At 37.3% G+C, this 57671-nt stretch carries 47 protein-coding genes (2 of these 47 only partly in view); 23 read left to right on the forward strand and 24 right to left on the reverse strand.

The genetic code is table 11. From position 1 onward, the window contains the following. The 5 genes from AB8P06_RS06960 to AB8P06_RS06980 all read right to left on the reverse strand — a co-directional run. On the reverse strand, positions 1 to 310 hold the 5' portion of the coding sequence (locus tag AB8P06_RS06960) for a DUF1003 domain-containing protein (protein ID WP_369839771.1). Its footprint begins 245 nt before the window's first position; 310 of the gene's 555 nt are visible here — the first part of the coding sequence; the start codon lies at positions 308 to 310; its stop codon lies beyond the left edge, outside the window. Between the two features lie 11 nt (positions 311 to 321). Beyond that, a complete protein-coding gene (locus tag AB8P06_RS06965; protein WP_369839774.1) occupies positions 322 to 1092 on the reverse strand; it encodes a TIGR02757 family protein in 771 nt (256 codons plus the stop codon). Positions 1093 to 1098: 6 nt separating this feature from the next. Further along, positions 1099 to 2013 carry a ribonuclease Z gene (locus AB8P06_RS06970; protein ID WP_369839776.1) on the reverse strand — a complete coding sequence of 305 codons (915 nt, stop codon included), beginning with the start codon at positions 2011 to 2013 and terminating at the stop codon, positions 1099 to 1101. A 41-nt stretch (positions 2014 to 2054) separates the two neighbouring features. After that, a complete protein-coding gene (rdgB, locus tag AB8P06_RS06975) occupies positions 2055 to 2645 on the reverse strand; it encodes an RdgB/HAM1 family non-canonical purine NTP pyrophosphatase (RefSeq protein WP_369840056.1) in 591 nt (196 codons plus the stop codon). A 129-nt stretch (positions 2646 to 2774) separates the two neighbouring features. Continuing rightward, positions 2775 to 3605, reverse strand: coding sequence for a CPBP family intramembrane glutamic endopeptidase (locus tag AB8P06_RS06980; RefSeq protein WP_369839779.1), 831 nt, complete (start codon positions 3603 to 3605; stop codon positions 2775 to 2777). 150 nt (positions 3606 to 3755) lie between these two features. On the opposite strand from AB8P06_RS06980, the gene AB8P06_RS06985 reads away from it, so the two are divergent. Continuing rightward, on the forward strand, positions 3756 to 5351 hold the full coding sequence (locus AB8P06_RS06985; protein WP_369839782.1) for a peptide chain release factor 3: 1596 nt from the start codon (positions 3756 to 3758) through the stop codon (positions 5349 to 5351). An 81-nt stretch (positions 5352 to 5432) separates the two neighbouring features. Here AB8P06_RS06985 and AB8P06_RS06990 read toward each other — a convergent pair whose 3' ends face one another. Together AB8P06_RS06990 and AB8P06_RS06995 are read right to left on the reverse strand one after the other, a co-directional pair. Further along, positions 5433 to 7697, reverse strand: a complete 2265-nt coding sequence (locus AB8P06_RS06990) for a zinc-dependent metalloprotease (protein WP_369839785.1) — start codon at positions 7695 to 7697, stop codon at positions 5433 to 5435. Between the two features lie 2 nt (positions 7698 to 7699). After that, positions 7700 to 8041 carry a hypothetical protein gene (locus tag AB8P06_RS06995; protein ID WP_369839788.1) on the reverse strand — a complete coding sequence of 114 codons (342 nt, stop codon included), beginning with the start codon at positions 8039 to 8041 and terminating at the stop codon, positions 7700 to 7702. Between the two features lie 448 nt (positions 8042 to 8489). On the opposite strand from AB8P06_RS06995, the gene AB8P06_RS07000 reads away from it, so the two are divergent. After that, positions 8490 to 9437 carry a DUF4349 domain-containing protein gene (locus AB8P06_RS07000; RefSeq protein WP_369839790.1) on the forward strand — a complete coding sequence of 316 codons (948 nt, stop codon included), beginning with the start codon at positions 8490 to 8492 and terminating at the stop codon, positions 9435 to 9437. 48 nt (positions 9438 to 9485) lie between these two features. Here AB8P06_RS07000 and AB8P06_RS07005 read toward each other — a convergent pair whose 3' ends face one another. Both AB8P06_RS07005 and AB8P06_RS07010 read right to left on the reverse strand, forming a co-directional pair. Further along, positions 9486 to 9851 (reverse strand): hypothetical protein, encoded by a 366-nt coding sequence (locus AB8P06_RS07005; RefSeq protein WP_369839793.1) that lies wholly within the window; start codon positions 9849 to 9851, stop codon positions 9486 to 9488. Between the two features lie 19 nt (positions 9852 to 9870). After that, a complete protein-coding gene (locus tag AB8P06_RS07010) occupies positions 9871 to 11010 on the reverse strand; it encodes an acyl-CoA dehydrogenase (RefSeq protein ID WP_369839796.1) in 1140 nt (379 codons plus the stop codon). Between the two features lie 146 nt (positions 11011 to 11156). On the opposite strand from AB8P06_RS07010, the gene AB8P06_RS07015 reads away from it, so the two are divergent. Further along, positions 11157 to 12935, forward strand: a complete 1779-nt coding sequence (locus AB8P06_RS07015) for an AMP-dependent synthetase/ligase (protein WP_369839799.1) — start codon at positions 11157 to 11159, stop codon at positions 12933 to 12935. Between the two features lie 257 nt (positions 12936 to 13192). Here the strand turns inward: AB8P06_RS07015 and AB8P06_RS07020 are convergent, their stop codons facing one another. Further along, positions 13193 to 13969: a zinc ribbon domain-containing protein gene (locus tag AB8P06_RS07020; protein ID WP_369839801.1), complete on the reverse strand. Its 777-nt coding sequence runs from the start codon at positions 13967 to 13969 to the stop codon at positions 13193 to 13195. 2 nt (positions 13970 to 13971) lie between these two features. Next, complete coding sequence (locus AB8P06_RS07025; protein WP_369839804.1) at positions 13972 to 15069, reverse strand: Nif3-like dinuclear metal center hexameric protein; 1098 nt, start codon at positions 15067 to 15069, stop codon at positions 13972 to 13974. A 61-nt stretch (positions 15070 to 15130) separates the two neighbouring features. On the opposite strand from AB8P06_RS07025, the gene AB8P06_RS07030 reads away from it, so the two are divergent. Continuing rightward, on the forward strand, positions 15131 to 15958 hold the full coding sequence (locus tag AB8P06_RS07030; protein WP_369839806.1) for an ion transporter: 828 nt from the start codon (positions 15131 to 15133) through the stop codon (positions 15956 to 15958). Between the two features lie 43 nt (positions 15959 to 16001). Further along, positions 16002 to 16160, forward strand: coding sequence for a hypothetical protein (locus AB8P06_RS07035; protein WP_369839809.1), 159 nt, complete (start codon positions 16002 to 16004; stop codon positions 16158 to 16160). Between the two features lie 518 nt (positions 16161 to 16678). On the opposite strand, the gene AB8P06_RS07040 is transcribed toward AB8P06_RS07035, so the two are convergent. The 3 genes from AB8P06_RS07040 to dnaE form a co-directional block, all read right to left on the reverse strand. Then, the gene (locus tag AB8P06_RS07040; protein WP_369839812.1) at positions 16679 to 18640 is read right to left on the reverse strand and encodes a T9SS type A sorting domain-containing protein; all 1962 of its coding nucleotides are present in this window, start codon (positions 18638 to 18640) and stop codon (positions 16679 to 16681) included. Between the two features lie 128 nt (positions 18641 to 18768). Next, positions 18769 to 21402, reverse strand: a complete 2634-nt coding sequence (locus AB8P06_RS07045; RefSeq protein ID WP_369839815.1) for a T9SS type A sorting domain-containing protein — start codon at positions 21400 to 21402, stop codon at positions 18769 to 18771. A gap of 341 nt (positions 21403 to 21743) precedes the next feature. Next, positions 21744 to 26411, reverse strand: a complete 4668-nt coding sequence (dnaE, locus tag AB8P06_RS07050; RefSeq protein ID WP_369839818.1) for a DNA polymerase III subunit alpha — start codon at positions 26409 to 26411, stop codon at positions 21744 to 21746. A gap of 576 nt (positions 26412 to 26987) precedes the next feature. On the opposite strand from dnaE, the gene AB8P06_RS07055 reads away from it, so the two are divergent. From AB8P06_RS07055 to AB8P06_RS07070, 4 genes are all read left to right on the forward strand, one after another. Continuing rightward, positions 26988 to 28796, forward strand: coding sequence for a S8 family serine peptidase (locus AB8P06_RS07055; protein ID WP_369839821.1), 1809 nt, complete (start codon positions 26988 to 26990; stop codon positions 28794 to 28796). Further along, positions 28777 to 29127, forward strand: a complete 351-nt coding sequence (locus AB8P06_RS07060) for a T9SS type A sorting domain-containing protein (protein WP_369839823.1) — start codon at positions 28777 to 28779, stop codon at positions 29125 to 29127. Before AB8P06_RS07055 ends, AB8P06_RS07060 begins: the two co-directional genes overlap by 20 nt. 77 nt (positions 29128 to 29204) lie before the next feature. Further along, on the forward strand, positions 29205 to 31277 hold the full coding sequence (locus tag AB8P06_RS07065; RefSeq protein ID WP_369839826.1) for an alpha-ketoacid dehydrogenase subunit alpha/beta: 2073 nt from the start codon (positions 29205 to 29207) through the stop codon (positions 31275 to 31277). Positions 31278 to 31374: 97 nt separating this feature from the next. Continuing rightward, entirely contained in the window at positions 31375 to 32406 is a 1032-nt protein-coding gene (locus AB8P06_RS07070; RefSeq protein ID WP_369839829.1) for a bestrophin family protein, read from the forward strand. A gap of 9 nt (positions 32407 to 32415) precedes the next feature. Here the strand turns inward: AB8P06_RS07070 and AB8P06_RS07075 are convergent, their stop codons facing one another. Next, positions 32416 to 32874, reverse strand: coding sequence for an Lrp/AsnC family transcriptional regulator (locus tag AB8P06_RS07075; protein WP_369839832.1), 459 nt, complete (start codon positions 32872 to 32874; stop codon positions 32416 to 32418). A gap of 154 nt (positions 32875 to 33028) precedes the next feature. Between AB8P06_RS07075 and AB8P06_RS07080 the strand changes: the two genes are divergently transcribed. Further along, positions 33029 to 34255 (forward strand): aminotransferase class I/II-fold pyridoxal phosphate-dependent enzyme, encoded by a 1227-nt coding sequence (locus AB8P06_RS07080; protein WP_369839835.1) that lies wholly within the window; start codon positions 33029 to 33031, stop codon positions 34253 to 34255. Between the two features lie 153 nt (positions 34256 to 34408). Here the strand turns inward: AB8P06_RS07080 and AB8P06_RS07085 are convergent, their stop codons facing one another. Next, entirely contained in the window at positions 34409 to 35413 is a 1005-nt protein-coding gene (locus tag AB8P06_RS07085) for a glycosyltransferase family 2 protein (protein WP_369839838.1), read from the reverse strand. Positions 35414 to 35604: 191 nt separating this feature from the next. Here AB8P06_RS07085 and AB8P06_RS07090 point away from each other — a divergent pair, with 191 nt between their 5' ends. Both AB8P06_RS07090 and AB8P06_RS07095 read left to right on the forward strand, forming a co-directional pair. Further along, positions 35605 to 36618: an SDR family NAD(P)-dependent oxidoreductase gene (locus AB8P06_RS07090; RefSeq protein ID WP_369839841.1), complete on the forward strand. Its 1014-nt coding sequence runs from the start codon at positions 35605 to 35607 to the stop codon at positions 36616 to 36618. A gap of 43 nt (positions 36619 to 36661) precedes the next feature. Further along, positions 36662 to 37468: a helix-turn-helix domain-containing protein gene (locus tag AB8P06_RS07095; RefSeq protein WP_369840059.1), complete on the forward strand. Its 807-nt coding sequence runs from the start codon at positions 36662 to 36664 to the stop codon at positions 37466 to 37468. A 56-nt stretch (positions 37469 to 37524) separates the two neighbouring features. On the opposite strand, the gene AB8P06_RS07100 is transcribed toward AB8P06_RS07095, so the two are convergent. Next, the gene (locus AB8P06_RS07100; protein ID WP_369839844.1) at positions 37525 to 38685 is read right to left on the reverse strand and encodes a THUMP domain-containing class I SAM-dependent RNA methyltransferase; all 1161 of its coding nucleotides are present in this window, start codon (positions 38683 to 38685) and stop codon (positions 37525 to 37527) included. 137 nt (positions 38686 to 38822) lie between these two features. Here AB8P06_RS07100 and AB8P06_RS07105 point away from each other — a divergent pair, with 137 nt between their 5' ends. Then, positions 38823 to 39551, forward strand: coding sequence for a class I SAM-dependent methyltransferase (locus AB8P06_RS07105; protein WP_369839847.1), 729 nt, complete (start codon positions 38823 to 38825; stop codon positions 39549 to 39551). After that, a complete protein-coding gene (locus tag AB8P06_RS07110; protein WP_440132422.1) occupies positions 39548 to 40279 on the forward strand; it encodes a ZIP family metal transporter in 732 nt (243 codons plus the stop codon). The genes AB8P06_RS07105 and AB8P06_RS07110 overlap by 4 nt, the downstream gene beginning before the upstream one ends. Positions 40280 to 40354: 75 nt before the next feature. On the opposite strand, the gene AB8P06_RS07115 is transcribed toward AB8P06_RS07110, so the two are convergent. Continuing rightward, the gene (locus AB8P06_RS07115; RefSeq protein ID WP_369839850.1) at positions 40355 to 41737 is read right to left on the reverse strand and encodes an OmpP1/FadL family transporter; all 1383 of its coding nucleotides are present in this window, start codon (positions 41735 to 41737) and stop codon (positions 40355 to 40357) included. 55 nt (positions 41738 to 41792) lie between these two features. Further along, a complete protein-coding gene (locus tag AB8P06_RS07120; protein WP_369839853.1) occupies positions 41793 to 42860 on the reverse strand; it encodes a prolyl-tRNA synthetase in 1068 nt (355 codons plus the stop codon). Between the two features lie 144 nt (positions 42861 to 43004). Here AB8P06_RS07120 and proS point away from each other — a divergent pair, with 144 nt between their 5' ends. The 5 genes from proS (at position 43005) to dnaJ (ending at position 49331) form a co-directional block, all read left to right on the forward strand. Then, a complete protein-coding gene (gene proS / locus AB8P06_RS07125; protein ID WP_369839856.1) occupies positions 43005 to 44480 on the forward strand; it encodes a proline--tRNA ligase in 1476 nt (491 codons plus the stop codon). A 116-nt stretch (positions 44481 to 44596) separates the two neighbouring features. Beyond that, on the forward strand, positions 44597 to 45904 hold the full coding sequence (locus tag AB8P06_RS07130) for an OmpA family protein (protein WP_369839858.1): 1308 nt from the start codon (positions 44597 to 44599) through the stop codon (positions 45902 to 45904). A 114-nt stretch (positions 45905 to 46018) separates the two neighbouring features. After that, the gene (locus tag AB8P06_RS07135; protein ID WP_369839861.1) at positions 46019 to 47353 is read left to right on the forward strand and encodes an Nramp family divalent metal transporter; all 1335 of its coding nucleotides are present in this window, start codon (positions 46019 to 46021) and stop codon (positions 47351 to 47353) included. Positions 47354 to 47577: 224 nt separating this feature from the next. Beyond that, a complete protein-coding gene (locus AB8P06_RS07140; protein WP_369839864.1) occupies positions 47578 to 48114 on the forward strand; it encodes a nucleotide exchange factor GrpE in 537 nt (178 codons plus the stop codon). A gap of 98 nt (positions 48115 to 48212) precedes the next feature. Further along, the gene (gene dnaJ, locus AB8P06_RS07145) at positions 48213 to 49331 is read left to right on the forward strand and encodes a molecular chaperone DnaJ (protein WP_369839866.1); all 1119 of its coding nucleotides are present in this window, start codon (positions 48213 to 48215) and stop codon (positions 49329 to 49331) included. Between the two features lie 60 nt (positions 49332 to 49391). Here dnaJ and AB8P06_RS07150 read toward each other — a convergent pair whose 3' ends face one another. Together AB8P06_RS07150 and AB8P06_RS07155 are read right to left on the reverse strand one after the other, a co-directional pair. Then, on the reverse strand, positions 49392 to 50315 hold the full coding sequence (locus AB8P06_RS07150; RefSeq protein WP_369839869.1) for an acyltransferase family protein: 924 nt from the start codon (positions 50313 to 50315) through the stop codon (positions 49392 to 49394). A gap of 36 nt (positions 50316 to 50351) precedes the next feature. Then, entirely contained in the window at positions 50352 to 51233 is an 882-nt protein-coding gene (locus tag AB8P06_RS07155; protein WP_369839872.1) for a DUF808 domain-containing protein, read from the reverse strand. A 217-nt stretch (positions 51234 to 51450) separates the two neighbouring features. On the opposite strand from AB8P06_RS07155, the gene AB8P06_RS07160 reads away from it, so the two are divergent. Next, positions 51451 to 52320: an alpha/beta hydrolase gene (locus AB8P06_RS07160; RefSeq protein ID WP_369839874.1), complete on the forward strand. Its 870-nt coding sequence runs from the start codon at positions 51451 to 51453 to the stop codon at positions 52318 to 52320. Positions 52321 to 52558: 238 nt separating this feature from the next. Here the strand turns inward: AB8P06_RS07160 and AB8P06_RS07165 are convergent, their stop codons facing one another. Together AB8P06_RS07165 and prfB are read right to left on the reverse strand one after the other, a co-directional pair. Next, the gene (locus tag AB8P06_RS07165) at positions 52559 to 53254 is read right to left on the reverse strand and encodes a DedA family protein (RefSeq protein ID WP_369839877.1); all 696 of its coding nucleotides are present in this window, start codon (positions 53252 to 53254) and stop codon (positions 52559 to 52561) included. Between the two features lie 86 nt (positions 53255 to 53340). After that, entirely contained in the window at positions 53341 to 54453 is a 1113-nt protein-coding gene (gene prfB, locus AB8P06_RS07170) for a peptide chain release factor 2 (protein WP_369839880.1), read from the reverse strand. Between the two features lie 96 nt (positions 54454 to 54549). Between prfB and AB8P06_RS07175 the strand changes: the two genes are divergently transcribed. After that, positions 54550 to 54816: a hypothetical protein gene (locus AB8P06_RS07175; protein WP_369839883.1), complete on the forward strand. Its 267-nt coding sequence runs from the start codon at positions 54550 to 54552 to the stop codon at positions 54814 to 54816. Between the two features lie 141 nt (positions 54817 to 54957). Here the strand turns inward: AB8P06_RS07175 and AB8P06_RS07180 are convergent, their stop codons facing one another. Then, positions 54958 to 56304: an ATP-binding protein gene (locus AB8P06_RS07180; protein ID WP_369839886.1), complete on the reverse strand. Its 1347-nt coding sequence runs from the start codon at positions 56302 to 56304 to the stop codon at positions 54958 to 54960. 116 nt (positions 56305 to 56420) lie between these two features. Between AB8P06_RS07180 and AB8P06_RS07185 the strand changes: the two genes are divergently transcribed. Both AB8P06_RS07185 and AB8P06_RS07190 read left to right on the forward strand, forming a co-directional pair. After that, on the forward strand, positions 56421 to 57332 hold the full coding sequence (locus AB8P06_RS07185) for an ABC transporter ATP-binding protein (RefSeq protein ID WP_369839889.1): 912 nt from the start codon (positions 56421 to 56423) through the stop codon (positions 57330 to 57332). After that, positions 57325 to 57671: the beginning of an ABC transporter permease gene (locus AB8P06_RS07190; RefSeq protein WP_369839892.1), read on the forward strand. The gene runs 499 nt beyond the window's last position; 347 of the gene's 846 nt are visible here — the first part of the coding sequence; it begins with the start codon at positions 57325 to 57327; its stop codon lies beyond the right edge, outside the window. The genes AB8P06_RS07185 and AB8P06_RS07190 overlap by 8 nt, the downstream gene beginning before the upstream one ends.

A 57671-nucleotide genomic window follows, 5' to 3' on the forward strand; every position in this document is an offset into this window, starting at 1 on the left:
GGTCTTCATTGATCTCTTCAATATCTTCCTGGATATCTTCAATATCTTCACTGATTTCTTCAATTTTTTCGTGACTTTTATTGACAGACATCTGAATGAAAATCGCCAGATAAATAGCTTCTAAAGAAACCACCGTGGTAAGGATCAGAAGCATTTTATCAAATTCCACAATCTTCAGTAAGGGAAGAAGGAACGAAATAATAAAAAATAATGTATGGGCAATCAGCGAAGGTATAGAACCTATCCACCAGGTAATCCCATTCGCTATTTTTTCTAAAACTTCAGTTTTTTCATGCGGTGTTTTCATCATTATATTTTCCTTTATAATAGTTCTTTAGTTACTCCCAGACCAAACAATGCGTAATCATATTTTGCAGGATCTTCTTCGTCAAACTGTCTGATAATCTGATCGAGCTCTTCAACCGTTTTCCAGTCGTTCTGAGTTCTTGAGATCAGACCAAGTTTTCTTGAAATATTTCCGGTATGTACATCCAACGGAATAGACAGATATTTCTGATCTATATTCTTCCAGATTCCAAAATCTACTCCACGTTTATCTTTTCTTACCATCCAACGCAAAAACATCACAATCCGTTTTGATGACGAATTTTTATAGGGTGAGCTTACGTGTTTATGGCTTCTGTGCTTTCCTGCTTCCAGAAATGAACTCCTGAATCTTTCAATGGCATGAAGAAAATTAGTTTCGGAATCTTTAACTTTAAATAAATTTTCCAGACTTTCATTTTCTTTATAAATCCTGTTAAACTGCCTGATAAAGTAAGCAAAATCCTCTCCGTTAAAAGTTCGGTGAATACTTTTACCCTGAATAAATTCCAGATCTTTCTGTGAATGATTCAGTACAAAATCATAGGGTGAATTTCCCATGATATCCAACATCTTTTCAGCCGAATTAATAATAGACTTCCTGTTTCCCCATGAGATGGTCGCCGATAAAAAGCCCGAAATCTCAATATCCTGCTGTAAAGAAAAACGATGTGGAATCTGTACCGGATCATTTTCAATGAAATCAGCATTATTATATTGATCCGCTTTTTCGTTTAAGAAAACTTTTAACTCCTCGAAATTCAACATAATCTTTTAAATTTTCACAGATTCCAGAGCTTTCGGCAGAAATGTATTCGGGAAAACAACTCTTGCTTCGTCCGTAAATACGGTCAAATCACCATACCTGTTTGAAAAATGACCTAAAATCAGCTTGCCTACCTCAGCTTTCTTGGCAATAGTAGCTGCTTCCAATGCTGTAGAATGTCCTGTGTAATCAGCCATTTCTTTCAGATCATGCAAAAATGTAGACTCGTGGTATAAAACCGTTACATTTTTAATGATCGGAATAACCGACTCAAGATATCTCGTATCACTGCAAAAAGCATATGAAACCGATGGCGCCGCCGCAATAGTTAAAATTTCATTTTTAAGGACATAGCCGTCACTCAGAACAAAGTCTTTTCCGGCCTTAAGATTATGGTAATCACAAACTTCTATCTCACTGTATTTTGCGATCTCCTTCATATTCAGATGCCTGTCTTTAGGCTTTTCCCTGAAAAGATAGCCATTACAGTAAATTCTGTGATCCAAAGGAATTGTAAATACTTCTACCCTGTTGTCTTCATAAATTTTTTCTGAATAATTTTTATCCAGCTCATGATAAACCACTTCAAAGCCGCGATGGGTTTCCGTGATCGTGAAAATGGTTTCCAGCATATTTTTAATTCCTTTCGGACCATACACATGTAAAGGAGTTTCCCTTCCCAACAGCCTGAAAGAAGCAATGAGTCCCGGCAGTCCAAAACAATGGTCTCCATGAAGATGGGAAATAAAAATATGATTGATTTTTGAAAATCTTGCTTTTGCTTTTCTCAGCTGAACCTGCGTTCCCTCACCACAATCGATCAGGAAGCTTCTTTCCTCCATTTCCAACAGCTGTGCTGTGGGAGAAGAGTTGATCGTAGGAATCGCTGAATTAAAGCCTAATATCGTTAAATAAGTACTCAAACCAATAATTTATTAGGGCAAATGTACAACAGAAAATCTAATTATTGCTGTTTATCAGCGACTTTAAGATAGTCTAAAAATGAATCTAAAGCCTGCTTACGGTGACTGATTTTATTTTTATCTTCAGGGTTCATTTCTGCAAATGTTTTTTCATATCCTTCAGGAACAAAAATCGGATCATATCCGAAACCTTTGAAGCCTTTATTTTCAGTGAGCAGATTTCCATGAGCCTTACCTTCGAAATATTTGGCGCCATTTTCATCGTAGTAGCATAAAACAGTGATGAAGTAAGCTTTTCTGTTTTCAATACCCTGCATTTCTTCCAGGACTTTCTGAATATTTTTAGCAAAATCATGATCTCCGGCATATCTTGCAGAGAAAATACCGGGTCTTCCATCCAAAGATTCCACCACCAAACCGCTGTCGTCACCCAGGCTCGGAACACCGGTCTTTTCAAAACAATATTTTGCTTTGATCAGTGCATTGGCATTAAAGGAATCACCGTCTTCTACAATCTCCTCATGGATATTATAATCAGTCAGACTTTTAACGATAAAATCATCTCCAAGAATCTGCTGAATTTCTTCTTTTTTATGCTCATTGTGTGTTGCTACCAATAATTGCATATCCATTTTCATTTTTAAAATTTTATTTTCTTTTTAAACAAGTTTTTTAAACACAAAGCACACAAATGTTTTTCACAAATAACACGAATCTTTTTTGTGGCATTAGTGGAAATATGAGTGCTATTAGTGTTTATTCTAAATTTCAGAATAATGTACTTTATATCTTTTCATAAAAAGGTAATAGAATAAAGAAAAAAGTACAATTCCTATGGCTAATATTATACATTCGGAAACTTTAAGCGCGTCCGAAAAACTTTCATTTTTAGTATAAGTAATTAACAATGAAGAACACAAATTATTAAAACCGTGCAGAAGCATTGGCAACAGTAAAGATTTCGTTTTAAAATAAACCAGCCCTAATACACAACCTAATAAAACTGCGCCTACGAACTGCCACGGATTAGCATGAACCAATCCAAAAATAACTGAAGAAAACACGATTGCTTTCCATGATTCGACCCCTTTATTCATCAATCCTTTCTGGATAATTCCTCTGAAAATAATTTCTTCAAAAATCGGAGCCATGATGACTGCAGTAATGATCATTACTACTTTATCATCCGTCAGCTGATTCATCAGGTTTGTAAAAAACTCATAATACTTACCGAAAAAAGGTCCTGTAGTAGGAATCTGAGAAGTGATAAACTCTCCGATAAACATCATTCCCAACATCATCGGGAAAATAAGCAGATAGGTGTAAAAATTAGTCGGTGAAAAATTGAAGTTAAGCTTTTTCTGAGTCGTGGGCCTTACGATAAAAAAATCAAAAAAAGCAATGGCTGTAAGAAATCCTGCTGCATTGGCAATCATAAAAAACCAGTCTTTGTATTGCAGGTTTTCTTTGAACACTAACATCCAGAAAACATTAAAAAAGGAAACAAACATTGTTCCTACAAATAATCCGGCTAATAAAATCAGGCCACCGATCCATGTAAATGTAAACTTTGGATATCTGCTGTTTTCCATGTTTTTCTGTATAATCATTTATGAAACAAAGATAATTTATTTAAAACATCTGTCAAAAATTTTACAAATTTTCAGCACCTTATCAAAAGAGAAGGATATTATTTTCAGTTTCAATTAAAAATCACGATTTTTGCCAATTCAAAATACGATATGTCAGATTTAATCAAAGAGATAGAAAAAAGAAAAACTTTCGGGATTATTTCTCACCCCGATGCCGGAAAAACCACTCTTACGGAAAAGTTACTTCTTTTCGGAGGTGCTATTCAGGAAGCGGGTGCGGTAAAATCGAACAAAATAAAAAAAGGAGCTACCTCCGACTTTATGGAAATTGAAAGACAGAGAGGGATCTCGGTAGCAACTTCCGTATTGGCTTTCGAATACAGAGACCATAAAATCAATATTCTCGATACTCCGGGTCACAAGGATTTTGCAGAAGACACGTACAGAACTTTAACGGCAGTTGATTCTGTAATCGTTGTTATTGACGTTGCAAAAGGAGTTGAGGAACAAACTGAAAAACTGGTTCAGGTGTGTAGAATGAGAAACATTCCGATGCTGGTATTCATCAACAAACTTGACCGTGAGGGTAAAGATGCTTTTGATTTGCTGGATGAAGTTGAGCAAAAGCTTGGATTAAGTGTAGTCCCTCTTTCTATCCCGATCGGTATGGGAAGTGATTTCCAGGGAATTTATAATATCTGGGAAAACAATATCCAGTTATTTCTGGAAGAGAAAAAACAGAAAGTTGGGGAAACGATCAGATTTGATGATATCAACGATCCTTCTATTGATGAAGTAATCGGTGAGAAAGCAGCACAGAATCTTCGTGATGAGCTTGAGCTGGTACAATCTGTTTACCCGGAATTTAACCGTGAAGATTATATGAACGGTAATCTGCAGCCTGTTTTCTTCGGATCAGCTTTGAATAACTTCGGGGTTCGTGAATTGTTGGATGCTTTCATTGAAATTGCTCCGATGCCTCAACCTAAAGAAAGTGATACCCGCATTGTAAAGCCTGAAGAAAATAATTTCACAGGATTTGTTTTCAAAATCCATGCTAATATGGATCCCAAGCACAGAGACCGTTTAGCTTTCGTTAAAATTGTTTCAGGGACATTCAAGAGAAACGAAAATTATTTATTGGTAAGAGAAGGCAAAAAAATGAAATTCTCTTCACCCAATGCATTCTTTGCAGATAAAAAAGAAGTGGTAGATGAGAGTTTTCCCGGAGATATCGTAGGTCTTCACGATACGGGAAGTTTCAGAATCGGAGATACCCTGACAGGCGGTGAAAAATTGAGTTTCAAAGGAATTCCGAGTTTCTCCCCGGAACATTTCCGCTATATCAATAATAACGACCCGTTAAAAGCCAAGCAATTGGCAAAAGGGATTGACCAGCTGATGGATGAAGGGGTTGCCCAGTTATTTACTCTTGAAATGAACAACCGAAAGATTATCGGGACTGTAGGTGCGCTTCAGTATGAGGTTATTCAATACCGTCTGGAGCATGAATATGGTGCAAAATGTACTTATGAGCCGCTTTCTATGCATAAAGCCTGTTGGGTAGAAGCTGATGAAAAATCAGAAGAATTCAAGGAATTTGCGAGACTGAAGCAGAGATTTTTAGCAAGAGACAAGTATAATCAACTGGTATTTCTGGCTGATTCGTCTTTCACAATTCATATGACCCAGGAGAAATTTCCGAATGTAAAGCTGCATTTCATCAGTGAATTCAAAGAAGCTTAGATTAAATTAATTATAAAAAACAGAAAAACCGTTCAATATTTTATTGAACGGTTTTTCATTGGTTTAGATAATAGGGATTTTTTATTTATTGATAATTAATTTCCTGGATACTTTCTGATCATCTATATCTACCTGAATAATATAAACGCCGGTAGGAAGATCAGACAGATTTACTCTTTCTGAAACCTTACCTGATTTGTGAATATCTTTTTTTGGACTGATTAATTTTCCATCCATTGAAAAGACGGTATATGAAATATTTTTCTTCACCTGGGCCTCTATAGTGAAAACACCATTAGAAGGATTAGGGTAAATCGCAAATACATTTTCAGCTTTTTCCAGATCAGCCACACTTAAAGTTGAATTAATGGTGAAATCAGCTGTATTTATATTCAGAAATACGTTGTCAATTGCTTTAATCATTATCCTTGCATTAGAGCTTACTCCTAATCCGTTAGGTACATTAAAGCTATAGGTTCCGTTGTTCGGTGTACTTGCAACCAAAGTATGAGGAAAAGTGAGCCCGCCGTCAGTTGACAACAGGATTGTCACATTAGCTGTATTCACAGGCGCTGCATTGGTATTGGCTACATCCCATGTAATAGTTTGTGAGTCTCCTGTGTTCCAGACTGTTCCTGCAGTATTTTGGGAAGTTACAATGAATGGCCCTGCCGCTGCAGAAACTGAAAGCTGAATATCATCACGGCCTGTCTGCCCACCGCCTGCTCTATTATCTCTTACTAATAATGAAAAATTTAATGTTCTGGCTACAGAAGGTAATTTTTCCCATGCTCTATAATCTGAATCAGTAACTATCGATGGATCATACCCGGCAACAATAGTAGACAGTTTTGGAAAATACCTCGTAGGGGAAGTTGTTGCAAATATGGATCTGAACATCGGGCCTACCGTATTAGTTGGTCTGGGAGGCATTTGTGCAGCTCCGAAATCGATTTGTTCCCAACTGTATGTTATTGCATCACCATCGGGATCAGATCCGATCCCTGTTAATGCAAATGGAGTACTGACAGGGATTGTTTTATCTGCTCCGGCATTAGCTGCAGGCTCATTATTTTCTGTGGGAGTATTGAAGCTGCAATTACCGGCTCCGGTAATCTGGGCATACATTTCAGCAATACTAACAGCATGAAAATAGGCATCACTATTGTTTTGTACATTTGGAGCGCAAATTCCCGCGTATCCCATAATTGAGCTTGCACTTCCTGGTTCTATGGAAGTAGCATTATTTCTGTAACATCCATTATTTTGTGTATGATTTGCTCCAAACTGATGTCCTATCTCATGAGCGACATAATCAATTACAAAAGGATCTCCCACCGGATTTGCAGAGCCGGTAACCCCTTGAGCTTTGTATCCGGTATCACATACCGATGGAGTCATTGCCAAACCGTTGTCATTTCCCTGTGTAGCACGGAAAAATACATGCCCTATATCATAATTGGCTGTTCCTATCAGATTATCAGTTTCTATTTGATTTTGATCAGTCATCTGTCCCGCGTCATTTGTATCAAAATTATCAGAACTGATAAAGAATAATACATCAACATTGGAGATGAGTTGAAATCTTACTGAAATATCATTTTCAAATATCTCATTGAGACGGGCAACGGCAAGATTTACAGCAGCAAGAACAGCCGCTTTTTTCTGAACATCGGTACCTGCTCCTACTCCTGCCTGCTGGGCAATATAAGCAGTATATTCTGTCGTTGTGGAAATTGCCAGCCTGTATTTACGTAATAATCCGTCTACAACAGTTTTTCCCTGTAATCCGGATAATTGGTTTTTCAGGGTGGGATCTTCCTTAAATAAACATTCAAATTTACCTGAAGACACAGCATTTTTTCGGTCATATATCATATAGACCTTATTATCCGGGGAATAAGAATCGATATAGTATATTCCTGATGTATTACGAATCATGGCATTCAATCCGAAATAAGGATCATATGTAAATCTGATTTTTGTATTGAAATCTCCTACTTTATATCCTTCATATGATCTGATATCAGAGTATCTTGACTGTAAATCAGGATGCATGGTAGAAGCTTCTTTCACTTCATAAGTATCGAAAGAGCCTTCTGTATTAGGAAATTTCATTAAAATACCCTTAGCCAAAGGATTCTTTTCCCTGTCAGGAGCATTTAGTAATTCCAGTCTGAGTTCATCAGTATTGAGTTTTAGTAATTTATAGTCTACAACCCTAGCTGTCCTTTCTCTTGTTTCTTTAAAGCTTTGTTGAGAAAGTTTAGTCCATTGATTTTGCTGTGCCCATCCCATAGCTGATAGTATGAGAAAGCTTGTTGTAAAAAGTAATTTTATTTTCATTCTTATTGGGTTTTATATAGCTTTATCCTGTTTGGTATTTTAAATATTTTAAGAATTAATACAGGATTCGATTGTTTCTTCTCCTTATATTCAAAATTTTCAATTTCTTTATAACTGATGTTTAATAGTGAATCGACCATTTCCATTTTTTCCACTTTAATATCTCCGTACTGCACATTCCTGAGTTTTGGTTTCAATACGACGAAACATTCTTTACTGCTTTGTAAAACAGGTATGGGAGCAGATCTTGAAAACCTGGAATCATTCAGTTGTTTATATAAATCTTTAATTTTTTCTGTTGAATATAGTATGGATGATTCTTTCAGATTAATTTCCGAATTCAATCTTCTGATCTCAACAAATTCTATGATTCTCTTTATCTGGTTTTTTCTGAGTTTCCTCAGTATTTTTTGAGGAGTTAGCACAAGAAAACACCAATAAGCACACAAAAAACAAATGGAAAAAGATTCTTATTAAATGTCTCATCATAGGCAAATATATATATTATTTTAACCCGGAAAAATTTTAAATCTAATTATCTAAAGGAGACAATGAACGTCTTTTACTATAAAAAAATAATACCAGCAGAAAAACCAAATCACTATAATCAAAAAAATAAAAAATATACATACATAAGCCATGAAAAATGAATTTATTTAGTTGTAAAATAATTGTAAAATAAATACAAAACATTCATTTTAACCTACTTATCAATTTACCAGAATAATACTCTTCTTTTACAAATTATCTTAAAAGTTCAGGATTAATTTTACTTCAACAAAAATTAATGTTATGAAAAAGTTCATATTACTGATCGCAGTATCCGGCACTTTTATTACCTGTAAAAAAGGAGAAGCCGCACAGTCTCACCTGGAAAAAGCAATACAATCTGCAGACAGCGCAGCAACAGTTGCGTCAGGAGCAATTAATTCTGCAGATGCAGTTTTCGATTCTGCCAGTGTAAAAATAAAAAAGCTGGAAGAAACCGGAAATGAGGTTAAGAATAAAATTGAGGCCACTTCAAAAATTGTTGATTCCTTATCGGAAAAGATTTCTTCCACAAAGCTGGAAACAAAAGAAAATAAAAAAAATTCCGCAGAAAACAGATCTGAAAAAGTGGTCATCAATGTTCCTGCCCCGAAAGTGATTAAGGAAACCAAAGTTGTTTACAGAGATCAGCCTAAAAAAGAAAACTACGAGCTCAATGTTCCTAAAAACAAAATGGTGAAAACCGGTTACTTATCAATCAGCGTTGATGATGCAGAAGCCATTAAGGAAATCGTGAAAGAAGAGGCCCGAAAAAATAATGCCTATATCAAAAGTGAAGAATTCTCGTATATCGTACAGGAGCCTGTGAACAATGAACATCCTTCCTACTCCGAATCCGATCAAAAAGTGTATTACCTGCAGATTAAAGTTCCAATTCAGAATTTTGATGCCCTGATAAACGATTTGAGCTATAATATCGGGGATATTGAGAATAAGAATATCGAAGTTTCCGGACAGCATTATGTGGGTGATGCGATTTGTAATTTAACCGTTACCCTTACAGACAAAGCAGGATCAGTCAAGGAGCCTGAAACCTTCGGGGGAAAATCTTTTGCTGCAATTTCATCCGGCTGGAATGTTATTACCTCAATCTTTCTGTTTATCCTTCCATTATGGCCGTTATTCTTAATTGCAGGAATTGGTTATTATTTTTACAAAAAGAGAAATATTAGGGATAAAAATACCCAATAATTTTCTAAAAAGGAAAAGTAAAAGGCTCCCGGATCGGGAGCCTTTTTATTATTTCATATTCACTACTTTATCCACAACATATTTTGTGTTTCCTCGCCATGGCAGGGCACCGTTGTACTCTTTATAATGAAGGTCAAAGGTTTTTCCGCTGTTCAGTTCAAGCTGTTTAAAAACTTCAGGATCTGATACGGAAAACTCAAATTCATAACTTGTAATACTTCCCGTTTTCCCTCTTCCAAAACCTTCCTGAATCAGTTTGCCTTCATAGGTTTTGAAAACATAGCCTTTTTTAATTGCATAATTCAGGTAACCGGATTTTACACCTTCTCCGAATACAAAGAAATATTTATACCAGACAAATACTCCTAAAAGCAATACAATGACTCCGAGACTAATCCACAAAGATTTTTTCATAAGCAGTGTTTTTTAAATTTTATTTTGCGATACTTCTTGAAATCACAATTTTCTGGATTTCAGAAGTTCCTTCATAGATCTGAGTGATTTTTGCATCTCTCATCATTCTTTCCACGTGATATTCTTTCACATATCCGTATCCACCATGAATCTGTACCGCTTCAATCGTAGTATCCATTGCTACCTGAGAAGCATATAATTTTGCCATAGCTCCACTTTCAGAGATGTCTTTTCCGGCATCTTTTTCTGTAGCTGCTTTAAAGCAAAGCATTCTTGCTGCAGTAATCTGGGTAGCCATATCCGCTAATTTGAAAGCAATAGCCTGGTGGTTGATAATTTCAGTTTTGAAAGCCTTTCTTGTTTTAGCATACTTAAGGGCCAACTCGTAAGCACCTGAAGCAATTCCTAAAGCCTGGGAAGCAATCCCGATTCTACCTCCGTTTAACACAGCCATTGCAAAATTGAACCCGAAACCGTCTTCTCCGATTCTGTTTTCTTTAGGTACTTTTACATTGTTGAAGATCAAAGAATGGGTATCACTTCCTCTGATTCCCAATTTATCTTCTTTTACTCCCACTTCAAAACCTTCCCATCCTCTTTCAACGATAAATGCATTGATCCCTTTGTGTTTTTTCTCAGGATCGGTTTGTGCGATTACGATATAGTAAGATGCCGTACCTCCATTGGTAATCCAGTTTTTGATTCCGTTTAAAAGGTAGTAATCCCCTTTATCTTCTGCGGTAGTTTTTTGAGAAGTAGCATCAGATCCTGCTTCAGGCTCAGATAAAGCAAATGCTCCGATTACCTTTCCACTTGCTAATGGAGTAAGATATTTTACTTTTTGCTCTTCTGAAGCGAATTTTTCAAGACCTGCGCAAACCAATGAATTGTTTACAGACATTACAACAGCTGCAGAAGCATCAATCTTTGCGATCTCTTCCATTGCCAAAACGTAGGAAACACTATCCATCCCGGCACCGCCGTATTTAGGATCTACCATCATCCCCAAAAGCCCCATTTCACCCATTTTTTTCACTTGTTCAGTAGGGAATTTCTGGTCGCGGTCTCTTTCAATTACCTCAGGTAATAACTCGTTTTGTGCAAAATCCCTTGCTGCCTGCTGAATCATCAGCTGTTCTTCCGATAAATTAAAGTCCATAAAAATTGAATAATTAGATGGTCGTAAATTTACACTTTTTAAGCAAATCTGAAAAAATAATTGCTATTTGAAAATTATACTGAGATATATGCTATTTTTACAAAAATGCTTATATTTAGATTTCTTTATAAATTACATAAAAAATTATGACGATCAAAAGATTATTCGATATACCACACTATGCTTTAGAAAAATATCCTAAAACGGATATGTTTGTGACCAAGTATCATGGTGAATGGAAAAAAACTTCTACGCAAGAGTTTATTAATGAGGCCAATAAGATATCAAGAGGGCTTTTAAAGCTGGGTATAAAACCGGGTGATAAGATTGCATTGATCACAACCAATTCACGTACGGAATGGGCTATTGTAGACCTTGGACTTTCCCAGATCGGGGTGGTTTCCGTACCTGTTTATCCCAATATTTCTCCTGAAGATTACGAATTTATTTTCACGAATGCAGAAATACAGTATTGCTTTGTTTCCGATAAAGATCTCCTCAATAAAGTAATGAAGGTAAAGCACAATATCCCTTCATTGCAGGGAATTTTTACTTTTGATTCTATAAGCGGTGCAGCCAACTGGAAAGAAATATTAGATTTAGGAGAAGACGATTCTACCCAGATTGAAGTGGAAGAGCTTTCCAATGCGATTAATTCTGAAGACCTGGCTACGATCATTTATACTTCAGGAACCACAGGAAAACCAAAAGGGGTAATGCTTACCCATCATAATATTGTTTCCAATGTCTTAGGCTCTATTCCGAGAATTCCTAAAAAGAAAAGCCTGGACTATAAGGAAACCAGGGTATTAAGCTTCCTGCCTATCTGTCATATTTTTGAAAGAATGCTTTTTTATCTTTTCCAATACAATGGTTTTTCCATTTATTTTGCAGAAAGCATTGATAAAATGGGTGAAAATGTAAAAGAGGTAAAGCCTCACTACATGAGCGTGGTACCGAGACTGGTAGAAAAAGTATATGATAAGATCTACAATACCGGATCTTCCGCAGGTGGATTAAAATCAAAAATATTTTTCTGGGCTTTAAACCTGATTCAGAAAAAGAAAGAGGTTTCCAAGCCATCGGGATTACAGGAAATTATAGCAGATAAACTGGTTTTTAAAAAATGGAGAGAAGGTTTAGGAGGAGAAATTATCACTTTAGTATCCGGTTCAGCAGCTTTATCCACGAGATTGAATTTAATGTTCCAAAATGCGGGTATTCCTATTCTTGAAGGCTATGGCTTAACGGAAACTTCACCGGTTATTTCCGTAAACAGTTTTGAAAAGATGAAAATCGGAACGGTTGGCTTACCATTAGACAATCTTAAGGTAAAAATTCAGGAAGACGGTGAAATTACCGTAAAAGGACCTTCCGTATTCAAAGGTTATTTTAAAAATGAAGAAACCTCTAAAGAAGCCTTTACTGAAGACGGATATTTTAAAACCGGAGATATCGGTCATATTGACAGTGACGGATTTTTACAGATCACTGACCGTAAAAAGGAAATGTTTAAAACATCCGGCGGTAAATATATTGCTCCACAAACCATAGAAAACCTGGCTAAGGCCTCTAAATTTATTGAGCAGATCATGGTAGTGGGTGACGGCGAAAAAATGCCGTGTGCACTGATACAGCCTGATTTTGAATTTGCCAAAAGCTGGGCCATGCGAAACAACCTGAATATAGGTTCTACGCCGGAGGAAATTGCAAAAAGCCCCGAACTGAAGGAAAGAATAGAAAAAGAGATCGAAGGCATTAATGAGCATCTCGGAAACTGGGAGAAGATTAAAAAAATAGAACTGACTCCTGAAGTCTGGAGTATTGAGGCAGGACTTCTTACTCCTACTTTAAAGCTGAAAAGGAAAGCAGTGAAAGAGAAATTTATTGACCTGTATAATAAGATGTATGAACATCATGAATAAAGATAAAAGAGCTGTTTCAAATCTGAAGCAGCTTTTTTTATGTGGTTAATTACTTAAACACAAATGATCACGAATAAATTTCACAAATAACACAATTTCATCTGTGAAAATTAAATATCCTGATTTAAGTTTTGGCTAAAGCCAGTGGATGGTTATTTTCTATTAAACGGGCTTCAGCCCGTTTCTATTGATATTCAAGATTATAATAAAAAAGCTGCTTCAGATCTGAAGCAGCTTAATATTATTTAAAACAATAATTAGAATTTAATTACCGTTTTCATTCTTTCGTTTTCTTCCATTACCAATTCGTCATCAACAAGGATTTTTCCTGAATGCTCATCAATAATGATTTTCTTTCTCTGAGCAATTTCCATTTGCTTTTGAGGCGGAATGGTGAAGAATGATCCTTTCGGAGCTCCTCTTTCCAATCCTACTACAGCCAGACCGTTGATGGAGTTAGTTCTGATTCTGTTGTAAGAAGCTAATAATCTCTCATCGATTTTACCTGCATATTCTTTAGACTGCTCTATTAAATAGTCTTCTTCTTTCTGAGTTTCAGCGATCAGGCCATCCAGTTCTTCTTTTTTGAATTTCAGGTGGTTTTTTAAATCGTTGATTTTTGCATTCAATTCGCTTAAAGTTTCGTTTTTGTGAGCAATTTTAACTCCGAATTCTTTAATTCTTTTTTCAGCAAGCTGAATTTCCAGATCCTGGAATTCAATTTCTTTACCTAATGCTTCAAACTCTTTATTGTTTCTTACGTTATCCTGTTGAGATTTGTATTTTTCAATTAGAGTTTTTGCATGGTTGATTACTTCATGCTTGGTTTTTATCTGATCATCCTGATCTTTGATATCTGCGTGAAATTTATCGGCTCTTTTTTCAAGTCCTTCAATCTCGATTTCAAGATCTTCAACTTCAATTGGCAATTCTCCTCTTGTATTTCGGATTTCATCCAATCTTGAATCTATGATTTGTAAATCGTATAAAGCTCTTAATTTCTCTTCAACTGAAATATCGTTGGTTTTTGCCATATCTAAAGGAAATAATTTACTGGGTTTGTTTTTTCGCTAGATTTTGAGATTGCAAATGTACTAAATTTTTGTGACAAAATTTCAAATAATTGTTGAGTTACAAATTGTTCTGATTCATAATGACCTACATCGCAAATCAGCATTTTAGATTCTGCCAGGAAATAATCATGGTATTTGATATCTCCCGTAAGATAGGCATCACATTTTCTGGATAAGGCAGATTTTATTCCGCTTGCCCCGGAACCACCGAGTACTCCTACTCTTTTGATTTTTTTATGGATAAAATCCGAATGTTTAATGATTTCAAGATTAAATTTTTCTTTAACCAGTTTCAGAAAATCTTTTTCATCAAGCTCTTCTTCCAATTCACCATACATTCCCAAACCTGAATATTGGTTTTCATTGTCCAGATGATAAATCTGATAGGCAACTTCTTCATAAGGATGAGCTGATTTCATTGCAGAGATGATCTGATCTTGTTTATAGCTCTCAAAAATCACGGAAATCATATTTTCATCAGCATTTTCACGGATATTTTGCTGTCCGGAAAACGGATTGGAGCCTTCAGTGGGTCTGAAAGTACCGCTTCCTTCGATTGTGAAGCTGCATTCGTCATAAAACCCGATATTTCCTGCTCCGGCTGAAAAAAGAGCTTCTTTTAACACATTTGAATGATCTTTCGGGACAAAAACCGTTAATTGTTTCAGATTATTTTTTTTAGGCTGAAGAATTTTCAGGTTTTTCAATCCAAGATGATGGCAAATGCCGGCATTCACTCCGAAGAAGTCGTTATCGAAGGCAGTGTGTATCGCATAAATGGCTATTTTATTTTCTATCGCTTTCAGAACTGCCCTTTCCACATAATTTTTTCCGGTTAAAGATTTTAATCCTGAAAAAATAATCGGATGAAAACATACTATTAAATTACAATTTTTATGGATAGCTTCATCTACTACATTTTCCAAAGCATCGTGGCACACGAGGATTCCACTCACATTCCGGGTAGGAACTCCACACAGCAGCCCTACATTATCAAAGTCTTCCGCCTGTTGTAGAGGGATACGGGTTTCTATTTTTGAAATTACTTCGCTTATTGTCATTTTATTCTGTATGTTTGCTACGAAAATAGGGATAATTTGTTAATTTAAAAAAAACAGAAAAATGGAAAAAGAACATAATCTTGTTCCCGAAGATAAGCTCTGGAAAAGATTTCTTTACCGGATTATTTACCGTTCCGACACTAAGCTCGGCAAATTATTTGACATTATTTTATTATCCTTAATCCTTTTAAGCACTTTCATCATTATGATGGAAAGTGTGCCCAAGCTGGACAAAAGATTTCATCTTACTTTCGTTGTTTTTGAATGGATCATTTCTTTATTTTTTACAGTTGAATATATGATGCGTATTGCTGTTGTAAAGAATAAGAAAAATTATATTTTCAGCTTTTTCGGGGTTATTGATTTTCTGGCCCTGGTTCCTTTTTATTTAAGTTTCTTCTTCCCGGTAACCAAATATTTCCTGATTTTCAGGATGCTGAGGATGCTGAGAATTTTCAGGATTTTCAATTTGCTTGATTTTATGAATGACGGTTATCTCATCGTAAGAGCATTGAAAAACAGTTCCAGAAAGATTTATATTTTCCTTTTATTTTTAATTATATTTTCAGTGATTGTAGGATCCCTGATGTTTATGGTGGAAGGTGGAAGGCCAGGATTTGAAACCATTCCGCAATCTATTTACTGGGCTGTTGTTACGGTAACTACTGTAGGTTATGGCGATGTATCCCCGATTACCCCGATGGGTAAATTTTTTGCGGTGATACTGATGCTGGCCGGTTATTCTATTATTGCCGTTCCTACCGGTATTGTAACGGCAGAGATGAGAAATAAAAGACAAAATCTTGAAAAGGTGTGCGAGCAGTGCGGAAATGAAGATATTGATGATGATGCAAGGTATTGTAAGCAGTGTGGCAAGAAATTGGCTTAGTATTTTATATCAAATTAATCTATTAACCCAATATCATAAAATCATGGAACCAACAAAGAAAGACAGACCCAATAATCTAGTGAAAATACTTTTCGCACTGGTTATATTAATGATTATCATTTATTTTGTCCTGGTAATGTTTTTCCCTACTGTTTTTGAACATATGAGCACGGGAGATATACAACCTGTTCCTGACAAATAAATAATTTCCGGCGGCTTAAGCCGCCGGAAACTTTCACACAAAAAACTACTTTTTATTTATCTTCACCATTTGTTCCGAACCGTCTTTCATTTTTCAACTTAACGAAATAATCCTGTCTCCAGATCCTGAAGCAGCATCAAAGAACTGAATTTTTCTATTGTTTTAATCATCTTCTATTATATATCTGTTACAGAAGAATCAAAGTTTTTTATTCATTAGGCAAAACTTAAATCATGCAAACCCAGCATATCTGTATCTTTATATTTGTATTGCAAGTATAAAAACACTCAATATCTTTTCAAAATAAAATCGCCAATAATTCACAAAATAATGAATATTAAACAATATCATTATATTTTATTTTTAACACTAAACTGTTTACTACTAATATCTTTTTCATCAGACTATCAATAATAACAGCCAAATAAAATTATAATTCATTGATCTGTAAGAAATATTTTCCACAAAAAAAAAGACGAATAAAAATATTCGTCTTTATAATTTTCTATGAAATTAAATTATTTCTTAATGGCTTTAACTGTTTGTTTTGAACCGTCTTTCATATTAAGGGTCACCAGGTATAATCCTGATTTGAGATCTCCCAAATGAAGTTCTGATCCCGGATTATCTATTGTTTTTAATAGTCTTCCTGAAATATCTGAAACAGAAACCGATTTTACATTTGTAGCATCTGAAATATTCAATACATCAGCAAACGGATTCGGATGGATCTTAATACTGTTTTTAGTATTTGAAACTTCAGAAGTACCCAAAGAGTTTTTGGTTATGTTGATTGTGAATGCTCCTTCAGGATCATCTGTAAATCCACTGTAGCTTCCTACGTTCACATAATATGTATTTCCTGAAAGGGTCTGAATAGAAATGGTTTCAGTATCTCCCATCCCTGTATCATCTACAGTATCTTCGCATGATAAGCTGCCACAGCTTCCGCTGTATACTCCTATCTGAGGATCAAAATCACTTCCTGCAGGCATTGTAACGGTAATATCAAATACTCCACCATCTCCTACGAATGTAAACCATGTACCGTCATTCATTCCGTTTGAGCAGGCATCTATCATTCCTGCATTATTGGTAGCACCGGCACCATCTGCCTGTACATAAGTATATGGGAAAGTAGCTGCTGCCAAAGCTCCTGAACATTCATCATTTACCGGTGGCGGCGGATATGTACCTACACATATATCAAAACTCTGGTTACTTCCGGCATCAAAATAGCTGTAAACTCTTACATAATAGGTTTCACCTACTGTAAGCCCGGAAACCGGAGATGAATCACCATCTGAACACAGAATACTCGAAAGTGTACCACAAGCCCCACTGAACACCTGGAAATAAGTATCCTCATCATTAGGAGTAGTTCCTACAGACATGATGTTAGTAAGAGAAATTTTATGGCTGGTAGCAGTAGCTACAAATTTAAACCAAACATCATCATCAGGATCACCATAACAAGGATCAGGGATCAATCCTGAATCGGTAGCACCAATTGTATAACCTGAAGTTACAGTACCACAGTTCAGATCCGGATTTACAGTCAATGTAATCGCATTTGCACAATCGTCATTTGCAGGAGCCGGCGGAGCTGATTTAAACATAACTTCAGAACATCCGGTTGATTCACCTCCTGCTCCTACTCCGATTACTCTTAGGTAATAGTTTGTATTAGGGCTAAGTGGTGTTGACGGGCTAAATGTATTGGTGGTCACAGATTGCTGGTTTACAACATCCGTGCCTCCCGGAGTCGTACCTATTGAGATTTTGTAAGTTGTTGCTCCGGCAACATTATTCCAGGTAATTGTTGGAGATAACGGCACAAACGTAGCATTATTCATAGGATACGTAATCAGCGGACAAGCCGGAATCGGACTTGGGGTTAATCCAACAAGAGTAATAACCGACTTATACCCGACTAAGTTTCCATCCGGCGGAGAAGCCGGATCAGGGTTGGTAGGGTCGCTTCGGTAATAGATAGTTGAATTGGGTGCTGAATTATACACATAAAACGCCTCGTCATTATTGTCATAATTCGGCGAATTTTCTTCTGCAGCCACTACCAGATTGTCTGTGTTATTGTATGCAAATGGTGTTGCAAAGGTAACTTCTACCACTCCGTTTGCATTGGTTACCGTTCCGGCATACACCTGTGTAAGCTGAGTAACCGGGATCCAGTCTGTTTCAGAAGTGAAATTGGATTTGGAAGTGTGTCCTAAATAAACTACCCAATCTGATGAATTGGCCAGAGATAATGAAGGATCAAGATAGAACTTTAATCCCGTAATATTCCCTGCTGCATCGGCATTGATTTCCTGCTTAGGAAAAATCTGCTGTACATAGGAATATCCGTAGTAACTACTTATTGGAGCGACTCCAACATCCGTGCTTCCTGTACCCAAATCGATCTGGGCATTTAAAGCCATGCTTAGTGTTAGTAAACATGAAAGTAAAAATTTTGTCATAAATCAGTATATTTTGCTTTTCATTTTACTAAATTAATAATAAAATACTAAAATGAATGAAAATTTATATAAAAAAATAGCAGCTAAGTAACTTAGCTGCTATAATTATTTGCAAATCAAATTGATTTTTATTTTTTGATTGCTTTTATGGTTTGTTTAGTACCGTCTTTCATTTCAAGAGTTACCAAATACAATCCTTGTTTCAATTCTCCCAATTGAAGAGCTGAAGACGGGTTGCTGATTGTTTTCACCAATCTTCCCGCAACATCGGAAACCGAAACTGATTTCACATTTGCGATATCTGAAATATTCAATACATCTGCAAACGGGTTCGGATATACTTTAATATTGTTCTTGTTATTGGAAACTTCAGAAGTACCTAACTGTAAAGAAGCATCATAAGCAGAAATCTGGAACTGACCGTCGCTTCCTCCACCAGCATTAGAATATCTCCATAAGCTTACATATAATACTGTACCCGGAGTCTGACCTGTTAAAGAAACTTTAGAGAAGTTTCCGTTTCCTCCGTCATCATCACAAGCTACAGAGTTTCCACTTGTACAATCTGTAAATACAGACATTACCGTATCTGTTAATGCTGTTCCCGTAACTGTATCTGTTTCTATAGTAATACTTCCTGAAGCAGGAACTGTAACAGTATACCAAACATTCCCTGCAACATTCGTAGGAGTTGACAAACAGCTGGCAACTGATGACGAAGAATTTGTAGATCCTGATGTAGTTCCTGTTACTGCATTTTGTGCAAAGTTTCCACCTGCAACCAAAGCAATAGCATTAGAACATTCATCGTTAGCTGGTGGCAATGCAAGAGTAGTAAATGATGTCTGAATCCAAGTACTGTTACCAGCAGTACAGTTAGATCTTACCCATGCATAATAAGTAGTCTGCGGAGTAAGAGGACCGATATCTGCAGTTGTTAAGTTGGTCGTTGTACCGGATGCAGGTGCAACATTGGTTGTTGTAAATGCATATTCATATCCGTTAGGAGCTGTAGCAGGTGCAGTCCATGAAATGGTTGCTCCTACAGTTGTAATATTAGAGGCTGTTAAAGCAGAAGGCTCAGTACAAACCGGTGTTACATCAATACTGATGTTATCTACATACAATCTGTTCATATCTGCATCAGAGTATGCATTAAATCCGAAGTAATATACTCCTGAAGCTGAAGGAGTGAAATCGATCATTTCAGCAACTGCAGTACTTCCGTTAGTAATATTTGGATAATCAGCTAAAACAGTTGTCATTGATGCACTGGCTGCAGCAGTACCGTAAGCCACTTTCATTTTTTCAGGATACGTTGTTCCGCTGGCATTTCCATAGATATACTTTATTCTGTATGAAGTACCTGCAGTAAGGTTGATTCCCTGAGTGTAGAACCATGCATTAGCAGCATTGGTACTGTTATAAGTATAGTTCAATACTTTTGTATTGAAGCTTCCGCTACCAGGTGAGTAAGTCGTCCAGTTATTACCTGTACCTGCATTTTCAGAAGCAGTACAAGCCGGTAAAGCCGGAGTTGTAGCACTTTCAAAATTCTGAGTGTAAGGAACACCTGTTGCACCACATATAGTTGAGAAGTTTCTTACTGTACAAGATGCTGATGTACTTGTAGCACTTACCGCGTTTACGGTGTAATAATAAGTCGTAGACATATTTAATGGCGTAGAGAACGTATAAGTAGTAACGTTTCCTAAATCCTGATTATTAATTACATCTGTTCCACCTGAAGTAGTTCCTACTGTTAATTTATACGTGGTAGCTCCCGTAACCGCATCCCATGTAATCGTAGGAGTTGTAACCTGTCCGTTTGCTCCTGCAGTTGGTGCTGTTACGGTAGGACAAGGAATTACCTTTGTAGTGAAAGATCTTTCTGTACAACCTGTTGAAGATGTTCCGGCATTGTAAGAACTTACTGTATAATAATATTGCTTTTCATAATCCAAAGCTGTAGCGATAGCATAGGTTGTAACGTTTCCTACATCCTGGTTATTTAAAATATCTGTTCCGCCGGGAGTGGTTCCCATAGATATTCTGTATCCTGTAGCATTACTTACTCCTGCCCATGTAATTGAAGGCGTTACAGACACTCCTGTAGCAGCCGCAGCCGGTGTAGAAACAGTAGGACAGGCAGGAATAGCACTAGGGTTTAGTCCTAATAATGTAACCACCGATTTATTGCCACTACGTGTTCCGTTAGGAAGTGTTCCCGCCGGGTCAGGGTTTGTAGAATCATTTCTGTAGTACAGGGTGTTGTTTGAAGTAGCTGCATACATATACATTGCTTCAGAGCTACCGTTGGAATCATACCCTGCCTTATTCTCTTCAGCAGCAATAACAAGGTTATCTGTGTTGTTATAAGCAAAAGGTGTTGTAAAGGTTACTTCAATCACTCCGGAATTGTTAGTTACAGTTCCTTCAAAAACCTTTGTAAGACCTGCTAACGGAATCCAGTCTGAGCTGGAAGAAAAGGTAGTTTTGGTAGTATGGCCAATGTATACTACCCAAGAGTCCGAATTGGCAATTGAAGCCGTAGCCGATAAATAAAATTTAAGTCCGGTGATATTCCCCGCAGCGTCTGCGTTGATTTCCGACTTAGGAAAAATTTGCTGTACATACGAATACCCGTAATAGGTACTTACAGGAACAGCCGTTCCCGTAGTTGTTCCGCTACCCAGAGTGATCTGAGCATTCGCGAATGTGGCCATTATAAAAAACAGACACAATAGTAGAAGTTTTTTCATGCTTTAGTAAAATTAAAATTGGGAGATAAAAGTAAAAAAAAATTTCACCCTAAACCATAAAATTTCATAATTTTTTAATAAAAAAAGTACAGTATTCCATTTTTTTTACATAAATTAAACGTGCATTTAATAAAAATTACAAAATCAGCAATAACAAAAACAACATAACTTATTTGATATTCAATTGTTTACAAAAAATAACTCTAATATTCAATTAGCAAAATTTAACGACTTAACATAAAAAAATAATTACATAATTCCTTAATGTTTGATTAATCTTCAAACATTAAAAACAAAAAAAGATGGCTTTTTGCCATCTTTTTTTTGTTTTACTTATATTTTTAATTCAGATAAAATTCATACTTATTAAGCAGCTGAATTTCCTTAATCAGATCTCCGTTCAGATCGACAGAATGCTTCATCGACTGCACTTCTATCTGGGAATTATCTTCTATATCCTTAATAAATATTTTAAACCTCTGGTTTCCTTTATTTTTATCAAGTACGTTTCTGAAAAATTCCAGATCTTCCGGCCTGAAATCCATAACATCCATCACCAGGGAAATGCTTTTTGCAAATCGTTCAAAAGCTTCCTGCAATTCAATAACATCATTTACATTCACAAAAACCCGTCCGTCTTTCACCTGGGCAAATTTTATTTTCAGGATGACAAACCTCTGTACTTCAAGCTTTTCTTTCAGCTTCATATAATCCCTGTCTCCCAGTCTGAAAGAATATGATCCCGAATAATCTTCCAGGGTAACAAAAGCCACTTTTTCACCGCTTCTGAAACCATCCTGAACCCTGTATTCCGTGATCAGGCCGGCAACGGTATACTCTTTACCACCACCGCCGTTTTCTCTTTCCTTCTGAATCTGTTTCCAGTCTTTTTTCTTTTCTTCAAACAATTCCTCCTGCTTATTCGCAAAAGCCTGTTCTTTATAAGCATCCACCTCATCAAGGTTCAGAAACTGGAAAACACCTTTAGGTTCCGCTTTTTTCCTGACTTCTTCTATAATTTCTTCTTCACCGGCAACCAAATCATCAGAAACAATTTCAATAAGGTCAGCAACCTCGTCAGATGAATCCTTTTCCAGAATCGGTACTTCATCCACAACCACTTTTTCGCCTTCTTCTTTTTCCAGAACGGCTTTTTTAGAAAGCTGCCCCTGCATAAACTGGAACTGATATTTAAATTCATCCAATGGATGTGCAGATAAATAGAATCCGATAATCTCTTTTTCTTTATTAAGCTTGTGCATATTCGGCCATTCAGGGCATGGTGCCAATTTGGGCTGCTCGATCTGAACTTCTTCAGCAAAATCTGCAAACAGAGAATTTTCCATTTCGTTTTTACTTTCCTGGAAGCTTTGTCCGTATCTGATCAGCCTTTCCAGGTTTGTTCTTCCCGCCATGTCAATATCAAAATACTGGCCTCTGTGGAAAGAATCCAGTTCGTCGAAAGCTCCCGCCAACACTAAACTTTCCGCCACTCTCTTATTCATTTGGGAAGGCATTATTCTTTCAAAGAAATCGTAAATATTTTTAAATCTTCCGTTTTCTCTTTCTCTTGTAATTGCTTCACTCGGGCCTTCCCCAATTCCTTTAATAGCGCCCAATCCAAAACGGATCTGTCCTTTTTCGTTTACCGAGAACTTATATTGGGATTCATTAACATCAGGGCCTAAAACATCTACTCCAATACTTTTACAATCTTCCATGAACATCGTAATCGAATCCGTATTGTTGATGTTATTACTCATTACACTCGCCATATATTCTGCGGGGTAATTGGCTTTCAGAAATGCGGTTTGATAAGCAATTAAAGCGTAACAGGTAGAGTGGGATTTATTGAAGGCATATTCTGCGAAAGCTTTCCAGTCGTTCCAGATTTTTTCCAGCCTTTCTTCATTCAGGTTATTTTTTCTTCCACCTTCGATAAATTTAGGGTACATTTTATTAAGAACATCGATCTGCTTTTTCCCCATCGCTTTCCTCAACGTATCGGCTTCACCTTTTGTAAAGTTCGCCAGTTTTTGGGATAAAAGCATTACCTGCTCCTGATAAACGGTAATCCCGTAGGTTTCTTTTAAATATTCTTCTGTTTCGGGTAAATCGTAAACAATTTCTTCAATACCGTGCTTTCTGTTGATAAAGTTTGGAATATATTTAATAGGACCAGGACGGTAAAGCGCGTTCATCGCAATAAGATCGGCAAAAACCGTTGGTTTAAGCTCCCTCATATACTTTTGCATCCCGGGACTTTCATACTGGAAAATCCCTACCGTCCTTCCTTCCTTAAATAATTGATAGGTCTTCGCGTCGTCAAGCCCGATATCATCAGGATTGATATCAATTCCGTGTCTTTGTTTAACTAATTTTAAAGCATCTTTAATGATCGTCAGCGTTCTCAGACCCAGAAAGTCCATTTTCAGGAGGCCTGCACTTTCTGCTACCGAGTTATCAAATTGCGATACCAGAATATCGGCATCTTTCGCAGCAATAGTTACCGGAACCAGGTTACTTACATCTTCCGGCGTAATAATTACTCCACAAGCATGGATACCCGTATTCCTGATGCATCCCTCCATCTTTTTTGCACTCGCCAGGACATCATGGCGCGGATCTGCAGGACTGTCAAGAACAAACCTCATCTCATCAACAAGCATCTGCTCTTCCGGTTTTAATTTATCATATTTGGCTAAAGCTTTCGCAATGTTCATTCCCGGTGTGGAAGGAATAAGCTTAGCAATATTATTAGTATCCGGAATAGGTACATCAAGAACCCTTCCTGCATCTTTAATAGCGGATTTCCCACCTAAAACCGAGTAAGTAATAATCTGAGCTACCTGGCTCTGTCCGTATTTCTCAATTACCCATTTGATGATCCTGTCCCTTCCTTCATCATCAAAATCGATATCAATATCGGGCATGGAAACCCTTTCCGGATTCAGGAACCTCTCAAAAAGGAGATCATATTTAATAGGGTCTACATTGGTAATTCCGATACAGTAAGCAACTGCAGAACCTGCAGCCGATCCCCTTCCCGGGCCTACCCAGACTCCCATATTCCGGGCTTCGTTACAGAAATCCTGTACAATCAGGAAGTAACCGGGATATCCTGTATTGGCAATTACATCCAATTCGAAATCAAGGCGTTCTTTAATTTCATCTGTAATTCCTGTTTCTGCATATCTTTTTCTCGCCCCTTCGTAGGTTAAATGGGTAAGATAGGCCATCTCACCGCGTTTTCCACCGTCAATGTCGTCTTCCGCATGAATGAATTCTTCCGGAATATCAAACTTCGGCAGGAGAACATCCCTTTTTAAAGTATAAGGTTTAAATTTCGCCGTAAATTCTTCATATGCCTCAAAAGCATCCGGGTAAGCCAGAAATGCTTCTTTAATTTCATCTGAATTTTTAATATAATATTCACCGGTAGCAAGGCCTCTTCTTTTACCGAATCCTTTTCCTACAGGTGTTGTTAACTTTTCACCGTCTTTGATGCAGCTTACGATATCCTGGATATTAGAATCGTCTTTATTCGTATAAAAAGTTTCATTCTGAGCCAGAATTTTTACGTTGTACTTGTCTGCCAGATATAATAAAACTTCATTTAAGTGTTCTTCTTCGGGAAGCTTATGGTTTTGAATCTGCACATAAAAATCATCTTCAAAAGTATCTTTCCACCATTTGAAAAGCTCCTCCCCTTTTTGCTCACCCGTATTTAAGATCGCATCCGGAATATCTCCGAGAATCCCCGATGTCAGGGCAATTACTCCTTCTTTATATTGGGCAATCAGTTCCCGGCTGATCCTTGGGACACCGAAGTAGAAACCTTTTAAGAAACCGATACTTGAAAGTTTGGCCAGGTTTTTATAGCCGTTAAAATCTTTCGCTAAAAGCACAACCTGTGTTCTTCTGTCCGGATCATCCTTGGTAAACTGCTTCTGTTCATAACGGTCTGAAATATAAAATTCACAGCCGACAACAGGAATCAAAGGTTCTGAAACCGGTTCCGGCTCATTAAACTCTGTTCCGTTTTCTTCAGCTTCCTGTTTTTTTTCTAAATATTCTTTATATTTTTTTGCCCGGTCTCCATTGGCTCCTTCCACTGCTGAAACAAATTTGAAGGCTCCCATCATATTTCCGAGATCCACCATTCCGACGGCCGGGAAATTATCATCCGAAGCTTTTTTGATCAGATCATTGATACTGGATGTGGCAGACAATGTGGAGAAAACGCTGTGATTATCAAAGTTGAAATACTTACCGAGGTCAATTTCGTCAATGCTTCCAAAATCCTGCTGCTTTTTCTTATTATTGAAATCTGCAACCTGTCTTCTGATAACGATACTGAAAGGCTTTATCGGATCAGGATAAAGTGTTTTAAAGTAGGCAAGCTGGTCTTCCGAAGTTTTTAAAACCTCAGCAGGAATCACCCCGATCCTCATCATTTCGAAGAAAACCTGGGCTGTTGCATTTACGTCGGCCGCTGCGTTGTGTGCTTCATCAAACTTATGGCCATACAGCTTTTCATAAAGCTCTTCCAGTTTCGGGGGCTTAAACCTTCCGCCACGGCCACCTCCAAGCTGGCAAAAATCCGTTCCCAGAATCATGGTATCGGCTCTTGGCTTTTCCTGAAGATTGTCTTTAATATCTTTTCTGTAAAATTCTGCTCCAACGATGTTATAGTCAAACTCAACATTATGCCCGGAAACAACTCTTACTTTATCTAAAACTCTTGCAAATTCCTCCAAAATTTCCTGCAGGTCACGACCTTCTTCATTGGCAATCTTTGTCGTGATCCCGTGAATTCTTGCCGCATTAAAGGGAATATCATACCCTTCCGGTTTGATAATATAATCCTGATTTTCAATTAAAGTTCCATCATCATCATGCAGCTGCCATGCGATCTGTACCATTCTTGGCCAGTTGTCTGAATCTGAAAGCGGAGCATTGAAATTTTTCGGTAATCCTGTGGTTTCGGTATCAAAAACTAAATACATGTATTTTTCAGTTTTTTTATTAAAAAAGAGAATGTAAAGTTAGCCCATTTTTTTCAAAAAACTTAACAGCAAGATACAAAAAATGCTATAATTTTTCTTTATAAAAGCACCTTTAAATAAAAATAGCAATTTATATTAAAAATATACATTAAAATATTAAATAAATAAATAATTAGCAATAAAAACAAATTAATTACAACAAACAATACACATTATTGAAATTTTAACAAATTAAACCTTGTAAGATTTGTTACTTTTTTTAGATTTGTTTCGTAAACAAAAAATAAAACATGAAAAAAATATTTATCTCTTATCGGTTTGACTGACTGTTCGTAGTAAATAATGGCTACAAGCAAGATAAAATTGATTCTATCAGACAAATTAAACATAATATAATATTTTTTTCAAGTATAAAAAACAACAAAATTTTAAAATGGATTTAAAATAAAAACCAACTTAATAAAACAACTTTAAATTTTAAACCAATCATCTAGTTTACAATATGTTACATAAAAACAGGTATAAATTATCTATATATTTGAGTTACTAAGTTTAAAAAATAAAATAACAAAACCTATGAAGAAAATTTTTATTTCGGCCGGCACTTTGGCCATTTTAAGTTTAAGTGCACAAAGCAACCAGGACTTAATGAAAAAGTTTGAGAAGCAGAGAATTGAGAACAACGAAAAGTTTGATGCCTACGTTTCCAAAACCTATGGAGCAAAAAGATCAGCTGAAGCTCAAAAAGAAATTGAAGAAAAAAGAAGCAAGCTTTCAGGATTTACTCCGGATGGCAACCCCCTTTTCTTGGAGGCTGCTGATCTGAAGCAGGTAAAAAACTCAAATGCCGATTTCTTACAAAACGGTACGATAAGTGGCCTGACTGGCTCTTTTAATGGAGAGAATATTAAATTCACAGTCTTTGATGGGGGTAGAGCTTTTGCAGGACACACTGTTTTTGATAATGCTCCTAACAGGGTTACCAACAAAGAGGCTGCCACCGGTACCACCGAAAATTACAGTTCGCATGCCACAGGGGTAACCGGCTTTATCGGGGCAAAAAGTCTGGCAACTAATTTAACATTCAATGGAGCTACTGTGGCTGTCGACCTTAAAGGTGTAGCATCTAACAGCACATTCGACAATTATTCATGTCAAAACACCGTCTTACCAGGAGGCTCTCTGGAAAGCACCGTATATCAAAAAATAATTATTGCCGCACCAAAAATCTCCAATCATTCATATAGTTCGATAGCAGGTTGGACGTTGTACAAGTTGCCAAGTAACGGACAACAAATATTACTATATAATGGAAATTATGCAGCCGGAGTAAATAAGGATTTGAATGGTACATATTATACAAGTGATCAGAATTATGATCAGATTGTATATGCCAATCCTTCTTATGTTATCGTAAAATCTTCAGGTAATTCGGCTGCGACAGGACCTACAGGGCCTGTGGCTAGTGGAAGCCAACTGCCAAAGTATTATGTTGACAGCAACAATGCTTTTGTACAGTTTGCATCAACGGATGTTTTACCTTTGGACAACTGCAAATCAGGGTATGATTGCATCGCCCATGGTTCTGTTGCTAAAAATATAATCGTCGTAGGCGCTACTGATATTATTGCTACCAATGACAATAGATATACAGCTTCTACTGATGTTGTACGTTCCTATTATAGCAGCGCAGGGCCAAGAGATGACGGTGGCATCAAACCGGATATCTCGACAACAGGAACGCAGGTTGCCTATGCAACAACTGCAGAAAACACTACTGGAAGCCAGCAAGCAGGTATAGACAGTGGCACCTCTTTTTCCGCACCTGTCGTAACAGGTATTATAGGCCTATGGATGCAGGTTTACAAGCAATTATTCCCTGCTCTTGAGCTTAATGCTGCAGCTGCAAAAACTTTAACAGTACATTCAGCTCTGGAAGCAGGAAATGTAGGCCCTGATGCATGGTATGGGTGGGGCTATATCAATGCAAAAAAAGGAGCGGAATTGCTGGTAGGAAAATCCAACAATACGATTATATTCAATGATGAAACTCTAAATAACAGCATTGTTAATAAGAAGATCGTAAAAGCATCCGGAACAGAGCCTCTTAAAGTAACCATAGCCTGGACAGATCCCGCTGCTGTACCTCTCGCATCAACATGGAATGAAGCCAGTAACAACAGAACTTCAAGACTGGTCAATGATCTGGATCTGAGAATCATAGACACTACAGACAACACCATCTATTATCCGTGGAAGCTTGATGCCAACAGCCCGCAGAATCCTGCAACCAAAGCAGATAATACAGTTGACAATGTAGAGCAGGTAGTCATTGATGCGCCTGTCGCAGGAAGAGATTACAGAATTGAAATCTCAAATAAATAAAGGAAACCTTGTTAATGATGCAGGCGCCGGTGCACCTCAAAACTATTCTATTTTAGTAACAGGTTACAGCGAAGTTTTAGGAACAAATGAAGCCGGAAAAACAAATGAAATCATTATTTCTCCAACGATCATCAAAGACTTCGTTAATGTATTAAAGGCTCCTAAAAAATCAACATACAGTTTATATGACCTGTCTGGCAAAAAATTACAGGCCGGATCTATCAGCAGTGATAAAAAGGAAATAGACCTTTCAACGTATGCCAACGGAATTTATATTCTTGAGGTTAAAACAGACAAAGAAGTTATTTCTAAAAAGCTTATAAAGGAATAATAACCTTTATATGATACATTTTTCGCAAAATACTAACGCTTGTTAGTATTTTGTTTTTTTATGTATCTTTGCTTTCTATGGAAAATACACTTCACGAAAAAGTTTCTCAGGATATTTTACTTAAGGCTTACAACCACATGATGCTGGCCAAAGCAATGGCAGATATCTATGAAGAAAACAGAAATATCTGTAAATATGTTCATAGCACATCAAGAGGGCACGAAGCCATTCAGTTGGCAACAGCTTATCAACTGAAAAAAGAAGACTGGGTTTCTCCATATTACCGGGACGAAAGTATTCTGTTGGGAATAGGATTTGAACCTTACCAATTGATGTTACAGTTGCTGGCAAAAGCTGACGATCCTTTTTCAGGAGGCAGATCTTATTATTCTCACCCTTCGAGCAGAGATGAAAACAAGCCAAAAATCATTCATCAGAGCTCTGCAACAGGGATGCAGACCATTCCGACTGCAGGTGTTGCACAGGGTATAAAATATATTCAGGATTTTAATTTACAGCAATTTGAAAACAATCCGGTTGTCATCTGCAGCCTTGGAGATAATTCTGTAACAGAAGGTGAAGTGAGTGAAGCACTTCAGTTTTCAGCCTTACATCAGCTACCCATTATTTTCCTTGTACAGGATAATGAATGGGGTATTTCCGTAACGAAAGAAGAAGCCAGAACCTGTGATGCCTACGATTTTGTAGCCGGATTTACCGGTTTAAGCAGAATGAGAGTAGACGGAACGGATTTCGTTGAAAGTTTTGAAGTGATGAAAAAAGCCGTAGATTTTGTACGAACTGAAAGAAAACCATTAGTGGTATGTGCAAAAACTGTTTTGATCGGTCACCATACTTCAGGAGTAAGAAGAGAATTCTACAGAGATGAAGAAGATTTAACAAAACACAGAGCAAAAGATCCGGGAGAAATCCTTAGAAACCAGTTGCTTGAATTCGGAGTTGATGAAGAACTATTAAAACAGATCACGAAAAAAGCCCGTTTAGAAGCTGAAGAAGCTTTTGAAAGAGCTAAAAATGCGGAAGATCCGAAACCGGAAACGGTGATGCAACATATTTTCGCTCCTACTCCGATTACTGAGGAAACAGGAACACGCGAACCTGCAGGCGGAGAAAAAATCGTAATGGTAGACGCCGCTATCCATGCCATTCAGGAATTGATGTGGAAACACCCTGAAGCTTTACTTTATGGCCAGGATGTCGGAGAAAGAATCGGTGGAGTTTTCCGTGAAACGGTGACTTTAGGTAAAAAATTCGGCAGCAAGAGAGTTTTCAATACAGCAATTCAGGAAGCTTATATCATCGGTTCCACAACAGGGATGAGTGCCGTTGGTTTGAAACCCATTGTCGAAGTACAGTTTGCAGATTATATTTATCCGGGAATCAACCAGCTAATCACGGAAATTTCAAAATCAAACTATTTAAGCCAGGGAAAATTCCCTGTAAGCAATATTATCCGTGTTCCGATCGGAGCTTACGGAGGCGGAGGACCTTATCACAGTGGCAGTGTGGAAAGTATTTTGGCCAATATTAAAGGGATTAAAATCGCTTATCCAAGTAACGCCGCAGATTTTAAAGGTTTATTAAAAGCCGCTTATTATGATCCGAATCCGGTGATTATGCTGGAGCATAAAGGCCTTTACTGGAGCAAAGTTCCGGGAACCGAAGATGCAAAAACCATAGAACCGGCAGAAGATTACATTTTACCTTTCGGAAAAGGAAAAGTGATCATTGAAGCTGATAAAGATGAAACTGAAAAAGGAAGGACTTTATTGGTCGTAACTTACGGAATGGGTGTTTACTGGGCTAAAGAAGCTGCGAAAAATTTTAACGGAAGAGTTGAAGTAATCGACCTGAGAACTTTGATTCCTCTTGATGAAGAGCTGGTTTTCGAAAGGGTAAAAGCTCACGGGAAATGTATCGTTCTGACGGAAGAACAGCTTAATAATTCATTTGCAGAAGCTTTTGCACACAGAATTTCCAAAAACTGTTTCAGATATCTTGATGCCCCGGTAGAAACAATGGGATCTCTGGATACTCCGGCTGTTCCGATCAATCTGGTACTGGAAAAAGAAATGCTTCCGAACGCTGAGAAACTCAGTAAAAAAATTGATGAGCTATTAAAATATTAATTCAGATAAAACTTTAAACCTCTAAAATAATTTTAGAGGTTTTTTTGTGCATTTTTTATTATTTTTAATAAACTTGCACTAAACTTTAAACGCACTTATGATCACGACGAAATATTTCAATTACAGACAGGTTCTCAACTTATCCGGCACTCATCTGATCTGGATTTCGATCTGGTGTACATTGATCGCTGCCCTTTTCTACTTTTTCAACTGGCATTGGATGACGATTCCCTGGGTTCCGGTAGCGTTGATCGGTACCGCAGAAGCTTTTTTGGTTGGTTTTAAAAACAACCAGGCTTATGACAGGCTTTGGGAAGCGAGAAAAATATGGGGTGGAATTGTCAATTCAAGCCGGTCATTAGGTTCCATGGTGTATGCTTTTAATACTGATAATGAAGAAGTAGGCACTTTTGATCTGGAAGACCGTAGAAAAAAAATCGTTTACCGTCATATTGCGTGGCTGTATGCTTTTCGTGAACAGCTTTTAGTACCTACCGAATGGGAGCACATCAGCGCAGAGGAAGAACATTATCATCATATTAATCAAAGAAGGAACAGACTGATCAAAGCCGGGTTTCCGGATTATGGCAGAACTCCGATTTTTCTTAACAAATATCTTTCTGAAGAAGAAGCCGATCTGCAATCTGATTACAAAAATTTTGCAACGTATCTTATTTCAAAACAGGCAAAAGATGTAAATGAGCTGAAAAACATTGGGGCTATTTCAGACTTCAACCAAATGCAATTACAAACGTGTCTGAATGAATTTTACGGTTTTCAGGGACAGGCAGAAAGAATTAAAAAATTTCCGTCACCAAGACAGTTTGCAAGTACAGCATTTATTTTCAATGTCCTTTTTATTATGCTGCTTCCTCTGGGTTTGGTCAATGAATTTGCAAAACTCGGTGATTGGGGTATCTGGACTTCTATTCCTTTCTGCATCATCATCGGCTGGATTTACATCATTATGGAACTGGTAGGAGATTATTCGGAAAATCCGTTTGCGGGGCTTATGTTTGATGTTCCGATGCTTTCTATCTGTCGGAGTATTGAAATCGATTTATTACAAATGGCGGGAGAAACCGATCTGCCGGATCCTATTTCTTCTAAAAACGGAGTATTGGTTTAATCTTCAGCTTTACAAAACAATCGCCGTTGTATTTTTCACCTCAGAGATCATAAAAGAGCTGTGAGTACTTGCAATATGCTGTAAAGTCGTGAGTTTTGATAACATAAAATTCCGGTAATCTTCCATGTCTTTTACCCCGATTTTTAAAATGTAATCGTAATCACCACTTACATGGAAACATTCCGTAACTTCATGGAGATTCATGATTTCACGTTCAAACTGAAGTACATATTCTTTTTTGTGCTGCGTTAATTTCACATGGCATAAAACGATAAAATCCCTGTTCACTTTATGTTTATCCAGCAAGGCAACATATTTTGAAATAACGCCTGCATTCTCAAGCTTTTTAATTCTTTCATAAACTGCCGTTACAGATAAACCCAGCTTGTAAGACAGCTCTTTGGTGGTTTGTTTAGAATCTTCCTGCAAAAAAAGAAGCAGTTTCTTATCCGTTTCATCAAAGTTCATAGATATTTTTTTGGTAAAAGTTTACAATAACCAAATATACTAAACATTTTTTCGGTTATAATAAACAATAATAGATTTATATTCTCATATTTTAAAATATCATTGTAATAATTGTGGAATTAATTCAAATTTAGACGAACAAAATCTAAGATTTATGAAAGACTTTAATGCAGCCAATGAAATACAGGATTTACAATATTTCGGTGAATTCGGTGGAGTAAACCCATCTATTTCAGACAGTTCCACCTATACTTTTCTTTCTGCAAAAACCATGTTTGATACTTTTGAGGGCAATGCAGACGGATGTTATTTATATTCCAGACATTCATCTCCTATGAACCTGTATCTTTCACAGGCTCTGGCGAAACTGGAAAACACAGAAACAGCCAACGTTACTGCATCCGGAATGGGTGCCATTACTTCTGTTCTAATGCAGGTTTGTAAAAGCGGTGACCATATTATTTCCAGCAGAACCATTTACGGCGGAACTTATGCTTTCCTGAAAAACTTTCTTCCTCCGTTCAACATCAATACCACTTTCGTAGATATAAATAATTTTGAGTCTGTTGAAAACTCCATACAGCCCAACACAAAAGTTATTTATTGTGAAAGTGTAAGTAATCCGCTTCTGGAAGTTGCTGATTTGAGAAGACTTTCAGAAATCTGTAAGAAACACAATTTACAGCTGATCGTAGACAATACGTTTTCCCCGCTTTCCATCTCTCCGAAGCTTTTGGGAGCTGACGTTGTTATCCACAGCTTAACGAAATTCATCAACGGAAGCAGCGATACGGTAGGCGGTGTTTACTGCGGAAGCCAGGAATTTATTAATGATACCAAAAACGTTAATACCGGAGCGTGCATGTTGCTGGGACCAACAATGGACAGTATGCGTTCGGCAAGCATTCTGAAAAACCTGAGAACACTTCACATCAGAATCAAACAGCACAGCCACAATGCTATGTATCTGGCCCAGAAGTTTGAGGAAGACGGTTTGCGCGTAGTGTATCCCGGATTAAAATCCCACAGAAACCACGAGCTGATGAAAAGCATGATGCATGAAGAATACGGGTTTGGCGGGTTACTGACTTTAGATGCCGGAACAACAGAAAAGGCTAATGAATTGATGGAAATGATGCAGCAGGAAAACCTTGGATATCTGGCGGTAAGCTTAGGATTTTATAAAACTTTATTCTCGTGTTCGGGAAGCTCAACTTCTTCGGAAATTCCGGAAGAAGAACGGGCTGCCATGGGAATTTCCGACGGACTGATCAGGTTTTCAATAGGCCTGGACCATGACATCGAAAGGACCTATCAAAAAATGAAAGAATGTATGGAAAAAGTCGGCGTTCTTAACCATGAAAGCATATCCATATCCTAATTTTTTATCATTGTTTATAAATGCTGTTGAAATTTCGACAGCATTTATTTTTATCACTAAGGTCATGAAAAAATTCGGCTTAGCTATGGAAAATCAAGCAAAACAAACTTAATATTCTTAACAGCTTAACTGATCTTAATGGTTTAATAAAGATTATTTTTTATGAAAATGCTTCGGAAACGCATCTTCCGGCTTCATTCTGAAAATATTCAGCAGAATCCATGATTTTAAAAACCCGTAACCGTAGGAAAACATCTGAATATAAGTGGAAATCACTGCCATTGCTGCAATACTTATATTTTTAGTCACGATCAGGGCATGGAAAAGGACCATAAAAGTATACAATCCATAAAAAGCCAGGATAATTCCTCTTCCTAAAAAGAAATATTCGATAAAGCCTAAAATATAGCCCAGCAGGAATAAAGTAGGGAATGCAAAAGAAATCTTAACGTAATTCGGATGCCTCTGATTAAGAATCGGCCTTGCACAGCCAAACTGAAATACCTGTTTTGAGAATTTCCCGAAATCCACCCTACGCTTATGATAAACTGCAATATCATCAAAAAAAGCAGTGGTAAAACCATTTTCCCAAAGCGTCATTGATAAATCCGGGTCCTCACCTATTCTCATCTCTGAAAATCCGCCTACCTTATCAAAAACAGCTTTTTTCACGCCCATATTAAAACTTCTCGGCTGAAACTTTGAAACCGATTTTTTACTGCCTCTGATTCCTCCTGTTGTAAAAACCGAGGTCATGGAATACGAGATTGCTTTCTGCATGAGATTAAAGCCTTTATGGGCCTTATCTGCACCTCCGAAAGCATCACAGGGAATCTCTGCAATATCTTTTTTAATATGTTCAATATAATCTTTCTCTACGATGACATCGCTGTCGACAAAAACCAGCCATTCGTTTTCTGCTCTTGCAGCACCGTAATTCCTTGTGAGGCCGGGTCCGGAATTCTCTTTTCTGAAATATCTGATATTCAGAAAACTTTCAAAATTATGTATGGTCGGTTTCAGATCGATCAGAGAACCATCATCTACGATAATAATTTCAAAATCTTTATCGGTTTGTTGGGTGAGTGAAGTAAGTAGCTCGAAAAGCTCATCCTTTCGGTTAAAAATAGCAACGATGATGGAAATTGTAGGCTTCAAATCTGAAAATTTTTCAAAATTACTTATTCATAAGCAACCCTCAAACTGTTTGCCATAGTTTATTCAATAAATTTCAATTCACCTTATAAAAAACAACAATTGAAATTTTAAACAAAGTAATTTGACATTCTCAACAAAATCATCAAATCTTATCTGTTCTAATTTTGTCTCAACAAATTAAAGTTTTAAAAATGAATACTTATCAGAAAAATGTACAGCACCCTATCGGATCAGGTTTTAATGCTTTCTCTACCGCTCAGGAAGTAATCGCGGGAATTGATCTTACCGGAAAAACGATCATCATTACAGGTGGTTATGCAGGAATCGGTTTAGAAACAACAAAAACACTGGTTGCAGCCGGTGCGAGAGTGATTGTTCCCGCCCGTGATATTGAAAAGGCAAGAAAAAATTTAGCAGGAATTGATCATATCGAGCTTGAACCGCTGGATTTAATGGATCCCGGATCTATTGATGCTTTTGCAGAAAAATTTATCGCTTCAGGCCGGAAACTTGACTTGCTGATCAATAATGCAGGAATCATGTGGGTTCCTTTACGAAGAGACCACAGAGGTATCGAATCTCAGCTGGCAACAAATTACCTGGGTCAATTTCAGCTCACGGCAAGGCTTTGGCCGGCTTTGAAAAGAGCTAACGGAGCAAGGGTAATCAATGTATCATCATATGGTCATCAGATGTCACCTTTTGATTTTGAAGATCCTAATTTTGAGCATCGTGAATACCAGACGTTATTAGGATACGGACAATCAAAAACCGCATGCAACCTTTTTGCTGTTGAGCTGGATAACAGGGGAAAAGAATTTAACGTAAGGGCTTATTCTTTACATCCGGGATCTGTTTATGGAACCGATCTGGGAAGAGATGAACCTATTGATCTGTTCATTCAGATGGGAACCCATGATGAAAACGGAAAAATAAAGCCTGAAGTTGAGGCTAAATTAAAAACCCTTCCCCAAGGTGCTGCCACGACCATATGGTGTGCTACAAGTCCTTTGCTTGATGATATTGGCGGTGTATATTGCGAAAATTGTGATATCGCAGAAATCGATCACGGCCAGATCGAACACCGATATGATGATCCGTCAACGATAAAAGGCGTTCAGCTTTATTCTCTGGATCAGGAAAATGCCGGACGTTTATGGAAATTAAGTGAAGAAATGACAGGAATAACGTTCAATGTTGAATAAATGTTTTTAAATGAATAATTTTGTTCGTGAAAACTATAAGCAAATGGATTTTCATATCAAATATATCACACCGGATATTAAACTTTCCACTTATGATGACAAACTGTTTAAAACAGAAACGGTTTTCGAATACCATATGCTGGTCTGGTTTATATCCGGTGAGACGAAAATCATCCAGGCTGACCGATCATACATCTTTCAGGCAGGTGATATTTTTTTGATTCCGAGAAATCATCTGGCAACGATAATCAATTACCCGAAGGACGGACTTCCGCATAAAGCCGTAGTAATGCACCTTACCACGGAACGTCTTAAAGACTTTTATTCCAATATCGATGCGCAACCCAAAAACGTCAGAAAGGAAGCCAGGATTCACAGTTTTGACAGTCATCCTTTATTGGAAAGCTGCATGGCTTCATTAATTCCTTATTTTGATATGAAAGAACCTTTTCCTGAAAGCATTGCTTCACTGAAAATCAGGGAAGCCATCAGTATTATCAGGGAAATTAATAAAAATATTGATGCGGTGCTGGCCGATTTTGAAGAGCCCGGAAAGATTGATCTCATCCATTTTATGGAGAAAAATTATATGTTTAATATGTCTTTGGAAAGATTCGGATATTTAACAGGCAGAAGCCTCTCTACATTTAACCGGGATTTCAGAAAAGCTTTTCAGGAAACACCTCAGCGATGGCTTACCCAAAAACGCCTTGAACTGGCCTATTATCATCTCACTGAAAAGAATAAAAAACCAACGGATGTTTTTATGGAAGTGGGTTTTGAGGATCTGTCACACTTTTCTTATGCTTTTAAAAAGCAATATGGATATGCGCCGTCGGGGGTGAAGTAACCTAAAACTGATTAAATCTGAATACAGGCTTCGGTTCCCGAAGCCTGCTTTTCTTATTAATTTTCGAGCTTATGAACTTTTTTCGTTCCCTCGTACATTTCGTATTGTAAAAACCGGGTTTCCAGCTTTCCGTTGAAAAGTTTGATTTTTCTTGAAGGGCGAAGGCCAATTTTCTTTACAGCTTCCAGATCGGAAGAAATCAGCCATGCCAAAGTATTTGGATAATGGGTTTTGAAAGTATCTCCAATTTTTTTGTAGAAATCATCATCACTGATAGAGATTCTTTCGTCATATGGCGGATTGAAAACCATTAGTAAAGGGAAAAGCTCTTTTTTGGAATCAAAGAAATTCTGTTTTTTCACTTCGATCACATCTTCCATTTCTGCAGATTCAATATTGATTCTTGCTGCATTCAGCATTCTCGCATCGATATCGTATCCTACGATTTTCCCGGTAAATTCTTTGATCCTGTTTACTCTTACCTCTTTGATCTTGTTAAATAATTCCGCATCATAATTTTTCCAGTTCTGGAAAGCAAATCTTTTTCTGAAAAGCTGTGCAGGAAGATCCATCGCAATCATCGCCGCTTCTATTAAAAGTGTTCCGGAACCGCACATCGGATCAAGGAAATTCCCTTTTCCGTCCCAACCTGCAAGCTGAAGCATTCCACTTGCGAGAACTTCATTAATAGGAGCCTCACCCTGTTCTTTTCTGTAACCTCTTTTAAATAAAGGATCTCCGGAAGAATCTAGGGAAATCGTCACCAACTCTCTGTCGATATGAAGATGGAATTTAATATCCGGGCTTTTAGGCTCTACATTCGGACGTTTTTTAAACTTCTCCTGAAAATAATCCACAATAGCGTCTTTCATTTTCAGTGTTACAAACTGTGAATGTTTAAACGTTTCAGAATTTACGGTTGAATCAATTGCAAATGACTGGTCAACATCCATAAACTGTTCCCATTCCACTTTAAAAAGCCTGTCATAAAACTGATGCTGGTTAAAAGCTTTAAATTCAAAAACAGGAATTAAAATTTTTAAAGCAGTTCTTGCAGAATAATTAATTTTATAAAGGAAGCCAAGATCGCCTTCACAGTTTACGGCGCGGTTTTTCACTTCAACGTTACGTCCGCCCAATTTTTTGATTTCTTCTGCCAGGATAGGCTCCAGTCCGAAGAATGTCTTTATCTGAATTTTTAGATTTTCTGTGTCCATAATATTACAATTAAAAGATTTAATGATTTAAAAACTAAAAGATTAGGGGTTCAATTCTTAAATTAATTGAATCTTTCAATACTTCAATGTTTAAAATACTTTGCTTTTAAGACCACAAATTTAGTTATTTTTGCATTATGGAATGGTTTGAATCTTGGTTTGATACCCCTTATTATCATTTACTTTATAGCAACAGAGATTATACTGAAGCTGAAAACTTCATTACAAAGCTTACTGCCTACCTTCAGCTTCCGCCTTCTGCCAAAATCATTGATCTGGCCTGCGGAAAGGGAAGACACTCTGTTTTTCTTAATAAACTCGGGTATGATGTACTGGGACTTGACTTATCAAGACAGAGCATAGAATTTGATAAACAGTTTGAAAACCAGACCTTGCTTTTTGATGTTCATGATATGCGAAACCCAATTGATGCAGATCCGATGGATGCTGTTTTCAATCTTTTTACAAGCTTTGGATATTTTGATAATGAAAGTGATGACAAGAAAGTTTTCCAGTCTGTTTATAATGCTTTAAAACCCGGCGGATATTTTGTTCTGGATTATCTGAATGAAGAATATGTAAGAAGAAATATCGTTCCTGAATCAATCATCAGCCGCGGAGATATTGATTTTAAAGTCTGTAAAAAAATTGAAGGCAGGCACATCATCAAGGATATCCGTTTTGAAGCTGACGGAAAATCCTATCATTTCTTTGAAAAAGTAAAGCTTCACACTTTGGAGGCCATTCATTCCTATGCTACGGAATGCGGTTTTGAAAGGATAAAAATATGGGGTGATTATCAGCTGAATGATTTTCAAAAAGATATGTCAGCCCGTTGCATCAATTTATTTAAGAAAAAAGTATGATCATAGTTCTTTTACTGATTTTAAGTGTAATTGCAGGGGTATTCCTTGGAAAATATTTTGGTAAAAAGGAAAAGCTGGCAAAAAATTTACTGATTTTAAGTGCCGGTTTTTTAATTACGATTTGCTTAAATGAGGTTTTTCCACAAGTCTATACTTCTGAGGAAAGCGGTAACCTGGGAATTTTTGTTATTCTCGGTGTCCTGTTACAAATGATTCTGGAAGCACTGACAAAAGGTTTTGAGCACGGGCATTTCCATCACCATAATGAGCATAATATTCTTCCCGTTGCCCTAATGGTAGGATTGTTTATTCATGCATTTATTGAAGGGATTCCTTTAGCTAATGAAGACAACCTGGCTTCACCTTATCTTCTGGGGATTATATTTCACAATATTCCGATCTCGTTTATTCTGGGTGCTTTTTTATTCAACAGAAAAGATTCTGCCCAAAGCAAGCCATCGTATCCTTCATTATTAATCATTGCTTTATTTGCACTGGCATCTCCTTTGGGAATGTTATTGGGGAATTATTTCAATCCTGATTTACAGCCTTATTTCCTTGCTGTCGTAGGTGGAATATTCTTACATATTTCTTCGGTTATTATTTTTGAAAGCAACAAAAACCACAATATCGACTGGCTAAAAATAGGACTGGTGATTGTAGGGGTCTCTCTCGCTCTGATCATGCATCTGTTCCATTCTCATCCTCACGCAGGACATCATCATTAAAAAAAATCCGATACTAAAATAAAAGCTCCGGACAATGTCCGGAGCCTCATTTAATCACTTTACACAATCTGGAAATTAGAATTTCCATCCAAATGTAAGAAAGAAGTTATTTCTGTTGTTCTTCACATCAGATACTGCATATGAATCACTTGATATCAATTTGTTTGATGAATAATAGCCGGCTTCTATATTATTTGCAGGATCTACAACCCCTTGCATGAACGGATTGCTATACTTTGTGCTTATATTCTGATAAGTCGCATCAATATAGAATGATTTGAAATCATATCCAAGACCGAATGACAAAGCATTTCTGTCGTTTAAGATAAGATTGCTGTAAGACTGATCTCCTACTGAACCGTCATTATTAAATCTGCTGATGGTAAGCGCATCCAAAGGATTGGAAGCATAGGAATATCCTCCTCTCACCCTGATCTGTTTCACTCTGTATTCTGCACCTACTCTTACTTCAGATACGTTTTTGTAATTATCTTTGAAGAAATCATTCAGTTCTGATTCTGCAGGCCCGTACTCTTTATACTTCGGTCTCGTTAAGCCAAGGGTATAGTCTACGTTCATTGAAAAGCTTTTGCTTGCAACGAAGGCAGCACTTACCGTAGCTTTAAGAGGTGTCGTCAGTTTTCTGTTTTCCACAGCATAGTCATCACCGTAAACAGAATCATTGTAGAAATTATAGCTTCTGTCGATATCCCAGAATGTCGGAGTTTCTAATGATGCTCCTAATCTGAAATTAGGGCTTAATTTACCGATCACCCCTAATGAAGCCGAAAAACCGGATGATCTTTCATAGTAAGGGGTATTTTGCTTGCTGAAAAGCTCGCTGGATCCGTTTTGAAGCGAAGTGAAAGACGCCGTATCAGACTGATCCATGGACAGGTTGAAAAAGTTCAGTCCCGCTCCGATGTATACATTATTGTTGTAGTTAGCTCCTACTCCAACGCTTGTTTTAGATAAATTGCCATAACGGTCGTAAGCGTGACGCCCTAATGATGAACTGTTATTGTCATCAAAATCATAGATTATATTACTATTTCCCGGTGTCTCTACATAATTTTCTAAAGATTGATTAGAAAAGTTAACCCCGACATTGATAAACTTCCAAGCACTTTCAGTCATCAATTGGAAAGTCATGATTCCACCTACGTTTCCAAGATCTCCTTTATTGATATTATATCCGTAAGAAGATCCTGCAAAAGAAGAGGTATTTTTATTACTTGTAATGGATAATGTAGCATTCACTTCTCCAGAGATAGCAACCCCTAATCCTGCAGGATTGGTAAGGAGAGAACTTGCATCTCCACCCAAAGCCCCGTTAGATCCTCCCATGGCATTGAACTTGGCAGAACCAGTCATTGGAGAATTAGAGTATACATCAATAGAATTCCTGATCGCGGAAACATCCTGAGCCTGCGCAAAAAATGCAGCAGAAATACTCATTATTACTAAAGATTTTTTTAACATTATTTTTTTGAATAGTTATTAAGTTTGAATATTATCTTCCTCCTCTGAAGCCGCCGCCTCCGCCGCCGGATCTGAATCCACCGCCGCCTCCGGAAGAACCACCTCTGAAGCCGCCACTGCTTCCTGAACTTGAGTTGTTGAAACCACCGGATCTGAAACCACTGTCGTTTCTGTATCTTGGCTGTGACTGTTGCTGATCGTAGTTATAATTAGGTCTTGTCTGAGGATTTGGATTACGGTATCCGGATTGATTTCTGAAGCCGCCATTATTCTGCTGTCTGAAGCCACCATTGGTATTTCCTTGTCTGAAGCCACCGTTGGCGTTTTGTCTGAAACCGTTATTAGCGTTCTGTCTGAATCCTGATCCACTGTTTCTAAGGCCTGATCCGTTTCCGTTTCTGAAACCTCCGTTGTAGCCATTATATTTTTTCAAACCGTTACCACCTGCATTGCTGTTAAAGCCTCTTCCGTTAGCACCGCTTCTTCTGTAAACAGGATTGTAATATCCGTTACCCCAGTATCCGCCTCCATACCAGCCACCATAATATCCGCCCCAGAATGGGTCATAATATCCCCAATACGGAGAATATCCATAACCCCAGTAAGGGTTAAATCCGCCCCAGCCCCAGGAATTTCCCCAGCCGAAAGACATACTGAAGCCCCAGCCTCTGTTCCAGCCCCAATAAGGACTGTAACCTCCATACCAACCCCAAGGTGAACCCCAGCCCCATGAATTATCATAATAATTCGTTTGAGATCCGGCAAAATTTCCCCAGTCAGAATCTGTGGCATTCCCATTCCAGTTGGCATCACTCCAGGAATTGTATCTGTTATCCTGTTCCTGGGAATTTGCTTCCGCATTTTGTATAACGTTTGAATCTTGATAATAATCGTAGTAGTCTCCTACTCTGTTTCCGCCATCATTGATGATCACCCCTTCTGGCAGTGTATCTTTATTGGGATCATAATAGACCCCGTCGGTCTCGCTGTACCCACCCATTTGAGCTCCGCAAGACATCAGCAGTAATCCGCCTGATATAGCCAAAACGCCTTTAGATTTTAGCAAACCAAACAAATTTTTATGTATATTTCTTTTCATGATAACGTAAAAATTTTTAATTTAAATTATATTTGCAATCTGTACCAAAAATGTACCAAAACACTGGTAAATAAATCTATCAAAAATAGATTTTTATTTTTAGATAACAATAATATAAAAAAGTTAAAAAAATTAAAAAAAATAATGGCAAAATTAACCTCAAGAAGCGAAGATTACAGCAAATGGTATAACGAATTGGTTGTAAAAGCAGATTTAGCTGAAAACTCAGGGGTGCGAGGATGCATGGTTATCAAACCATACGGATATGCGATCTGGGAAAAAATGCGTGATGAAATGGACAAAAAGTTTAAAGAAACAGGTCACGTTAACGCTTATTTCCCGCTTTTTGTGCCCAAGAGCTTGTTTGAGGCAGAAGAAAAAAATGCAGAAGGTTTTGCAAAAGAATGTGCCGTTGTTACCCATTATAGATTAAAAACAGATCCTGATAATCCACACAAATTAATTGTGGATCCTGATGCTAAATTGGAAGAGGAGCTTATTGTACGCCCAACTTCCGAAGCAATTATCTGGAATACCTATAAAAACTGGATTCAGTCTTACAGAGATTTACCGATATTGATTAACCAATGGGCCAATGTGGTACGTTGGGAAATGAGAACACGCTTATTTTTAAGAACAGCAGAATTTTTATGGCAGGAAGGTCATACCGCTCATGCTACCAAAGACGAGGCTGTGGAAGAAGCTGAAAAAATGAATAAGGTATATGCAGATTTCGCTGAAAACTTTATGGCAATGCCGGTTATTCAGGGATTAAAAACACCATCTGAAAGATTTGCGGGAGCCGATGAGACCTATTGCATCGAAGCATTAATGCAGGACGGAAAAGCCCTTCAGGCAGGAACTTCTCACTTCCTAGGACAGAATTTTGCAAAAGCTTTTGATGTAAAATTCACCAATAAAGAAGGAAAAATAGAACATGCTTGGGCTACTTCATGGGGAACTTCCACCCGTCTGATGGGAGCTTTGATCATGACCCATTCTGATGATTTCGGGTTGGTATTGCCTCCTACTTTAGCACCGATCCAGGTGGTGATTGTTCCTATCTTCAAAGGAGAAGAGCAATTGGACCAGATCAGTGAAGTGGCATTGGATATTCAGGCTAAACTGAAAGCTAAGGGTATTTCTGTGAAATTCGATAATGACACCCATAATAAACCGGGCTGGAAATTTGCGGAATACGAATTAAAAGGAGTTCCTGTAAGAATTGCAATCGGACCAAAAGATCTTGAAAATAAATCAGTAGAAATCGCAAGAAGAGATAACCTTACCAAAGAAACTCATTCTATTGAAGGGCTGGATTCTTACATTGATGAATTATTGAAAACGATCCAGAAAGACCTTTATAACAAAGCTTTAGACTTTAGAAAGGATAATATCACTAAAGTAGATACTTACGAAGAGTTTAAAAAAGTACTGGAAGAAAAAGGAGGCTTTATCTATGCACACTGGGATGGTACGGCTGAAGAAGAGGAACAGATCAAGGAAGAAACAAAGGCAACCATCAGATGTATTCCTTTGGATGATGATGTAGAAGCAGGTATTTCACTTATTTCCGGAAAACCGTCACAGAGGCGTGTACTATTTGCTAAAGCTTATTAAAATTTTGATAATTTTTCAAAATTTTAATTAAAGTTTAAAGAAATATTTAAAGAAACTGATTTTAAGTAGATTTTTTGTTTAAATTTATAACAACATTAATCTCAAAAAAATTTATTATGTCTTTAAATGTCATCGACTTAATTAAAGGACAATTGGGTCCTGCTTTAGTGTCTCAGGCTGCATCACAGCTCGGAGAAAGTGAATCTGGTATTTCAAAAGCAATTGGAGGCCTTTTGCCGGCAGTTGTGGGAGGATTAGCAAATAATGCTGACAATCCCGGAGTTTTAGATGCAATTAGTAGTGCTTCATCCAGTGGAATCTTAGGAAACCTCATAGGGAACTCTTCTAACAACTCTATTATCTCTACTTTATTGACATCAATTTTTGGTGATAAAGTTAGCGGATTGATCAACTCAATTGCTACTTTTGCGGGGATCAGTAATAATTCATCAAGTTCTTTATTAAATTTGGTGACAGGCGCCACATTAGGCTCTGTCGGAAAATATGCAGCCGATAATAATCTGGATAAATCCGGAATTTCAGGTCTTTTGAATGACCAGAAAGGTATTATCTCCACGTTATTACCTGCAGGACTTTCTCTAGCATCATTAAACATTGGTGACTGGGCTAAAGGATATAAGTTTGATAATGATAACGATGCAATAAAAACACCTCCTCAGGAAGAACCTAAAATAGAAGTAACGAGAAGTACTACTCCTACAGGAACTTATCCGGACAGAAATAATGAAAGTGGCGGTGGCGGCTCTATATGGAAATGGTTACTTCCACTTCTGTTACTGATTGCAGCAGCTTATTTCTTATGGAAGCAGTGTGAGAAAAAAGAAACAACGACCACAACGGTGGCAGGAGATTCTACAAGCACACCTACGGATACAGCAACTGCAGTTTCTCCGGCAGATACCACAACAGCAATGCCTGCTACCACAAAAACTGACGAGAGTATCGACCTGAACGGCACAACTCTTAAAGGGTATAAAGGCGGAATGGAAGACCAGATGATTACTTTCCTGAAATCTGACGGCTACAAAAACGCTAAAGATGATGCTGCCTTGAAAGATAAATGGTACGATTTTGACCATGTGAATTTCAAAATGGGAAGCTCTACTGAATTGGAAGCAGGTTCTCAGGGCCAATTGGAAAACCTGAAAGCGATTTTAAAAGCTTTCCCTGATGCTAAAATTAAAATTGGCGGATACACTGATAAAACCGGTGATGAAGCTAAAAACTTAGCCCTTTCAAAAGCAAGAGCTAATTTTATTAAAGACTGGCTTGGAAAACAAGGAGTTGGAGCACAGGTTTTAGAAGCTGAAGGCTATGGAAGTAAATTTGCAACAGTAGATGCTAAAGCTTCTGACGCTGAAAGAGCTGTTGACAGAAAAATGGCAGTAAGATTTGCAAAATAATCTTTTAACAATACATTAATTTGAAATCCCGGAAATGTTTCCGGGATTTTTTCTTTCCGGAATGTATTGTATTTTCATTTATTTAATTACATTTGTTAGTCAATTCTAACATTCATGAATTTTAATTTAAAAAACGCCTGGCGGAAAGATAAATCAACTCACTCATTATCGGAAGTTTATTCATCCATTAAAGTCCCTAAAAACGGGAGTTTCTGGAGAAAATACCTGGCCTTTGCAGGTCCCGGGCTTATGGTTGCCGTCGGATATATGGATCCCGGAAACTGGGCTACGGATATAGCCGGCGGAGCCCAGTTTGGCTATACCCTGCTTTCCGTTATTCTTATTTCAAATATTTTTGCGATGGTTTTGCAGCATTTATCTGTAAAATTAGGTGTTGTTGCAGAAAGAGATCTTGCGCAGGCTTGCAGAGATCATTTCAGTCCTACCACCAATTTTATTCTCTGGATACTTTGTGAAATTGCCATTGCAGCGTGTGATTTAGCCGAAGTAATCGGCTCTGCCATTGCCTTAAACTTACTTTTCCATATCCCATTGACGTGGGGAATTGTTATTACGACGGTGGATGTACTGATCATTCTTCTCTTACAGGCAAAAGGTTTTAGATGGATTGAAAGTATTGTCGGCGGGCTTATATTCATCATTCTGGCTTGTTTTATTTATGAGATTGTCATCTCAAAACCTGCGATCAATGAGATTTTAGGAGGTTTGGTTCCACAAAAAGAGATTATCCAGAACCCTGCAATGCTCTATATTGCAATAGGAATCCTCGGTGCAACCGTAATGCCGCACAATCTTTATCTCCACAGCAGTATTGTTCAGACAAGAGACTATACCCGTGACCGGGAAGGAAAAAAAGAAGCGATTAAATTTGCCACTTTAGACAGTACCGTTTCATTAATGCTGGCTTTTTTCATCAATGGAGCCATACTTATTCTGGCGGCTGCAACCTTCCATATTACAGGAAACAAACATGTAGCCGATATTCATGATGCCTATAAAATGTTAACTCCTATTTTAGGTGCTTCCATGGCAAGTATTGCGTTTGCTATTGCTTTATTGGCTTCAGGACAAAACTCAACATTAACGGGAACTTTAGCCGGACAGATCGTTATGGAAGGTTTTCTTAACATAAGACTGAAACCCTGGCTGCGAAGATTAATCACAAGACTTATCGCAGTAATTCCGGCATTGATCGTAGCCATTCTGTATGGTGAAGAAGGAACCACGGAATTATTGGTTTTAAGCCAAGTTATTTTATCCATGCAGCTAAGCTTTGCGGTAGTTCCTCTGGTTATGTTTACCAGTGATAAAGCCAAAATGGGTGAATTCGTCAACAAGCCATTTCTAAAGGTTTGTGTCTGGATTATTTCTTTTGTTATTATTATTTTAAATCTTTACTTGTTATACCAGACGTTTTTTGGAAAATAGTTAGTGGTCAATGGTGAATGGTGAATTGTCAATTTTAAAAGCTGTCTTTATATTTAATACTGATTTATTAAGAATCCGGATATTCAAATTCACGATTGACAGTTGACAATTCACCATTCACCATTGCTTTCAACATATCCCTCTCTTACTTTTTGTGACTTAATGTCCAGATTTTTTATTTGGCAGAATCTTTGACTAAAACATCTTTAAAATAGTTATTGAACATGGAAAATCAGGATATCAACGAAGAAAACATCAATAAACAAGAAGAAAACAACATTCAGAACGAAGCATCTTCTGAAGAAAATGTGACAAATACTCCTACTGCAGAAGAACTTTTGGCAGAAGAAAAAGATCGTTACATCCGTCTTTATGCAGAATTTGAAAATTATAAAAAAAGAACCTCTAAAGAGAAAATGGAGTTCTTCCAATATGCCAACCAGGATATGATGGTTTCTATGCTTGGGGTTTTAGATGATTTCGAAAGAGCTTTAAAAGAGATCGCTAAAAACGGAAACCCATCAGACCTTCAGGGGGTTGAACTTATTTATCAGAAATTTAAAAATAAGCTGACTGAAAAAGGGTTAAAAACCATGGAAGTAAAAGCCGGAGACAGCTTTAATGTGGATCTTCACGAAGCTATTACTCAGATCCCTGCTCCTTCAGAAGATTTAAAAGGGAAAATTGTAGATGTTATCGAAACCGGCTATACTTTAGGTGATAAAGTAATCCGTTTTGCAAAAGTGGTAACGGGAAATTAATATTAATAAGTGATAAATGATGAGTGGTAACGGTTTATATTTTACTTATACCCTCTGAATTTTTATTATCATTTATCAATAATCAATTATAAATTGTCATGTCAAAAAGAGATTATTACGAGGTTCTTGAAATCAGCAAATCTGCATCAGCCGACGAAATAAAGAAAGCATACCGTAAAATGGCTATTAAATATCACCCTGATAAAAATCCGGGAGATAAGGAGGCCGAAGAAAAATTTAAAGAAGCTGCTGAAGCTTACGAAATATTAAGTGATGACCAGAAACGTGCGAGATATGACCAGTTTGGTCACGCAGGTGTTGGCGGAAACGGTGGATTCGGCGGTGGCGGATTCGGCGGCGGAATGAATATGGAAGATATTTTCAGTCAGTTTGGAGATATTTTCGGTGGTCATTTCGGTGGCGGTGGTTTTGGCGGCGGCGGACGTCAGCAGGTGAAAGGTTCTAATTTAAGAATCAGAATTAAGCTGAATCTTGAAGAGATGGTGAACGGAACCCAGAAAACTCTTAAAGTAAAAAAAATGAAGATGGCGGAAGGTGCCACTTCAAAAACCTGTCCTACATGTAACGGTTCGGGCGTTCAGCTAAAAGTAATGAACACCATGTTCGGTCAAATGCAGACTCAGACAACCTGCGGAACTTGCCAGGGAATCGGAAAAGTTGCAGACAAAATCCCGGCAGGTGCCAATGCACAGGGCTTGGTAAAAGATGAAGAAGAAATCACAATCAATATTCCTGCAGGCGCAAGAGACGGAATTCAGCTAAATGTAAGAGGAAAAGGGAATGACGCTCCATTCGGTGGAATCCCGGGAGATCTGTTGGTGATCGTAGAAGAAGAAGTAGATAAGGTAATCAAAAGAGAAGGTGACAATCTTCACCAGGAATTATATATTTCATTTGCGGAAGCTGCATTGGGAACTAAAAAAGAAGTTCCTACCGTTGGCGGAAAAGTGAAAATCACGATCGAACCGGGAACACAGTCCGGAAAAATCTTAAGACTGGCAGGAAAAGGCCTTCCAAGCATCGACAGCTATGGTAAAGGTGATATGTTTATCCATATCAATGTATGGACACCGCAAAAGCTGACAAAAGAACAGAAGGAGTTCTTCGAAAACCAGATGTCAAGCGGAGAAATGGTTGCAGAACCTTCCGGAAAAGAAAAAACTTTCTTTGATAAAGTGAAAGATTTATTCAACTAAAAATATAAAAGAGGCCTTAAGGTCTCTTTTTTGTTTCAGACTTCAGCAATAATTAAAAACTTAAAGCAGATATTTTATCTTTCTGTTCACATATACCAAAAGCAGGCTCACCAACAGCAATACTACTATAAAAACACCAGTTTCATAAGCAGAGAAATGTCTTTCCAACATTAGTTTCATGAGCAGCGGATGAACCAGGTAAATTGCAGTGGATAGATTGGCCAGAATTTTAGAATCGGAAAGAAATATTTTGTTTTTTCCATATAAAAATACCACAGGACAAGCTATCATCAACGAAAAAAGCAGGTCGATACTGTCTTTTTTGTCCAGACCGATTATTTTGTAATTAAAAAAAGCCTCAAGCATAACCAATCCGATTACCAGCATAACCTGGAACAATGAAGGCTTTAATTTAACATCGATATCCAGCTTTTTAATCAGAAAACCCACTGAAAGAAAAGGAAAGCAAACAAATAAAAAATTCCGGTACAGCGGATATGCATTTAAAGTGGAATCCATATTTCCGGTGAAAGGATGAAGGTTTCCCCAAAGCTGAATACAATACCCGCAACAGAATAATACCAGGCTTATCACAACCAGAGTAACAGTAGATTTCTTTCTTAAAAAAAACAGCATAATGCCGGCGAAAAAAGTTCCGATCAGGTACCACAAATGGTGATAACCAAAAATGATATTCATGACCCATGAATCATCCTCTTTCCATATCGGAATATAAATAAGCGACCAGAGCGCATACAGTAAAAACAGCCTTACCAGCCACTTTTTCAGTTTATCAGCCGTATCGATATGATAGAAATAATATCCCGTTATAATCAGAAAAACCGGCACTCCGATTCTAAAAAGCCCATTCACCAGTACATAGCTCAGTTCCGGATAAGTATCCCGCAGAAGATGCATATGTAAAAAAACGACAAAAAATGCCAGTATGATTTTCAATACATCAATGGATAAACTTCTCCTCATATTTTACGGATCTTCTGAAGTTTTAGAGGCAAAAAATTATTTGCGGGTAATAAGGGAATATATTTTCTTTCCCAGGGTAAAAACGGCTACTGTTGCAAGCCCGCCTACAATTCCGAATGTAAATTCCTTTAATACGGATGGCCAGGTCGGAAGCAACTCATGAAGGTAATGGATATTATGAGCAAAAATACCTCCCGAAACCAGGATCAGAGCAATCGTACCCACTACTCCCAGTATTTTAATAATAACCGGTAAAGCTTTGACCAATAAATGTCCTAATTTTGAGAAAAACCCTTTATCATTACTTTTTCTGATCAGCTTAAATCCTGCATCATCCATTCTTACAATCAGGGCAACAATCCCGTAAACTCCTACAGTCGCCAGAAACGCCACAAAAGTTACCGTAATAATCTGCGTCAGCAAAGGATGGTTTTCCTGAATCACGGTTCCCAAAGCAATAATTACAATTTCTATGGAAAGAATAAAGTCTGTGGTAATGGCAGATTTTATTTTTGCTTTTTCAGAATCTTCAGAATTATCGCTCTTTATGCTTTCTTCTACCACTTCATGCCCTTTTTTGGAACGGTGAAACAGAAACTCAATAATTTTTTCTACGCCTTCAAATGCAAGATACAGACCTCCCAGGATAAGAATAATCTCAATGGCCGGCTTGTAGAGCCAGTTAAGTAAAAATGCAACGGGAAGAATAATTAATTTATTGATGAAGGAACCTTTCGTAATCGCCCATAAAACCGGTAATTCTCTTGAAGAAAGAAATCCGGTAGCCTTTTCTGCATTTACTGCTAAATCATCTCCTAAAATCCCTGCTGTTTTCTGAGTTGCCAGTTTGCTTGTAACGGCCACATCATCCATTAAAGCTGCGATATCATCTAAAATTGCAAAAAAACCGGATGCCATATTTTAATCTTTTTTTAATATATGTTAAGTCGGACAAAAATAGTTATTTAATTCTGGTTTTCATTTTGTTTAGAATGAATTTAACAAAGAAAAGAGGATTACATAAAAAAGAAATCATGATCAAATTAATTTTTTCAAGTTAAAATCAAGATTCAGCAAGGATAAAAATCATAAAATCCAAGCTGCTTTTTGCATTATATTTGTGTACATTTAATCTATGAAAAAGCTCGTTCTCAGATATCATTTTTTTGTTTTAGGATGCATCAGCTTTTTATTCAATTCATGTAATTCCAGATTCCGGGTCTGGGTAGGTACCAATAACCAGCAAAAAATTTACAATTTAAAGTACGGCGAACATAAAAGACAGAAAATGGATGTCTTTTTACCTTCGGAATACCCCAAAGATTCCCCGGTTGTCTTAATTGTACATGGGGGTGCCTGGAAATACGGCAGGAAAGAACATATGATTCAGATTCAGAAAATGCTGTTTAATCATAATATTCCAAGTATTAATATGAATTACAGGCTGGTCTCAAAATCAAAGAAGATCACTTACCGGGAACAACTGGAAGATATACGTTCTGTAATCACAAAATTTAATTCATTGGCCAACAAAGCAGAATTACAGCCGGATCATTACATCCTTTTAGGCGAAAGTGCAGGCGGTCATCTTGCTTTATTATACGGCTATCAAAATCCGGATCAGATCAAAAAAATCATTTCTTTAAGCGGCCCAACAGATTTTTATTCTGAAGAATATTTACGTTCCTTTTATTCGAAATATACTTCTCCTACAGTTCAGAAAGTAGTGGGCACGAAGTTTAACCGTAAAAATATATCTGAAGAATTTAAAAAAGCCAGTCCTATTGCCAATATTACCAATGTTCCTACCCTTTTATTTCAGGGAAATCAGGATTTCCTGGTGAATCAGCATCAGGGCTTAGCATTAGATTCCGCCCTGGCAAGTCAAAATATACCTCATAAACTGATCTTTATGAAAAATACGGGTCATGCACCCAGATTTTTCAATAAGAGGAAAAGAGACAGTATTATTTACCCTAATATCCTGGAATGGGTGAGGGAATGATGAGTTAAGAGTTAAGAATTATGAGTTATGAGTTGAGAGTTGTTAGTTGAGAGAAAAAACCTTACGATAAATGTTAAATTATTCGTTAGTATTAATGATGAATGATTGATGATTGATGGTTGAAACTCATAACTCATAATTCTTAACTCTTAACTTCTAACTCTTAACTCCCAACTTATAACTAACAAAAAAAGCTGCCCCTTCTGGAACAGCCCTCTATATTTTAACTTATTACAGTTTATTCAAAATCCTGATCTTCATATTTGGAGAAATCTTCTTTTTTACCGAATAAGAATTTAATGATCACCGGAAGTGTTGTTACTAATACAATCACTAAGATAATAAGTTCCAGCTTCTTTTTCAGATCGATTCCGAACTGCTCGATAAATAATTTATCCAGATAGTGTCCTGCAAAGATCAAAAGGAATGACCACAGAACAGCACCGATAATGTTATCTCTTAAGAATTCTTTCTTATCCATTTTCACAATTCCCGCAACAATGGGTGTAAAAGTTCTTACCACCGGTAAAAATCTTGCCATAATGATCGCTAAGGCACCATGTTTTTCAAAGAAATTATGGGCCTGATAAAGATACTTTTTCTTGAAAAGCATCGTATCCTGCTTCTTATATAACGTCGGCCCTGTTTTTACACCAAAATAATACCCAATCTCATTACCTATAATAGCGGCAAGAGAAACACTCGTTGCCAGAATTGTTGTATCTAAAAATTCGCTCCCTGTGGAACCAAAAGTCTCTTTGATGATTTCAACGGCATAAATTCCTGAAACAAACAATAAAGAGTCACCTGGTAAAAAAAATCCTACAAACAGACCTGTTTCAGCAAAAACAATAAATAAAATCAACCAAAACCCTCCCATTTTGATATAAAACTCAGGGTTTAATAAATCCTTCCAACTATTGAAATCTTCCATACGTATTGATAAGTAACAAAAGTAAGCTTAAAAAATCTGAAACGGAAATATATTATAAGATTTTAACTAAAATTCAAACATGATATTTATAAGTCCATATCGTCATCAGAAACTGCCGTTCCATCCGCCATCAGAAACGCTTTAAGGAATGGAGTAAGGTTTCCGTTCATTACAGAATCCACATCTGAAGTTTCATGCCCGGAACGTACATCTTTTACCAGCTTGTACGGATGCATTACATAATTTCTGATCTGGCTTCCCCACTCGATTTTCATTTTATTGGCTTCAATTTCATTTCGGGCTCTCATTCGCTCTTCAAGCTCCATTTCATATAATCTGGAACGAAGCAACTGCATCGCCTTTTCTTTATTCTGAAGCTGTGAACGGGATTCCGAGTTTTCAATGATAATTCCTGTAGGCGCGTGACGGAGACGTACTGCGGTTTCCACCTTATTTACGTTCTGCCCACCCGCACCGGAAGATCGCATGGTTTCAAAACTGATATCAGCCGGATTGATATTGATTTCAATGGTATCATCCACCAACGGATAAACATATACGGAAACAAAACTGGTATGTCGCTTTGCGTTACTGTCGAAAGGTGAAATTCTTACCAGCCTGTGCACACCATTTTCTCCTTTAAGATATCCGAAAGCATATTCGCCATCTATTTCCAGCGTAACGGTTTTTACTCCGGCAACCTCACCTTCCTGAAAATTGAGCTCCCTGATTTTATAGCCTTGCTTTTCTGCCCACATCGTATACATTCTCATCAGCATGGAAGCCCAGTCACAGCTTTCCGTACCTCCGGCTCCGGCAGTGATCTGTAATACCGCAGAAAGCTCATCCCCTTCATTGGAAAGCATATTTTTAAATTCAAGGTCTTCAATTTTTTCCAGCAGCTTCGGGAAAGTTTCGTCCAGTTCCTTTTCGGAATCCGGATCTTCTTTCGCAAATTCCATCAATACCTGCAGGTCTTCAAACTGAGTACTTATTTCTTCATAGTCTTCCACCCATTTTTTTTTGGAACGGAGCTGTTTAAGAAATGTTTCCGCCTCTTTTGGAGTATCCCAGAATCCGGGAGCTGCCGTTTTCTCATCATCATTGGTAATCTCTATCTTCTTTTTCTCAATCTGGAGATATTTATGAAGGTCTTCAATTCTGGATTGAACTTGTTTTATCTGGTCGTTATTAATCACGAATTTTTTCTTTTTTGCAAAAATAAGGATAAAATAAATTTAATCTTTAGCTATATTTACATTTATCAAACTAGTAATCTAAAAATACAAATGAGCATGAACACATTGATTAATGAATCCAGTGGCAATTTCACTGAACTTAAAAAGATTATCAATTTCCTGGATATGATTCCCAACGCCTCTGAAAGCCAGATTGATATGGTTACCGACAAAATCTTAAAACATCTTGAAAACGGTGCTCTTCCCGAAAAAATCAAAGGAGCTATAGAAAGCGAACTGATCATCACTTATGGTTACTATTCTTTTGAATTTGATGTAGACCGGGTAACGGAAGAGATTATGAATTGGTGGGAAAGGAGGTAGTGAGTTATGAGTTATAAGTTATGAGTTGAGAGTTGAAAGAAAAAACCTTACGGTAAATGTTTAATTAACATTATAATTGATGATTGGAACTCATAACTTATAACTCATAACTTATAACTCATAACTCATAACTCTAAACTTTCACCCCTCTTCCCCGTTATGGTGAAAACCGATTTCCCTTCTCGGTTCTTCTACAATTCTATAGGTTTCAAGCTCACTTCTTAAAGCCTGAATCCGCTGTTGAAAATCATCAAGGTTGTTAACGATCGCATCGGCTAAAAATCTTGCAATCTGCTCCAGATATTCTTCGGTAAGCTTTCCTGTTGCATCTCTTAAAGCTCCGTTCAGAAGATTCTGGTCTATTTTCAGATTTTCGTTTTTGGTTCTCTGGTAAAGGTTTTTAATACGTTTTTTGAGGCTCTGTGTAAAATCAATCAGCATGGTATTGCTGAAAACTTTCATTTTGGAAGATACTCCGTGCCAGAAAGGAACTTTATCCGCTTTGTTGTTTTTAAGGATTTTATAGAGCAGAGAATCACTCTCCAATCCTTTGATCATCGAATAAAGGATAATTTCAGAACGTTCCGCTGCATTAGGTGGAAAAACGGGAATCATCACATCAAATCTGCCCGGAGCAAGAATTTCCTCATCAATTTCCGATACCGAATTGGCAGAACCTACCATCAATAAACCTTCCTGCTCAAATTTTCCGATATAATGAAGAATCATCTCCTGAGTTTCAAGATTACAGGAAGCCACATCGGTTTCTGCTTTTCTTTCCATCATAATTTCATCAAAATCATCAAGAAAAAGAAGCACTTTATCCTGGCTCATCATCGTTACCAGAAAATCGTTAAAATCAGTTTTATTTCCGTCAACAAAAGAAGTTCCGAGATAATTTTTCTTTACTTCCTTAAACTGGTATCCTATAATTTCCGCGATCTTATTGGCCCAGAAAATCTTACCGCTTCCCGGAGGACCGTATAAAATAATTCCTGCCGGTTTATTAATACCCCAGTCTTTAATCTGTCTTTCATTTAAAAAGGGCTCCAGAACTCCTGAAATATAGAAAAACAGATCTCTGTATCCAATAAAATCTCTGTGCTGAAGACTGGTTTTATGTCCGAAATAATCGTATACAAACTGATAATTCCCCCCTAATTTATTGTCAATCCCGTAGCTGGAAATAGAAGAACGGAAGAACCCGTTATCAAAGATATTCGGATTGGTTTCTTTTATCGCTTTTTCTACCTTTTCTTTAGGCTGATTAATGGTTTTCGCTATTTCCTCCAAAGTCTTGGTTTTATCAAGATCTTTCTCATACTGTCTTAAAAAATCTACATTTTCACGGGCAAATTTTTCAAAATCTGTTTTCACTTCAAAATTTGTACTGATACATATTCCCGGCTCAAGATCAAAATCCTGTATAAACTGTTTAATAGCTTCTGCCGATACATTCAATTCCTTTGCAAGTTCGATTAACTTCATATTCACAAATTATACTATCAAAATTAATGTTTTAATCTTAAAAATTTCAGACAAATTCACCTAATCTTGTAACATTTTGTAAATTATATAGACTACTACTATGTAAAACAAATTACATGGAAAAAATTTTATCAGTCAAAAATCTGACTAAGAAATTTAAGAGAGTCGTGGTAAACAATATCTCTTTTGATGTGGAAAGAGGTAATGTTTATGGTCTTCTGGGACCAAACGGAAGCGGAAAATCAACAACATTCGGAATGCTCCTTTCGACCATAAATCCTACAAGCGGAGACTGGTACTGGTTTGGAAAGAAAGGCACCGATCCTGATACGCTGAAAAAAATTGGAGCTATTATTGAGCAGCCCAACTTCTACCCTTACCTCAGTGCTGAAACGAATCTGAAAATAGTAGCTGAAATCAAGCACGCTCCCTATGAGAGAATTGATGAAGTCTTAAAAACAGTTGGCCTTTTTGAAAGAAAAAAAGATGCCTTCAGAACTTTTTCACTGGGGATGAAACAACGTCTGGCTATTGCTTCCGCGATGCTGAACAATCCTGAAGTGATGATTCTGGATGAGCCTACCAACGGCCTTGACCCTGAAGGGATCATTCAGATCAGGGAGATTATCTCAAGCATTGCCAAACAGGGCATTACCATTATCATTGCAAGTCATCTTCTGGATGAAATTGAAAAAATCTGCAGCCATGTCATCGTGCTTAAAGAAGGAAACTCGATCTATTCCGGAAGAGTGGATGAAATGACCAACAATAAAGGTTATTTTGAATTGAAAGCGGATAACAATACTTTGCTTTTAAATGCACTGGAAGAGCTGCAGTGGTTCACTTCCGTTAAGCCTGACGGCGAAATTATTAAAGCACAGATTCGCGAAGATGCTTCCGTTTCTGCCTCAGCCCTGAATCAGAAGCTTGTGGAAAAAGGGATTTTCCTGTCTCATTTAACGAAGAAAAAACTGTCTCTTGAAACTCAATTCCTTGAACTTGTAAAAAACACAAACAACCATGCTTAAATTATTAAAACTCGAATATTACAAAAACCTGAATTACAGACCATTTAAGGTTTTTACCATCCTGTATTTTGCTATTTTAATTGCATTGCTTTTCATCGGACTGGTTGATTTTGATCTTTTCGGAGGAACTATCAATTTAAAAGAAGAGGGAATTTATAATTTTCCTGAAATATGGAATTTCACCACATGGATTGTTGCTTTACTAAAGATTTTCCTGGGATTAATTATCGTTTTTTCCATTTCACAGGAATTCAGCAACCGGATGTTTAAACAAAATACCATCGACGGACTGAGCAGAAACGAATTTATTGGTTCAAAGCTATTAACCATCGGTATTTT

Origin of the sequence: Chryseobacterium tongliaonense (genome assembly GCF_041224435.1) — a bacterium.
GTDB lineage: Bacteria > Bacteroidota > Bacteroidia > Flavobacteriales > Weeksellaceae > Chryseobacterium > Chryseobacterium tongliaoense.

Excerpts from the sequence above, each read along its gene's own strand:
- AB8P06_RS07010 (WP_369839796.1), bottom strand. The coding sequence starts at position 11,010 with ATGGACTTTAATTTATCGGAAGAACAGCTGATGATTCAGCAGGCAGCA.
- AB8P06_RS07025 (WP_369839804.1), bottom strand. The coding sequence starts at position 15,069 with ATGACAATAAGCGAAGTAATTTCAAAAATAGAAACCCGTATCCCTCTA.
- AB8P06_RS07075 (WP_369839832.1), bottom strand. The coding sequence starts at position 32,874 with ATGAACTTTGATGAAACGGATAAGAAACTGCTTCTTTTTTTGCAGGAA.
- AB8P06_RS07070 (WP_369839829.1), top strand. The coding sequence starts at position 31,375 with ATGATCACGACGAAATATTTCAATTACAGACAGGTTCTCAACTTATCC.
- AB8P06_RS07160 (WP_369839874.1), top strand. The coding sequence starts at position 51,451 with ATGAAAAAGCTCGTTCTCAGATATCATTTTTTTGTTTTAGGATGCATC.
- AB8P06_RS07035 (WP_369839809.1), top strand. The coding sequence starts at position 16,002 with ATGGAACCAACAAAGAAAGACAGACCCAATAATCTAGTGAAAATACTT.
- AB8P06_RS07005 (WP_369839793.1), bottom strand. The coding sequence starts at position 9,851 with ATGAAAAAATCTTTGTGGATTAGTCTCGGAGTCATTGTATTGCTTTTA.
- AB8P06_RS07015 (WP_369839799.1), top strand. The coding sequence starts at position 11,157 with ATGACGATCAAAAGATTATTCGATATACCACACTATGCTTTAGAAAAA.
- AB8P06_RS07000 (WP_369839790.1), top strand. The coding sequence starts at position 8,490 with ATGAAAAAGTTCATATTACTGATCGCAGTATCCGGCACTTTTATTACC.
- AB8P06_RS07140 (WP_369839864.1), top strand. The coding sequence starts at position 47,578 with ATGGAAAATCAGGATATCAACGAAGAAAACATCAATAAACAAGAAGAA.
- AB8P06_RS06980 (WP_369839779.1), bottom strand. The coding sequence starts at position 3,605 with ATGGAAAACAGCAGATATCCAAAGTTTACATTTACATGGATCGGTGGC.
- rdgB (WP_369840056.1), bottom strand. The coding sequence starts at position 2,645 with ATGGATATGCAATTATTGGTAGCAACACACAATGAGCATAAAAAAGAA.
- AB8P06_RS07175 (WP_369839883.1), top strand. The coding sequence starts at position 54,550 with ATGAACACATTGATTAATGAATCCAGTGGCAATTTCACTGAACTTAAA.
- AB8P06_RS07080 (WP_369839835.1), top strand. The coding sequence starts at position 33,029 with ATGAAAGACTTTAATGCAGCCAATGAAATACAGGATTTACAATATTTC.
- AB8P06_RS07150 (WP_369839869.1), bottom strand. The coding sequence starts at position 50,315 with ATGAGGAGAAGTTTATCCATTGATGTATTGAAAATCATACTGGCATTT.
- AB8P06_RS07040 (WP_369839812.1), bottom strand. The coding sequence starts at position 18,640 with ATGACAAAATTTTTACTTTCATGTTTACTAACACTAAGCATGGCTTTA.
- AB8P06_RS07045 (WP_369839815.1), bottom strand. The coding sequence starts at position 21,402 with ATGAAAAAACTTCTACTATTGTGTCTGTTTTTTATAATGGCCACATTC.
- AB8P06_RS07020 (WP_369839801.1), bottom strand. The coding sequence starts at position 13,969 with ATGGCAAAAACCAACGATATTTCAGTTGAAGAGAAATTAAGAGCTTTA.
- AB8P06_RS06965 (WP_369839774.1), bottom strand. The coding sequence starts at position 1,092 with ATGTTGAATTTCGAGGAGTTAAAAGTTTTCTTAAACGAAAAAGCGGAT.
- AB8P06_RS07110 (WP_440132422.1), top strand. The coding sequence starts at position 39,548 with ATGATCATAGTTCTTTTACTGATTTTAAGTGTAATTGCAGGGGTATTC.
- AB8P06_RS07180 (WP_369839886.1), bottom strand. The coding sequence starts at position 56,304 with ATGAAGTTAATCGAACTTGCAAAGGAATTGAATGTATCGGCAGAAGCT.
- AB8P06_RS07115 (WP_369839850.1), bottom strand. The coding sequence starts at position 41,737 with ATGAGTATTTCTGCTGCATTTTTTGCGCAGGCTCAGGATGTTTCCGCG.
- dnaJ (WP_369839866.1), top strand. The coding sequence starts at position 48,213 with ATGTCAAAAAGAGATTATTACGAGGTTCTTGAAATCAGCAAATCTGCA.
- AB8P06_RS07095 (WP_369840059.1), top strand. The coding sequence starts at position 36,662 with ATGGATTTTCATATCAAATATATCACACCGGATATTAAACTTTCCACT.
- proS (WP_369839856.1), top strand. The coding sequence starts at position 43,005 with ATGGCAAAATTAACCTCAAGAAGCGAAGATTACAGCAAATGGTATAAC.
- AB8P06_RS07130 (WP_369839858.1), top strand. The coding sequence starts at position 44,597 with ATGTCTTTAAATGTCATCGACTTAATTAAAGGACAATTGGGTCCTGCT.
- AB8P06_RS07135 (WP_369839861.1), top strand. The coding sequence starts at position 46,019 with ATGAATTTTAATTTAAAAAACGCCTGGCGGAAAGATAAATCAACTCAC.
- AB8P06_RS07155 (WP_369839872.1), bottom strand. The coding sequence starts at position 51,233 with ATGGCATCCGGTTTTTTTGCAATTTTAGATGATATCGCAGCTTTAATG.
- AB8P06_RS07165 (WP_369839877.1), bottom strand. The coding sequence starts at position 53,254 with ATGGAAGATTTCAATAGTTGGAAGGATTTATTAAACCCTGAGTTTTAT.
- AB8P06_RS07065 (WP_369839826.1), top strand. The coding sequence starts at position 29,205 with ATGGAAAATACACTTCACGAAAAAGTTTCTCAGGATATTTTACTTAAG.
- AB8P06_RS07185 (WP_369839889.1), top strand. The coding sequence starts at position 56,421 with ATGGAAAAAATTTTATCAGTCAAAAATCTGACTAAGAAATTTAAGAGA.
- AB8P06_RS07030 (WP_369839806.1), top strand. The coding sequence starts at position 15,131 with ATGGAAAAAGAACATAATCTTGTTCCCGAAGATAAGCTCTGGAAAAGA.
- AB8P06_RS07090 (WP_369839841.1), top strand. The coding sequence starts at position 35,605 with ATGAATACTTATCAGAAAAATGTACAGCACCCTATCGGATCAGGTTTT.
- AB8P06_RS06990 (WP_369839785.1), bottom strand. The coding sequence starts at position 7,697 with ATGAAAATAAAATTACTTTTTACAACAAGCTTTCTCATACTATCAGCT.
- AB8P06_RS07105 (WP_369839847.1), top strand. The coding sequence starts at position 38,823 with ATGGAATGGTTTGAATCTTGGTTTGATACCCCTTATTATCATTTACTT.
- dnaE (WP_369839818.1), bottom strand. The coding sequence starts at position 26,411 with ATGTATTTAGTTTTTGATACCGAAACCACAGGATTACCGAAAAATTTC.
- AB8P06_RS07120 (WP_369839853.1), bottom strand. The coding sequence starts at position 42,860 with ATGAAAAGAAATATACATAAAAATTTGTTTGGTTTGCTAAAATCTAAA.
- AB8P06_RS06985 (WP_369839782.1), top strand. The coding sequence starts at position 3,756 with ATGTCAGATTTAATCAAAGAGATAGAAAAAAGAAAAACTTTCGGGATT.
- AB8P06_RS07100 (WP_369839844.1), bottom strand. The coding sequence starts at position 38,685 with ATGGACACAGAAAATCTAAAAATTCAGATAAAGACATTCTTCGGACTG.
- AB8P06_RS07055 (WP_369839821.1), top strand. The coding sequence starts at position 26,988 with ATGAAGAAAATTTTTATTTCGGCCGGCACTTTGGCCATTTTAAGTTTA.